Origin of the sequence: Corynebacterium sp. NML98-0116 (assembly GCF_001767255.1) — a bacterium.
In the GTDB taxonomy this organism is placed as follows: domain Bacteria; phylum Actinomycetota; class Actinomycetes; order Mycobacteriales; family Mycobacteriaceae; genus Corynebacterium; species Corynebacterium pseudogenitalium.
On the sequence record NZ_CP017639.1, the window covers coordinates 2296390 to 2354060 of the forward strand.

Annotated in this window: 49 protein-coding genes and 2 tRNA genes (2 of these 51 only partly in view); 29 read left to right on the top strand and 22 right to left on the bottom strand. The window is 60.9% G+C overall.

Annotated features, from left to right (window positions below):
- From BJP05_RS10540 to BJP05_RS10580, 9 genes are all read left to right on the top strand, one after another.
- Positions 1–486, top strand: the 3' portion of a protein-coding gene (locus BJP05_RS10540; RefSeq protein ID WP_240492760.1) for a nucleotidyl transferase AbiEii/AbiGii toxin family protein. The gene continues 468 nt to the left of window position 1, outside the view; the window shows 486 of its 954 coding nt (coding positions 469–954); the start codon falls outside the window, past its left edge; its stop codon occupies positions 484–486.
- A 172-nt stretch (positions 487–658) separates the two neighbouring features.
- The gene (locus BJP05_RS10545) at positions 659–1843 is read left to right on the top strand and encodes an Nramp family divalent metal transporter (RefSeq protein WP_070363637.1); all 1185 of its coding nucleotides are present in this window, start codon (positions 659–661) and stop codon (positions 1841–1843) included.
- 20 nt (positions 1844–1863) lie between these two features.
- Entirely contained in the window at positions 1864–2253 is a 390-nt protein-coding gene (locus BJP05_RS10550) for an NUDIX domain-containing protein (protein ID WP_005292595.1), read from the top strand.
- Positions 2254–2315: 62 nt separating this feature from the next.
- Positions 2316–2891, top strand: coding sequence for a TetR/AcrR family transcriptional regulator (locus tag BJP05_RS10555; protein ID WP_005292598.1), 576 nt, complete (start codon positions 2316–2318; stop codon positions 2889–2891).
- Positions 2888–3250: a DoxX family protein gene (locus BJP05_RS10560; RefSeq protein WP_005292602.1), complete on the top strand. Its 363-nt coding sequence runs from the start codon at positions 2888–2890 to the stop codon at positions 3248–3250. The genes BJP05_RS10555 and BJP05_RS10560 overlap by 4 nt, the downstream gene beginning before the upstream one ends.
- An 88-nt stretch (positions 3251–3338) precedes the next feature.
- On the top strand, positions 3339–3581 hold the full coding sequence (locus BJP05_RS10565) for a CopG family transcriptional regulator (protein ID WP_005292604.1): 243 nt from the start codon (positions 3339–3341) through the stop codon (positions 3579–3581).
- Positions 3582–3841: 260 nt separating this feature from the next.
- Complete coding sequence (locus BJP05_RS10570; RefSeq protein WP_070363354.1) at positions 3842–4384, top strand: winged helix-turn-helix domain-containing protein; 543 nt, start codon at positions 3842–3844, stop codon at positions 4382–4384.
- Between the two features lie 82 nt (positions 4385–4466).
- Positions 4467–5849, top strand: a complete 1383-nt coding sequence (locus BJP05_RS10575; RefSeq protein WP_070975474.1) for an ATP/GTP-binding protein — start codon at positions 4467–4469, stop codon at positions 5847–5849.
- Positions 5836–6420: an RloB family protein gene (locus tag BJP05_RS10580; protein ID WP_168156208.1), complete on the top strand. Its 585-nt coding sequence runs from the start codon at positions 5836–5838 to the stop codon at positions 6418–6420. Before BJP05_RS10575 ends, BJP05_RS10580 begins: the two co-directional genes overlap by 14 nt.
- Before the next feature lie 85 nt (positions 6421–6505).
- Here BJP05_RS10580 and BJP05_RS10585 read toward each other — a convergent pair whose 3' ends face one another.
- The gene (locus tag BJP05_RS10585; protein ID WP_070363638.1) at positions 6506–7888 is read right to left on the bottom strand and encodes an RNA-binding domain-containing protein; all 1383 of its coding nucleotides are present in this window, start codon (positions 7886–7888) and stop codon (positions 6506–6508) included.
- A gap of 159 nt (positions 7889–8047) precedes the next feature.
- Here BJP05_RS10585 and BJP05_RS10590 point away from each other — a divergent pair, with 159 nt between their 5' ends.
- Complete coding sequence (locus BJP05_RS10590; protein WP_070363356.1) at positions 8048–11434, top strand: DEAD/DEAH box helicase family protein; 3387 nt, start codon at positions 8048–8050, stop codon at positions 11432–11434.
- 93 nt (positions 11435–11527) lie between these two features.
- Here BJP05_RS10590 and BJP05_RS11505 read toward each other — a convergent pair whose 3' ends face one another.
- Complete coding sequence (locus BJP05_RS11505; protein ID WP_240492761.1) at positions 11528–11698, bottom strand: hypothetical protein; 171 nt, start codon at positions 11696–11698, stop codon at positions 11528–11530.
- Between BJP05_RS11505 and BJP05_RS10595 the strand changes: the two genes are divergently transcribed.
- The 3 genes from BJP05_RS10595 to BJP05_RS10605 all read left to right on the top strand — a co-directional run bounded on the left by BJP05_RS10595 (position 11684) and on the right by BJP05_RS10605 (position 13953).
- The gene (locus BJP05_RS10595; protein ID WP_084028639.1) at positions 11684–12907 is read left to right on the top strand and encodes a hypothetical protein; all 1224 of its coding nucleotides are present in this window, start codon (positions 11684–11686) and stop codon (positions 12905–12907) included. The genes BJP05_RS11505 and BJP05_RS10595 overlap by 15 nt on opposite strands.
- Before the next feature lie 325 nt (positions 12908–13232).
- Positions 13233–13778: a hypothetical protein gene (locus BJP05_RS10600; RefSeq protein WP_145945284.1), complete on the top strand. Its 546-nt coding sequence runs from the start codon at positions 13233–13235 to the stop codon at positions 13776–13778.
- The gene (locus tag BJP05_RS10605; protein WP_070363358.1) at positions 13771–13953 is read left to right on the top strand and encodes a hypothetical protein; all 183 of its coding nucleotides are present in this window, start codon (positions 13771–13773) and stop codon (positions 13951–13953) included. The genes BJP05_RS10600 and BJP05_RS10605 overlap by 8 nt, the downstream gene beginning before the upstream one ends.
- Positions 13954–14484: 531 nt before the next feature.
- Here the strand turns inward: BJP05_RS10605 and BJP05_RS10610 are convergent.
- Genes BJP05_RS10610 through BJP05_RS10620 form a run of 3 tightly spaced genes read right to left on the bottom strand, consistent with a single transcriptional unit; the run spans position 14485 to position 18241 of the window.
- Positions 14485–15006, bottom strand: coding sequence for a peptidylprolyl isomerase (locus BJP05_RS10610; RefSeq protein ID WP_070363359.1), 522 nt, complete (start codon positions 15004–15006; stop codon positions 14485–14487).
- A 41-nt stretch (positions 15007–15047) separates the two neighbouring features.
- Positions 15048–17300, bottom strand: coding sequence for a 5-methyltetrahydropteroyltriglutamate--homocysteine S-methyltransferase (metE, locus tag BJP05_RS10615; RefSeq protein ID WP_070363360.1), 2253 nt, complete (start codon positions 17298–17300; stop codon positions 15048–15050).
- The gene (locus BJP05_RS10620; protein WP_371440802.1) at positions 17297–18241 is read right to left on the bottom strand and encodes a methylenetetrahydrofolate reductase; all 945 of its coding nucleotides are present in this window, start codon (positions 18239–18241) and stop codon (positions 17297–17299) included. Before BJP05_RS10620 ends, metE begins: the two co-directional genes overlap by 4 nt.
- A gap of 239 nt (positions 18242–18480) precedes the next feature.
- On the opposite strand from BJP05_RS10620, the gene BJP05_RS10625 reads away from it, so the two are divergent.
- Positions 18481–19053, top strand: coding sequence for a hypothetical protein (locus tag BJP05_RS10625; RefSeq protein WP_070363361.1), 573 nt, complete (start codon positions 18481–18483; stop codon positions 19051–19053).
- A 3-nt stretch (positions 19054–19056) separates the two neighbouring features.
- Here BJP05_RS10625 and BJP05_RS10630 read toward each other — a convergent pair whose 3' ends face one another.
- The gene (locus BJP05_RS10630; RefSeq protein WP_070363362.1) at positions 19057–19623 is read right to left on the bottom strand and encodes a TetR/AcrR family transcriptional regulator; all 567 of its coding nucleotides are present in this window, start codon (positions 19621–19623) and stop codon (positions 19057–19059) included.
- A gap of 88 nt (positions 19624–19711) precedes the next feature.
- On the opposite strand from BJP05_RS10630, the gene BJP05_RS10635 reads away from it, so the two are divergent.
- From BJP05_RS10635 to BJP05_RS10645, 3 genes are all read left to right on the top strand, one after another.
- On the top strand, positions 19712–20323 hold the full coding sequence (locus BJP05_RS10635) for an ATP-binding cassette domain-containing protein (RefSeq protein ID WP_070363363.1): 612 nt from the start codon (positions 19712–19714) through the stop codon (positions 20321–20323).
- Positions 20320–22413 (top strand): YhgE/Pip family protein, encoded by a 2094-nt coding sequence (locus BJP05_RS10640; protein WP_070363364.1) that lies wholly within the window; start codon positions 20320–20322, stop codon positions 22411–22413. The genes BJP05_RS10635 and BJP05_RS10640 overlap by 4 nt, the downstream gene beginning before the upstream one ends.
- A 588-nt stretch (positions 22414–23001) precedes the next feature.
- Positions 23002–23421, top strand: coding sequence for a hypothetical protein (locus BJP05_RS10645; protein ID WP_070363365.1), 420 nt, complete (start codon positions 23002–23004; stop codon positions 23419–23421).
- A gap of 100 nt (positions 23422–23521) precedes the next feature.
- On the opposite strand, the gene BJP05_RS10650 is transcribed toward BJP05_RS10645, so the two are convergent.
- From BJP05_RS10650 to gyrA, 6 genes are all read right to left on the bottom strand, one after another.
- Positions 23522–28021 (bottom strand): hypothetical protein, encoded by a 4500-nt coding sequence (locus BJP05_RS10650; RefSeq protein WP_145945285.1) that lies wholly within the window; start codon positions 28019–28021, stop codon positions 23522–23524.
- A gap of 355 nt (positions 28022–28376) precedes the next feature.
- Entirely contained in the window at positions 28377–32762 is a 4386-nt protein-coding gene (locus BJP05_RS10655) for a hypothetical protein (protein WP_070363367.1), read from the bottom strand.
- 377 nt (positions 32763–33139) lie between these two features.
- Positions 33140–33212: transfer RNA gene (locus tag BJP05_RS10660), tRNA-Ala, on the bottom strand.
- Positions 33213–33223: 11 nt separating this feature from the next.
- Positions 33224–33297: transfer RNA gene (locus BJP05_RS10665), tRNA-Ile, on the bottom strand.
- Between the two features lie 98 nt (positions 33298–33395).
- The gene (locus BJP05_RS10670; protein WP_070363368.1) at positions 33396–33740 is read right to left on the bottom strand and encodes a DUF3566 domain-containing protein; all 345 of its coding nucleotides are present in this window, start codon (positions 33738–33740) and stop codon (positions 33396–33398) included.
- Between the two features lie 3 nt (positions 33741–33743).
- Positions 33744–36308 carry a DNA gyrase subunit A gene (gene gyrA / locus BJP05_RS10675; RefSeq protein WP_070363369.1) on the bottom strand — a complete coding sequence of 855 codons (2565 nt, stop codon included), beginning with the start codon at positions 36306–36308 and terminating at the stop codon, positions 33744–33746.
- Between the two features lie 96 nt (positions 36309–36404).
- Here gyrA and BJP05_RS10680 point away from each other — a divergent pair, with 96 nt between their 5' ends.
- The 5 genes from BJP05_RS10680 to BJP05_RS10700 all read left to right on the top strand — a co-directional run bounded on the left by BJP05_RS10680 (position 36405) and on the right by BJP05_RS10700 (position 40860).
- On the top strand, positions 36405–36620 hold the full coding sequence (locus tag BJP05_RS10680; protein ID WP_070363370.1) for a CopG family transcriptional regulator: 216 nt from the start codon (positions 36405–36407) through the stop codon (positions 36618–36620).
- Positions 36613–36882, top strand: coding sequence for a TetR family transcriptional regulator (locus tag BJP05_RS10685; RefSeq protein ID WP_070363371.1), 270 nt, complete (start codon positions 36613–36615; stop codon positions 36880–36882). Before BJP05_RS10680 ends, BJP05_RS10685 begins: the two co-directional genes overlap by 8 nt.
- A gap of 67 nt (positions 36883–36949) precedes the next feature.
- Positions 36950–39832, top strand: a complete 2883-nt coding sequence (locus BJP05_RS10690; RefSeq protein WP_070363372.1) for a Rib/alpha-like domain-containing protein — start codon at positions 36950–36952, stop codon at positions 39830–39832.
- Between the two features lie 33 nt (positions 39833–39865).
- Positions 39866–40252 carry a hypothetical protein gene (locus BJP05_RS10695; protein ID WP_070975459.1) on the top strand — a complete coding sequence of 129 codons (387 nt, stop codon included), beginning with the start codon at positions 39866–39868 and terminating at the stop codon, positions 40250–40252.
- 158 nt (positions 40253–40410) lie between these two features.
- Positions 40411–40860, top strand: a complete 450-nt coding sequence (locus BJP05_RS10700; protein WP_070363374.1) for a hypothetical protein — start codon at positions 40411–40413, stop codon at positions 40858–40860.
- Here the strand turns inward: BJP05_RS10700 and gyrB are convergent.
- From gyrB to dnaA, 5 genes are all read right to left on the bottom strand, one after another.
- Complete coding sequence (gene gyrB / locus BJP05_RS10705) at positions 40857–42896, bottom strand: DNA topoisomerase (ATP-hydrolyzing) subunit B (protein WP_070363375.1); 2040 nt, start codon at positions 42894–42896, stop codon at positions 40857–40859. The genes BJP05_RS10700 and gyrB overlap by 4 nt on opposite strands.
- A gap of 77 nt (positions 42897–42973) precedes the next feature.
- Positions 42974–43573, bottom strand: coding sequence for a DciA family protein (locus BJP05_RS10710; protein ID WP_070363376.1), 600 nt, complete (start codon positions 43571–43573; stop codon positions 42974–42976).
- Positions 43560–44738, bottom strand: coding sequence for a DNA replication/repair protein RecF (gene recF, locus BJP05_RS10715; protein WP_070363377.1), 1179 nt, complete (start codon positions 44736–44738; stop codon positions 43560–43562). The genes BJP05_RS10710 and recF overlap by 14 nt, the downstream gene beginning before the upstream one ends.
- Before the next feature lie 9 nt (positions 44739–44747).
- The gene (dnaN, locus tag BJP05_RS10720; protein WP_177224269.1) at positions 44748–45953 is read right to left on the bottom strand and encodes a DNA polymerase III subunit beta; all 1206 of its coding nucleotides are present in this window, start codon (positions 45951–45953) and stop codon (positions 44748–44750) included.
- Positions 45954–46673: 720 nt separating this feature from the next.
- Complete coding sequence (dnaA, locus tag BJP05_RS10725; protein ID WP_070363378.1) at positions 46674–48197, bottom strand: chromosomal replication initiator protein DnaA; 1524 nt, start codon at positions 48195–48197, stop codon at positions 46674–46676.
- An 881-nt stretch (positions 48198–49078) separates the two neighbouring features.
- Between dnaA and rpmH the strand changes: the two genes are divergently transcribed.
- The 7 genes from rpmH to BJP05_RS10755 all read left to right on the top strand — a co-directional run bounded on the left by rpmH (position 49079) and on the right by BJP05_RS10755 (position 53595).
- A complete protein-coding gene (gene rpmH, locus BJP05_RS10730) occupies positions 49079–49216 on the top strand; it encodes a 50S ribosomal protein L34 (RefSeq protein WP_070363641.1) in 138 nt (45 codons plus the stop codon).
- A gap of 22 nt (positions 49217–49238) precedes the next feature.
- Positions 49239–49610: a ribonuclease P protein component gene (gene rnpA / locus BJP05_RS10735; protein WP_070363379.1), complete on the top strand. Its 372-nt coding sequence runs from the start codon at positions 49239–49241 to the stop codon at positions 49608–49610.
- Entirely contained in the window at positions 49589–49891 is a 303-nt protein-coding gene (yidD, locus tag BJP05_RS11045) for a membrane protein insertion efficiency factor YidD (RefSeq protein ID WP_071573183.1), read from the top strand. The genes rnpA and yidD overlap by 22 nt, the downstream gene beginning before the upstream one ends.
- A 23-nt stretch (positions 49892–49914) precedes the next feature.
- The gene (gene yidC / locus BJP05_RS10740; protein WP_070363380.1) at positions 49915–50895 is read left to right on the top strand and encodes a membrane protein insertase YidC; all 981 of its coding nucleotides are present in this window, start codon (positions 49915–49917) and stop codon (positions 50893–50895) included.
- 92 nt (positions 50896–50987) lie between these two features.
- On the top strand, positions 50988–51605 hold the full coding sequence (gene rsmG, locus BJP05_RS10745; protein WP_070363381.1) for a 16S rRNA (guanine(527)-N(7))-methyltransferase RsmG: 618 nt from the start codon (positions 50988–50990) through the stop codon (positions 51603–51605).
- 20 nt (positions 51606–51625) lie between these two features.
- A complete protein-coding gene (locus tag BJP05_RS10750) occupies positions 51626–52507 on the top strand; it encodes a ParA family protein (RefSeq protein WP_070363382.1) in 882 nt (293 codons plus the stop codon).
- A 2-nt stretch (positions 52508–52509) separates the two neighbouring features.
- The gene (locus BJP05_RS10755; RefSeq protein WP_070363383.1) at positions 52510–53595 is read left to right on the top strand and encodes a ParB/RepB/Spo0J family partition protein; all 1086 of its coding nucleotides are present in this window, start codon (positions 52510–52512) and stop codon (positions 53593–53595) included.
- Here the strand turns inward: BJP05_RS10755 and BJP05_RS10760 are convergent, their stop codons facing one another.
- The 5 genes from BJP05_RS10760 to BJP05_RS10780 all read right to left on the bottom strand — a co-directional run.
- Positions 53596–54777, bottom strand: coding sequence for an N-acetylmuramoyl-L-alanine amidase (locus tag BJP05_RS10760; RefSeq protein WP_305763941.1), 1182 nt, complete (start codon positions 54775–54777; stop codon positions 53596–53598).
- 51 nt (positions 54778–54828) lie between these two features.
- The gene (gene trxA / locus BJP05_RS10765) at positions 54829–55152 is read right to left on the bottom strand and encodes a thioredoxin (protein WP_070363385.1); all 324 of its coding nucleotides are present in this window, start codon (positions 55150–55152) and stop codon (positions 54829–54831) included.
- Positions 55153–55182: 30 nt separating this feature from the next.
- On the bottom strand, positions 55183–56133 hold the full coding sequence (gene trxB, locus BJP05_RS10770) for a thioredoxin-disulfide reductase (protein WP_070363386.1): 951 nt from the start codon (positions 56131–56133) through the stop codon (positions 55183–55185).
- A gap of 79 nt (positions 56134–56212) precedes the next feature.
- The gene (locus tag BJP05_RS10775) at positions 56213–56764 is read right to left on the bottom strand and encodes a sigma-70 family RNA polymerase sigma factor (RefSeq protein ID WP_070363387.1); all 552 of its coding nucleotides are present in this window, start codon (positions 56762–56764) and stop codon (positions 56213–56215) included.
- A gap of 83 nt (positions 56765–56847) precedes the next feature.
- Positions 56848–57671 carry the end of a murein biosynthesis integral membrane protein MurJ gene (locus tag BJP05_RS10780; RefSeq protein ID WP_256472908.1) on the bottom strand. It continues 2278 nt past the right edge of the window, so the window shows 824 of its 3102 coding nt (coding positions 2279–3102); the start codon falls outside the window, past its right edge; its stop codon occupies positions 56848–56850.

Here is a 57671-nt window from a genome sequence, read left to right on the forward strand (position 1 = left end):
GAATCAGTCACCGTAGCTTCAAGTTACGACGTCCAGACACCTTATCTTCCAGAACATTTCCAAGTCACGTCGTACCCCATCGCAAACCAGATCGCAGATAAAGTCTGCGCAATGTATGAGATACACGGCGACACACCTCCGGGCAAAGCGTCGACACGCTATCACGATCTCTACGACATTGCGCTATTAGCTTCAGAGCTTCCGCCAACAACACAGCTCAATGCTGCTGAACTCCGCGACGCTCTCAACTCACAGCAACAAATCCGAGGCGTTACTCTCCCAACAAATCTCAATATCCCTGATGCAACGTGGGCAGATCGGTACCCGAAAGCCGCAAAGAAATTTGGCAACGAAATACGAAAAGAATTCTTGATTCTAGATGAAGCCCTTCGGGTTGCTGCACTCCTCATTGACCCCATTCTGAACAATGAACTCCATACGTTGACCACAACCTGGAACAGCGCAACACTTTCCTGGACACAATAGCCAGCGCCGGATATCCGCTTGAGGGTGTTCACTCTTCCTCAACCAACTGCACCAAACGCACATTGCCAAAGTGCAAAACCAAAGTGTGAAAGTGCAAAACTTTTTGCGTGCTTGAACATATGGCGATGAAAACTAGACTTCAAGTAGTTGAACTTTTGGTATGGAGATGCCTATGCGTAAGACCTTAATCAGCCTCACCGGCCCCGCCTTCGTTGCTGCAGTGGCTTACGTCGACCCCGGCAACGTAGCCGCCAACATCAGCGCCGGCTCCCACTACGGCTACCTCCTGGTGTGGGTACTCGTCGTGGCCAACCTCATGGCCATGTTCATCCAGTACCACTCCGCCAAACTGGGCCTAGTCACCCACCGCTCCCTGCCGGAAATCATGGGCGAGCGTCTCTCCCGCCGCGCGCGCCTAGGCATGTGGGCCCAGGCCGAGCTCATCGCCGCGGCCACCGACCTCGCCGAAGTCATCGGCGGCGCCATTGCCCTGCAACTCCTCTTCAACCTCCCCCTGTTCGCGGGCGCGCTCATCATCGGCACGGTCTCCATCATTCTCCTCATCTTCCAGAAGAAGAACCAGTGGTTCGAGGGGCTTGTCATCGGCCTGCTCCTGGTCATCTGCATCGGCTTCCTTGCCGGCCTCGCCATCGCCCCGCCCGACCCCGCCGACGTGGCCGGCGGCCTCATCCCCCGCCTAGAGGGCAAGGACAGCATCCTGCTGGCCGCCTCCATGTTGGGCGCCACCGTCATGCCGCACGCCATTTACCTACACTCCTCCCTGACCAAGCAGCGCTACCCCGACCTGGAAATCCCCCACGTGCTGGCCGGCACCCGCGCGGACATCGCCGTGGCGCTGTCCATCGCCGGGCTCGTCAACGTGGGCCTGCTGGTCCTGGCGGGCTCGGCCCTCTACGGCGTGGACGGCACAGAGACCATCTCCGGGGCCCACACGGCGATTGCCAGCCACCTCGGCCCGCTGGCCGGCGTTCTCTTCGCCATCGGCCTGCTGGCCAGCGGCCTCGCCTCGACGTCAGTGGGCGCCTACGCCGGCTCCGAAATCATGGACGGCCTGCTTCACATCAAGGTCCCCCTACTAGTCCGCCGCCTGGTCACGCTCATCCCGGCGCTGGTCATCATCGGCTGCGGGGTCGACCCCACTATGGCACTGGTGGTCAGCCAGGCACTTCTTTCCCTGGGCATCCCCTTCGCCATCATCCCGCTTTTCCGCTATGCCGGCTCCCGGGACGTCATGGGTGAGTTCGCCGCGAAACCCTGGTCTATGGCCGTGGGCTGGACGCTTGCCGCGCTGGTCATCGCACTCAATCTCGCCCTCGTGCTCCTGCCGCTGCTCTAGGCCGCCTACAATCAGCAGCCATGATTGAAGTAGCAGCCGTCGTCATCCGCAACCCACAAGGCCACGTGCTTACCGTGCGCAAGAAGTCCTCCACCAAGTACCAACTGCCCGGCGGCAAGCCCGAGGCGGGCGAGGCGCTTGTCGACGCCGCCCTGCGCGAAGTTGCCGAAGAAGTAGGCCTCACCCTCGACGCCGAGAGCCTCAACAAACTCGGCACCTTCGACGCTCCCGCCGCCAACGAACCGGGCGAGGTCGTCGTCGGCACCATCTTCACCTACACCCGCACCGTCACCGCCGACGAACCCCATGCCGCCGCCGAAATCGGCGACACCGCCTGGGTCAACCCAGCAGCCCCCGACCGCGAGCTTGCACACCTGCTGCGCGACCGCGTCTTCCCCACGCTGGCCTAGCGCCAACTGTCAACACTTCGGCGTCATTGACCTCGAAACCATCAAGAGCTACCCTTTTGAACATGTTCACTGAACACGTTCACTCATCGCGCTCGGCCGCCAAAGCTGGCACCGTCAGCAAGGTCCTAGCCACCGCCTACGAACTCTTCCTCACTCAGGGCTACGCCACCACCAGCATCCGGACTATCGCATCCGAAGCTGGCGTTAGCGTGGGAACCGTCATGGGAGTCGGCGACAAACAAACGCTGCTCATCCGCACCATTGGCCAACACATTTCAGAACTCCACGATGACATCCGGGGACAATCCGATAGCCTTCTCGATGTCCTGAGACCTTTCCTCCAGATGTTTACCGGCCACGAAGAGCTCTCCCGCGCCTTTGGCGCAGCACTCATCCAACAAGGCAATCAAGGCGAAGCGCTCACCGCACTCAAAACGCTCCTGACCGATGAAATCACCCTGCGACTCGGCACCAGGCTCAGCAGCGCCGATGCGGCCGAGTACGCCGACCTGCTGTACAACGTCTACCTCGGCTTACTCATCGGCTGGGCCGCCGGAATCTACGACACCGAGCACCTCACATCCCAAGCCGCCTCATCGATCGAACGCCTCAACACCGCATTCGGAGTAACCCAATGATCCTAGAATCTTCCCCAGCCTGGCCCTCCCTTCTACTAGCAGCCATTCTGCTTGGCGACGCCGCCCTCTCCCTCAAACCAGTCCCCTTCATCGAAGCCTGCCTCAGCGGCGTCAAACTCCCCAAGGACTGGTGGTGGGCGCTCATTGTCATCAAGTGCCTCGCCGCCGTAGGACTCATTGCCGGCCTCTGGTTCCCCGGCGTAGGAATCACAGCCATGATTGGAGTCATCGCCTATTTCTGCGCGGCCGCAGCAGCCCATGTCCGCGCCCACTTCCTCGGTAGCGCATTCTGGATCAACTGCTTAGGCATGCTCGCATTCTCCATCGGAGTACTGATCCTGACGCTCGCACTGAATTAAGACACCAGTCAACCTTTCACGGCTTCCTGAAGGCAGATACATCATTGCACCTCTTGAATGATGACTTGATGCTTTCTACCCTAAAGGTATGCGCACGACGATAAACCTCCCGCCGAAACTCCTTGAAGAAACGAAGGTCCAAGCCAAAGCCAACAATGTCACTTTGAGCTCATACGTCGAAGAGGCGGTCCGCGCTGCCCTCAAGAAGGAAGCCCGCATCAGTACCGAAGACACCCCCGTTAACCTGCCCTCCTTCGATTGCGGCGGACCGGCTCTAGTTGATCTCAGCAACAAAGAAGCTGTGTGGGCGGTACTCGATGATCATTCCTGATGTCAACATTCTCGTTTATGCCTTCCACTCCGCTGCACCGCAACATAAACCCGCTCAACAATGGCTAAGTAGTGCTCTAAATCGGCATGAAACAATTGGACTCCTGGATGTTGTGGCAACGGGCTTGCACTGAGGAGGGCTTCCCACTATTCAAACTGCTAAACATGCAGGTCATCAAAGTGTGAAACTTCAAAAACCATACTGTTAAAGTGTAAAACTGTTGCTTGCTCCCAGACCAGTTATGTTTCACATGAAACGGAGTGTCGGGTTGTCACAAAGTTCCGCGGACGGCGGGGCGGACACCCCGGGCGGCCTCTGCCTACAGGTCGAACTGTCCGCGGGGCGCACAAGCTGTCGCGGGGTTCCGCCGCGCGGACAACCACGCTGACGAAGGCGGCGGCACCCGCGAAGCGATCACCTCCTGCCGCGAATCACGCGTAGCGACGCCCCGCTTCATCAACACCAGCGTCCAATTCACCGTACTGTTCCCACGAGGCTCCCGCTCCAGCGCAGAACACGATGCCCGGCTGGAAGACATAGGCTCCAATACCCGACTCTCCCCGACCGAGGAAGACCTACTGGTCAACCTCCAAGCCTTGGGCAAGAACGTACCCCGGATCTACCAGGCACTCTCCGCGACAGGTAGCGGTATCACCGTGAACGTACTGGCAGCCAATACCGGACTTTCCACAGGCCAAGTGCGCTACGGACTCGCGCCACTGCTTCGCGAGGGCATCGTCACCATGGAAGGTGGCCAAGGCGACCGAGCAACGGTGTACAGGATTGTGCAATCGGTGAGTTAGTAAAACCGCATCATTTTCTTTATTAAGCCTTTCTGGGGAAATTTTTTCCCGTAATGAGCTTTTCTCACCTAAACTTACTTCCATGAGACTGCTTAGCTTTATTGCGGAGAATCACCGTAGCTTCCGTGATGAGTTTGCGCTGGAAATGACGCGCAGCTCCTGGCGCACCGCAGTTCCTCGTCAAGGTGAGAGTTGGGCCGATGCCGTTCTACCGGTTGCAGCCATCTTTGGACCCAACGCGTCAGGAAAGACGGCGGTACTCGACGCAATGCGCTATGCAATGGAGGCAATCCAATGCTCTGCAAGCAGATGGCTTGAATTTCAGAAAAATCGTCGATCTCCATTCAAGCTAGATGAGGACTCTGTACGTTCCCCCAGCTTCTTTGCACTCGATTTCACGTTAACCGGTGGCATTGGCGGCCCGGAGCTTGCGGCCCGAGAAATTCGATATCACTACGAATTCTCCATTTCCGCGAACCGCATTGAACACGAGCTGCTGCTTGGTTATTTCTCCTCCCGCCCAACACGACTTCTGGAAAGAGACGCCGAACAAGGCATAACCAGCTGGCATAAGTATCTGGGACCACGTATATCTCCAGCCCCGCGAGAACTTGTGCTCTCCCGTGGCTACGTTGCAGGTCACGACAAACTGCAGTCGTTTGTGGGAAGCATTATCGCTGGCGTCGATTTCTACGACATCAGCGACAGTGCCCGGCGGCAACGCCTCGACCGAATTGCGGCGGATATCGCCGATGAACGAATTCCGTTGAACGTACTCACCACACTCGCAGCAGTAGCGGATATCGGAATCACGCGAATTGATGTAGATGAACGAGAGTTACCCCCGGAAATACGCAAGATTCTCGAGCGATCTGCGGCACGGGGCCTGAAGGCGACCGGGAAAGCTCTATCAGGCCAAAGTCTGATCGACCACGACTTCGTAAACAGAACACTGCGGTTTTATCACCATGGCAACGAATCCGCCGACGCCGGCTTTCTCATGCGCGATGAATCATCCGGAACGTTGGCATGGCTCGCCATGGCCGTTCCCATCTTAGAAGCGCTCCGCGACGGCACAATTTTTTGCGTCGACGAGCTGGATACCAGCCTCCACCCCATTCTCGCCGAAGCAATCGTCGCACTGTTCCAAGATCAAGATACAAACCCACACGGGGCCCAACTGATCTTCACGTCACATGACGTAACCCTGCTCCAGCCGCAGTCTTCTGCGAACCTGACGAAAGAGCAAGTCTGGTTCACCGAAAAAGACAGCTCTGGTGCAAGTACGCTCTATAACTTGCAGGACTTCCGCGATTTGAAACCGGCATCAAATCTTGCAAAGCAATACCTGGAAGGCCGATTCGGCGCGCTACCGTATCTATTACCAGGTTTAATGCGAAGTGCTGTTGAAGAACTATCACCTACACGACGGGGGCAAGAAAATGGGGAACGTGGCAGCGCGTAAAGGTACACCCAGAAAGCCCAAGAGCAGGGCAAAGCGGAAGCTGAAAAGTCGGCTTCTGATTGTTGTAGAAGGCGACAAAGGAAAGTCTGAGCAAGTTTACTTCCAAAGGCTCGCACAAATTCTGCGTTCCAACGACGTGGCCACGGACATCAAGGTTGTACCTAGTAAGGGAGAACCCAAGCGAGTTCTTGATACATGCGAGAACCATCTGAAGTCCGACAACTTTGACCGCGCGTTCCTAGTCGTCGATTGTGACCAACACACCACCCTGGGTGATGTTCTTCAGCTCGCACAAAAGAGCAATATCTCAGTCGCAGTAACGAACCCTCAATTTGAGCAGTGGCTGTATTGGCACCTCTACGACGGCGGGAGCGACGCGAAGAAAATGACCGATGTACTGCAAAAGGAACGCTATCTCACAGGCCGCAATGCGAAAGAACTCGGGGTAACGTTCCCAGTCGAGAGATACCCTGAGGCAACGGCACGCGCAAAACGCCACTGGACCGAAATGCGCCCCAATGCACCAATGCAAAAGGGCCATGCCCGTCATCTTCAATCCCGTACCTTATAGAAGCGATGCAAAAGTAATGACTAACTAGAGGGCCACACAAACCTCCCCACGCACCCGTGGGGAACTTTTGTTCGTTGGTCATGTATCAGTAACGCAGCGGGCTGACCGCTGACCATGTTGCGCGAGGATCCCTCAAACCGCTTCCGTTCCACTGCACGAGTCCAGCGTCCCGGAGTGCTTGCAGAGCACGGCGGACGGGAGGGTTCGAGAGGTGAAGGGCGTTGGCCACTTGGCCCGTCGATAAGGGATGTGGGCTTGCCTGCAAGGCTGCAAGCACCTCTGTTGAGTAGCGCGGCAAGTCCGCACGAAGCGACTCGTCGAGGCGTTGCACTGCCTTCAATGTCAAGACAACACTGCCACTTGTCTGCCGGTACACTGGGTCTGCAAAACTCGCCTTTCGCATACCAGCGATCATTCGTCGAATCCCTTCCCCCAACTCCTGCCCAATCCGCAACTCAGCAGTCCCACGCGCAATCAACGGGTTTCTTGCAAACCTCGCAATTGCTTCGGGTTTCGACGGGTCCACCAAGCCAGGGAACCTGCCAGGGCTAGACACCTCAACCCGATCAGGATAGATCTCGAACCTGACGTGATCCCCAGCCATACTGTAAGACCTGTGGATCACCGCATTCACCAAACCCTCTAGCCACACATCCGGCGGGATCAAATCCTCCTCTTCAAAAAGCCCACTGCCCACAAGACGGCGCACTTTTGGAAGAATCTTGCTAATCGCAGTTCTGGCCTGCTGAATCTGTTCTGGCAGGGTGCCGTCGAAGCGTTCGTCGTAAAGAATTTGCTGACCATGACCCGGCAACCGATCTATGTCATTGAACTGGACCACACGAACATGAGCGTTTGGAAAGAACTCCTGCGGATGTTTTCCGAAAAGCAACAATGCTGCTGTCCGCGGGTTGCCGACCCTATCTACCAAGTTTCGCGCCCTCAACGCATCTTGGGCCGAGGCCGAACCAATCGCCTCCGCATACCGCTCGACCTGCGCCATATCGAGGTCTCCAGGCTCAGCACGTGGTGGAACAATTGCATCAAACTGCTGCTCCCCCTTCAAATACCGCAACTCTAAAATGCCGTCGGGGCCCAGCTGCTTCGTTTCATCCCCGATGCGCAGGAAGCACTCCCCCGAATTGGAATAATGTACACGCTCACTAGGCAAAATATGGAATAGGTATACAGAAGTGGCGTCATCAATGCGAAGGCTCTCGATCTCGACTCGAACCGTTGGATCGGTGTGATCAAACGCCGATTGTCGTAAGTCGTTGTCCTGCCGTGCGCTAGGCAACCCATCGAATTGTCGATCAGTGATACCGACAGCGATGACCCCGCCCTCGGCGTTGGCAAACGCGATAATCGCCTTCGCAAGATCCTTCGGTTTAATACGAAACGATTTCCGCTCAAACCACTGATCTTCGGGGCGCGTAAGTAACTCATCAACCTTTACCGCAGTATTCATGTGGATCACTCTACTCGAAACGATTTCGAGTAGAGTGATATACCCAGGTCAAAACATGTAAATCCGTTTCGAGCATGTTTCGAGTAGGTTTCGAGCCACAACGCAACGGTATAGAATAACGCGCAGGCGAACGAGCGCACCGGGAAGAAAGGCGATCAGGTGAGCATCACTCCACGTCCGTCCAACTTTGGCTTCGTTGGGCAAGCATGGCCCCAGCTCATTATTGAGTGTCGCAATGCGGAGGATGCCGCGCTGACCAACCCGCGCGCGTCGATGTTCCAATCCCGGTTCGTGTTAGAGCAGGTCATTGGGCATATCGCGGCGCTGAATGGGCTGGAGAAACAGTCCAACATCTTCGATACACTGACCAACCCGGACTTCTCGCGCCTGCTGTCGGAGACGATCCGTTCCAAGATGCACATCCTGCGCAAGGCCGGCAACACCGCGGTGCACAGCGAAGCGCACATCACCAGCGATGAGGCGCTGCAGGCGCTGAAGCACCTGTATGACGTGATGGTGTTCGCAACTACGCACTTCTCGGGGAAGACGATTCGGGGGATTGCGCCGTTTGACGTCGAGATCTTGAAGCAGGCACCGCGGCAGGCGGCGTTGAACCAGCGGCAGATGATGGCGCTGGCGGCGAAGGAGAAGTCCGCGAGGGAGCAGGCTGACCTGTACAAACTGCAGCTGGATGAGGCGCAGCAGCGGGAGCTGGAAAAGGCTGCGGGGTATGAGGAGGAGATTGCGAAGCTGCGGGAGCAGATCCGCAAGCAGCAGGAGAAGCTAACGCCGCCGGCGCCGCAGTTGGCGGTGGATGAGGCGCAGACGCGCCGTGACATCATCACGCCGATGCTGGAGGAGGCCGGCTTTGTCCGCGGCCGCACGCTCATCGAGGAGTACCCGGTGGCGGGCATGAAGGTGGACTATGTGCTGCTGGATACACAGGGTGTGCCGATCGCCGTTGTGGAGGCGAAGAAGGCCAGCCGCAGCATTAACGACGGCCGCCAGCAGGCCGCGATCTACGCCGACGCCATCGGCAACGCGACGGGACGTGTGCCGCTGATCTTCTACACCACCGGGTACGAGGTGCGCTTTTGGGACAGGGACGCCGACCTGCCGGGCGGTGTCGGCTACGAAACCCGCACTATTGAGTCCTACCCAACAGTGCGCGCGATGGAGGCGCTCATCGCCCGGCGCGACAAGCGCCAACCGCTCAGCGCACACAGCGCCACCATCACCGAGATCGCCGGTAGGCCCTATCAGCTGGAGATGATCCAGTCCGTGGCGGAGGCGTTCGGCAAGGGCAAGCGCCGCGCGCTGTTGGTCATGGCGACGGGGACGGGCAAGACGCGCGTCTCCATCGCTACCGTGTCCATGCTGTTGGAGGCCGGCTGGATCCGCAACGTGCTCTTCCTCGCCGACCGAAAAGCGCTGGTCACGCAGGCGCACGCGGCGTTCAATGAGCACCTCGCCGAGGCCGTGCCCGTCAACCTGACCACCAATCCCGCCGGCGAGGGCCAGGTGTACGTGAACACGTACCAGACGATGATCGGCATGATCGGCGAAGGCCAGCGCTTCAACTCCTTCGACTTCGACCTCATCATCGTCGACGAGGCCCACCGGTCCATCTACCAGCGTTATCGGCGCATCTTCGACTACCTGGACGCCCTCGTCGTCGGGCTGACCGCCACCCCGCGCAGCAACCTCTCCCACGACACCTACACCTTCTTCGGCTGCGAGCCCGACACCCCGACCGGCTACTACAGCCTGAGCCGCGCCATCGAGGAGGGCAACCTTGTGCCCTACGAGGTGTTCTCCGGCAGCACCACCTTCATGCGCCGCGGCATCTCCTACGGCGAACTCACCCCCGAGCAGCAGCTGGAGTGGGAAAACGCCGAATGGGGTGTCGACGAACACGGCGACCCACTTTCCGCACCCCAGGAAGTCAACGCCGCCGAGATCAACGCGAAGCTGCTCAACCGGGACACGATCCGGAAGGTGTTGCGCCAAGTCATCGACAAGGGGTTGAAGGTCGACGGTGCGGACCGGCTGGGCAAGACCATCATCTTCGCCCGCAACCAGGCCCACGCCGACCTCATCGCCGACGAATACCGGGCCATCTTCCCCACCACCGCCACCCGCGCCGAGGTGATCACCCACGGCGTGTACAACGCGGAAGCACTCATCGCCGAGTTCAAACAGCCCGACTCCGGCCTGGACATCGCCATCAGCGTGGACATGCTCGACACAGGTATCGACGTCCCCGAGGTCGTCAACCTCGTCTTCTTCAAACCCGTCTACTCCCCCACCAAGTTCTGGCAGATGGTCGGCCGCGGGACCCGCCTGCGCCCCAACCTGTTCGGCCCCGGCGTCGACAAGACCTGCTTCTACATCTTCGATTACTGCGACAACGTGCGCCAATTCAGCGGCACCACCAACACCACGGAAGGCTCGCACCAGATCTCGCTGTCGCAGCGCAGCTTCACCACCCGCGCGCGCCTACTGCTGACGGCCACGGATGAAGTGCGAGGGGACGTCGCAAAGCATCTTTCGGACGCCGTGCGCAGCGTGCCCCACCGCAGCATCCTCGTGCCTACCGAAGCACGCGCCTACCTCGAACGATTTAGCGACGCCACCCCCTGGCTCACCGCCGACGCCGACACCCACCAACAAGCCGTCACCGCACTCGCGCCACTACCCTTCGCCGCAACCGGCGACAAAGAACAAGCCCGGCGCTTCGACTACCTCATGTACCAGCTCGAACTCGGACTGTTCGAAGAGCGCGGCGACTGGGACGTGCTCGCAGAGAAAGTCGTCGGCATCGCCGAGGCGCTGCTGCAGAAAACCAACATCCCCACCGTTGCCAACAACGCGGCGCTCCTCGAAGCGCTCGCCGGCCCGCAATGGTGGGACGGCGTGACCTACAGCGACCTCGAACTGGTCCGCAAAACCGTGCGCGGGCTGACCGTCTTCCTCGACAAAGCGCAGCGCGTCGTAGTGATCACCGACTTCGAAGACGAACTCGGCGAACTCGAACACAGCACGCTCCAGGCTACCGGCGGCACCCAGCGCGAAAGCTCCGTCGTCGAAGAAGAACTCCGCCGCGCACTCGAAGGCAACACCACCAGCCTGGCGCTGCGCAAACTCCGCAACGCGCAACAACTCAGCACGCATGACCTCGACGAACTACGCCAGCTGCTGCTCAACGCCCACGTCGACGGCGCCGCCGAACTCGCCGACACCCACCAGGCCAAACTCGGCCTCTTCCTGCGCGAAGTCGTCGGGATGGACGCAGCCGCCGTCGAAGCGCACTTCGAGGAACTGCTGCACTCCACCGACCTCAACTCCGTGCAGCGCACGTTCCTCAACACCGTCGTCAGCGAGGTGATCCGCAACGGCGTCGTCGAAGCCCACGAGCTCACCCAACCGCCTTTCGACGAAAACGGCTCCATCATGGACATCTTCCACGAGAACGTCGGCGTAGTCCTGCAACTTCGCGACAGCCTCGAGCAGCTCAACAACACCGCCATGCCGACCGCCGGGTAGCTTCGATAAAATCGCGACCATGAGCACATGGTCACAAGTTTTGAGCATTGGAGCGACGGCACTGCTGATCGGCGGAGGCGTCGGCGCGGGCACCTACGCAGCCATCGACGAGCCGGACCCGGCGCAGTACGCCATCGCCACCACCGCCGAGGCGCCACACCTCCAGCTGACCAACCCCGACGGCCTACTCACCCAGCTGACCAGGCGCAACTCGAGCAGAACCTCCAGCGCATCGACCACCCAGAAGTCGTGCGCACCATCCACATCCTCGCGTTCAACAACGCCGAAAACACGCGCGACAACATCAACGACACCATCGAGGAATACTTCCGCGCCCACTACCCCGACGACATCCTGGACAAACACGGCTTCCGCGACGGCACCCTCGTCCTCGCCGTGGACATGGCGCACCGCCACCACTCCATCTTCGCCGCCGACGACGTCGCCGACGTCCTCGACCTCCACAGCGAATCATCGCGCGTCTCCTCAGTTATCGACGCCATGGTCCCCGGACTACAAAGCAACAACGTCCCCGCCGCCCTGTTCGCCGGCGCGAGCCTGGCCATGGACACCGCCGGCCTGCAGCAGGAGCGTTACGAGTCCGCAGTCGACGACCGGATTGGGGGCGGCATCGGCGCCGGTGTGGGATCCGGCGTGTTGGCAGGCGTTGTTGGCGGCACAGGCGTCGCGCTGCGCAACCGGCGCCGCCGATTGATCGAGCAGGCGCGGGCGGACTACTCGCTCGTGACCAAGGAATACGCCGACCTCGCCGGGCGCCTCGACGGCATCGACGTCCGCGCCAACTCCTTGACCAGCGCGTTTGCCGATGCGGAGCTGCGTCGTCAATGGGGCGACGTCCGCGACCGCTTCCTCAAACTCCACGACACCGTCTCCGGCGCAGGCGGCATCAGCAGCATCCCCATCTCCGACGACGCCGCTGCCTACCGCGCCCGCAAACAACTCGCCGACGCCGCCGAAACCCTCACCCACACCAGCCACGCCGAAGACAACATCAACCGCCTCTTCAACATCGAACAAGGCGACGCCACCGCCCGCCGCACCGACCTCGCGCGCCTCAGCAGGGACATCACCAAAGCCCGCACCTCAATTAACGACGCCACCCTCCGCCAAGAACTCGTCTCCTTGGAGGAGCGCGTCCGGCAGCTGGATGCGGACCCTGCCAGCCCCACCTTCCTCGACGACTACCTCCGCCTCCTCTCCGACTACCGAATCGTCCTCGACGCCGTCAAAGACAAAGAGTTCAGCGACGTCAAAGACCGTCACAAACTCACCACCCCAGCCATCTACGACAAGGACTACTGGTACCCCACCTACATCCCATTCGTTGCGATGCAATCCTGGCACAACACCAACGTCGCCGCCGCGAACTCGGCTGCTTCTTCCTCCTCTTCGGGTGTGAACACGACGTTCAGCTCCGGGTTCACGGCCGCTGGCGGGTCGGGGAGTTTCTAAGAGTTGGTCCTGCACCAAATTCCCTCATACGCCCTAGCCGACCTGGGCTTTTGCAGATTGGGCTGCTGAAAAGCGGGAATGTGGTGCAGGCCCCGGCTATAAAAACATCAGAACGCAGATTGATGCTAAATTGGCGTTGCAGACCTCCACCGCACATGCGGAATTTGGGGGTCTAGCCGTTTTCCAGGGCTATTGGCCGTATCTTCGGGGAGTTCCACCCCAGTCTCACCTCTCAACCGGTCCGGGACAGATCTTGAAATCTTGTAAATGTGAGGACTGTGGAATCCATCTGAGCAGGAGGAATCTGAGTGATAGCCTTATTCTCGTGCGAAAAATGAACATTAATTTCAGGGCCGAATGGAATAACGCGCAAGTCATTGCCGCTCTGCTCGTTGCTTTCGTGTTATTCCTTGCCATGGTGCACTGGGGGTTGGTGCTCTTCTGGGAAAAGCCCTGGCAGGAATCGCTTGCGACGATATTTTCATATCGAGGAGCGATACCTGCTGCCGCAGCCGCCGTACTTACGCTAGGTATCGCCACCAAGTCACTGTCGCAGAAATCAAATGCTAATGACCGCTCTGCGTACTACGAACGTGTTCAGTGGGCAATCGATATGACACTTGCAGAAAATCCCGCTCAGCAGAATGCAGGTTGGCATTTTTTGACCCCAATGCTGGAGTCAGGGTTGAAGTCTTCAGAAGATATCGGGTTTACTCGGGCTATTCTTGAATACGACAATAAATTTAACCCGAAGAATTCAACCTTTTCGCCGGGTACTACTTCGAAGAACTGGGTTTCAGACCTAGAGATTTTGTTACTATTATCCGTACTAGGTCATAACAGGGATAGGAAGGAGTCTGCTGATGACTAATCAGGCAATGGCAGAGCGGAAGTATCCACTGACCGAGTCCCATAAACGAATGATCGAGCAGTTGCCAATGACACAGGCGAAAGCTAGCCGTGATTTGCAAGAGTATGCCAAGAAACTCGAAGCACGTCAGAACCGGCCCTTATGGCAGCGGATTCTAGGCATTTATCCGATATAGATGGTGTTGCCCGGAGGGCTCCACACATAGGTTAAAAGACCGAGTGTGATCCATGCGACCATCAAACACAGCCACAAGCAGCGGTTCTAAAACGTTTCACGGGGCTTCTCCTAGTATGAGTAGTGTTTCCTTGCAGGATAAATGCAAATATTTTTGCACACAATTGTTTGCTCTGCCCGAACACATTCACTCCAGCTGGCTGACTAGCCGTCACCGATCTAGGCTTTTACAACTTGGCCAACTCAAAGCGAGGGAATGTGGTGCAGGCACCTCTTCCCTGCGCACCAAATTCCTGGTTTTCGCGGGGCGCTCGGCGTTTTCCCAGGTCGCGATTCGGCAAGATGGGAATGTGGTGCGCGTCCCGGGCACTTGAGTGCCAAAGGACGCAATTCCGAAAAGTAGCACCGACATAGTGCCTGGTCAGCAATGGGCTGGATGTTTAGGGGTGCGTCCTTTGGCACTCACGGCACTCGAGACCTAAGAACGCCAAAGGCCCCACCAAAAAGGCGGGGCCTAAGACAAAAAATAAAGCTACTCCACGGTGACGGAGTTGATCACAACGTCCTCGACGGGGCGGTCCATGCGGCCGGTCGGGACGTTGGCAAGCTCGTCGACGACCTTGCGGGAAGCCTCATCGGTGACCTCGCCGAAGATGGTGTGGCGGTTGTTCAGCCACGGCGTCTCGGCGACGGTGATGAAGAACTGGGAACCGTTGGTGCCTGGGCCGGCGTTTGCCATGGCCAGCAGGTATGGGCGGTCAAACTGGAGTTCTGGGTGGAACTCGTCGGCGAACTGGAAGCCTGGGCCGCCGGTGCCGGTGCCGGTTGGGTCGCCGCCCTGGATCATGAAGTCGGGGATGATGCGGTGGAAGATGGCGCCGTCGTAGAAGGGGCCTTCGGTGGTGCCGGAGGCGTTCTTGGTGGAGTAGTCGAGGGTGCCCTTCGCCAGGCCGGTGATGGTGTCAACGGTGTGTGGGGCGTGGTTGCCAAACAGGTCGACTTTGATGTCGCCGTGGTTGGTATGGAACGTCATTGTCTGCGTCTTTTGAGTCATGGTGTACAGCGTACACGACCCTCCACGCCCCTCGTCCGGTGTTAGCGCTGGGCGAGCACCGCGTCGCGTGCGGCTACCAGGTTGCGTAGCGAGGGCTCCACTTCCTCATACTTGCGCGTCTTCAGGCCGCAGTCGGGGTTGACCCAGAGGTGTTCGGCTGGGACGTGACGCAGTGCTGCTTGGAGCAGTTCGACGATTTCCTCGACGGAAGGGACGCGTGGTGAGTGGATGTCCCAGACGCCGGGACCGATTTCGGAGTGGAAGGTCTCGTCGATGTCGGCAAGCAGTTCCATGCGAGAGCGGGCGGCTTCGATGGAGGTGACGTCGGCGTCGAGGCCGGCGACTGCGTCGATGATCTGGCCGAACTCTGAGTAGCAGAGGTGGGTGTGGATCTGGGTGGTCGGCTTGGCGTCGACGGCGACGAGTCGGAAGGAGCGGACGGCCCAGTTGAGGTAGGACGGGCGGTCCTTGGCTCGGAGTGGGAGGAGTTCGCGCAGGGCCGGCTCGTCGATTTGGATGATGCTGATGCCGGCTTCCTCGAGGTCGCGGACTTCGTCGGCGAGGGCGGCGCCGATTTGGTCGGCGGAGACGGACAGGGGGACGTCGTCGCGTTTGAAGGACCAGGCCAGGATGGTGACTGGGCCGGTGAGCATGCCCTTGACCGGCTTGTTGGAGAGGGATTGGGCGTAGGTGGCCCATTCGACGGTCATTGGGGCTGGTCGGGAGACGTCGCCGTAGACGATTGGTGGGCGGGTGCAGCGGGAGCCGTAGGACTGGACCCAGCCGTTTTCGGTGACGACGAAGCCGTCGAGGAGTTCGGCGAAGTATTGGACCATGTCGTTGCGTTCGGCTTCGCCGTGGACGAGGACGTCGATGCCGATTTCTTCTTGCAGTTCGATGACCTGCTTGATTTCTTGCTGCAGCGCTTCCTTGTATTGAGCGTCGCTCAGCGTGCCGTTGCGGTGTGCGGCGCGGGCTTGGCGGATCTCGGGGGTTTGTGGGAAGGAGCCGATGGTGGTCGTCGGCAAGCTGGGGAGGTTGAGCGACTCGCGCTGGGCCTGCTGGCGCTCGGCGAACAGCGGCTGGCGCTGCACCTGACCTGCAGGAAGAGTGCCAAGACGCTTGGCGACGACCTCGTCGTGGCGCAGCGGGGATTCCGCGCGGGTGCGCGCCACACGGGCGGATGCGGCGAACGCGACCTCCGCGGCCTGCGGGCCGGCGCTCAGGGCGAGGGCTTCGGCGATCTTCTCGTCGGCGAAAGCGAGCCAGGTGGCGACGTCCACGGGCAGGTTGCGCTCGGCCTTGAGGGTGTGCGGCACGTGCTGCAGCGAGGTGGACGTGGTCACCGATGTGGCGCCGAGGGTGGTGAGGATTTCGGTGCGTTCGGCGAGGTCGGCGGCCCAGACGTTGCGGCCGTCGATAAGTCCGGCGACGAGGAGTGTCTCGGGCGCGACGTGGGTGCGGACCTGCTCGACGTAGTCAGGGGTGGCCTGCAGGGTCCATGGGGACAGGTCCACATGGAGGGCTTCGGGCTTCAGTTCGCCGAGGACGGGCAGGGCGGCGTCGGCGGCGCCGTATGGGGTGGTCAGGTAGACGTTCGGGCGGGCGTCGGCGCCGAGGAGCGTCGACCATGCCTCACCCAGGTAGCGCGCGATATCGGTATCCGGGGTGTCAACGTCAGCGACGACGATCGGCTCGGCGACCTGGACCCACTCCACACCGGCCTGGCGCAGCGCCGCGAAGACCTGGGCGTATGCCTCGACGAGGACCGGGAGCAGGGACCACTCCACCGGCTTCGACAGCGCGAGGAGCGTGACCGGGCCGACGAGGTACGGGCGAACCTGGTGGCCGGCCTCGCGGGCCTCCTCCACGATGCGCACGATGCGGTCCGGCACCGGCGTGATCTCCTGACCAGCGGCGACCTCGGGCACGAGGTAGTGGTAGTTGGTGTCGAACCACTTGGTCATCTCCAGCGGCACGCGGGTGGCGGTGCCGCGAGCAAGCGCGAACTCCTCGTCAAGGTCGGTGCCGCCGGCGACGAGGCCGACGGTCAGCGCGGTCTCCAGGACGTGGTCGTAGAGGGCGACGTCCGCCGGGATGGCGTAGGGCTCGGAGAGACCGAGGTCACGCAGGTGGTTGTACGTATCGATGCGCAGGGCGCGCGTCGTGGAGCGGAACGTGTCCGCGTCGATCTGCCCGGACCAGTAGGACTCCAGGGCGCGCTTCAGTTCGCGTTGCGCGCCGATCCTCGGGTAGCCCTCGATGGTCGTGGTGGGGAATGCTACGGTGCTCACAGGTTGAGTCCTTTCAATAGTTCACGTGTTACTGCTAAGTCGTTATGTGTGTAAACATGCAGGCCACCGGCGCCGGCCTGCAGAATCGTGCGCGCTAATGCAACGGTGAGTCGCATGCCAATCTGGTGCTCTTCCTCCGGTGTCCGCGCCGCTTCAAGCTGCTTGATGACGTCCACCGGGGGTGCCACACCGGACAACTCACCCATCCTGCGCACCCGGTTCACGCTGGTCATCGGCATGATGCCGGGGATCAGCGGGATGCGCACCCCGGCGAGCCGGGCACGCTCCGCGAAGCTGAGATAGTCCTGCGCGTCGAAGAACAGCTGCGTGATGGCGAAGTCGGCACCGAGGCGCTGCTTCGCCAGCAACACGTCCAGGTCTTGGTCGTCGCTGGTGCTCTCCGCGTGTCCCCGCGGGTAGCAGGCCACCGACAGCGCGAGCTTGCCCGCCGCGAGGCGGTAGGCCTGGGCGTCGGCAACGTCCTGGATCAGGTTGAGCAGGTCCGTTGCGTGCTGCAGGTGTGTGTCGGGCAGGCGGTCGAGTCCGGCCGGGATGTCGCCGCGAAGGGCGAGGAATCCGCGGACGCCGGCGTCGATAAGCTGGGTGATCCACTGCCGCAGCTCGTCGGGCGTGCCGGCGGTGCAGGCGAGGTGCGCGATGGGGCGCATGCTCGTGGTCTGCGCGATGCGCTCGATGAGGCGGGCGGTGCCTTCCAACCAGTCGCTGCGGTGCGAGCTGGTGACCGACACGTAGTCGGGCTGGTAGGCGGCGAGCCCTTGGATGAGGGCGTCGAGCTTGGCGGAGTCGACGCTGTGACGCGGTGGGATCACCTCGAAGCTGAGTGCCGTGCGTGCCCGCTGCGTGCGTGGCGCGAGCTCCTCCTCGATGCTGTCCAACGGTGCCGACGCGGAGATCCGCGTTTCCAACGTTGCCTGCCGCACCTGACTCACCTGCCTTCTGTTGCTTCCTGTTGATGGGGTGCAATGAAATTTAAGACTGGCCGCAAGGGTGCACAACTACTTTTGCGTATCGCGATGCATTGTCACAGGTCAGCGACCTGCGAAATGTGAATAATATTTCCCAAAACTGAACCGCTTGGTCTACTTCGCGCGGACTGTGGGGGCACATGTCGGTGCAGCCCGCTAGGGTGGTTGAGAGAGAACACAACGAAGGAGCACACATGAACCTCACCACTGCACGACTCGCACTGCGCGGCATCAGCGGCGCCTGGAACTACTTCCGCGAACTCAACAGCAAGCAGCAGCGCGACGTCTACGAAGCACTCACCGAAGCCATCAAGGACGACAACATCGACGACCTCAACGACCTCGCCGACGTCCCACAGCTCGAGGGGATCTACGACGCCGCGCGCCAGCAGGCCGGCAAAGTCACCCGCGCCAGCCACGCGCGTATCGACGCCCGCCGCGCCCTCCACGCCGCAACCGCCCCTGACCGCAAGGCCCGCCAGATCGCGCTGAAGAAGGAAGCGCGCAAGCGTGGGGCCGGCTCGAAGGTCCTGCTCGCCTCCCTCGGTGCGGGCGCGCTCGCGGCCGGCGGCTGGGCGCTGTGGGAGTTCTACCTGCGCGAAAAGCTTGAGGAGCGCAACCACGAGCCCAAGCACGCACTGCGGGAAGACGCGACTGAAGGCGGGGCTGAGGGAACGGCGACGCTGGTGTACTCCACCGATTCCGCCGACGACCAGTTCAGCACCCTCGACGCCCTCGACGACGAGCAGCGCCGCGCTACGAAGTAGACGCTAGTTGGCGTCCACCCGCCACGCCAGCAACAGGTGGTTGACCAGGCGGGTCTTCACGTCTGGGAAAAGGTTGCGCAGATTCGCACTCATGGGGCGGGTCACCACGATGAGCTCGGCGGCGATCTCGGAGGGAGTCAGCGCTGGGTCCACCAGGCCGTGAGCGGCGGCGAGGTCCAGCAGCTCTTGGGCGTGCGCGAAGAACTCGTCGCGGCGCTGCCGCACCGTGGGCTCCAGGGCGTGCGGCGGCTCGTCCGCCGGGGCCGCCACCAGCATGCCGATACCCGAGTCGGCGCACGCCCAAATGAAGGCGCGCCACTGCTCCTCCGGGGCGCTGTCAAACTTGGCCAGCGTGTCCCCCAGCTTCGCGTCGAGCACGTCAATGAACTCGAGGGCGCACGCCTGGCGCAGGTCGGCGCGCGTCGGAAAGTGCCTGTACAGCGTGGCGATGCCCACCCCAGCGTGCTCCGCGATCTCGCCAAGCGTGACCTCCGAGTTCGGGCGGGTGCGGAAGTTCTCCACCGCCGCCCGGATCAGCTGTTCGCGCTTCTGTCTCGCATCGGCTCGCATGGTGCTTCCTTTCCGCTTGACATTAACTGATAGTCAATCCTACGCTTAGCACCATTCTGCAACGAAAATCAACCAAAGTAGGTGTTCAATGGACTGCATCCTACGAGCCGTCGACGTCGTCGTGCGCCCAGGGAACAACCCGGTCAACCTCGAGGTTGGCGAAGGGTTCACGCTGGTCACATCGCCTCGCGAGTCCGGCGCGTCCACACTGAGTATGGCGCTCGCCGGCCGCTACGAACCACACAGCGGCACCATCGAGCTTTTCGACGAGCCCACCACCGCCCGCCAACGCTTCCCCGAGATCGCCCTGGCGGGCATCTCGCTCATCGACTCCGTCGAGCGCTCCGTGCCCACCAAGGAAATCATCCGGGAGCAAATCTCCTGGGAGCTGCCGTTCTTCCGCCTCATCCCGCGTGACCTGCTCGGCCACGAACTTGTCGAACCCTGGCTGGAACCCCTCCAATTCGACCTGGACGAGGACAAACTCAAGCTCGGCATCGGCGACCTCAGCATCGTCGACCGGATGCGGTTGCGTGTACTGCTCGCGCTCATCGCGCGACCAGACGCGCCGCTCATCATCGTCGACGACCCAGACCAGCTGCGTAACTTTGAGCTGCGCAAAGAATTCATCGACAACCTGCGCGACGTCGCAAAACTCAAACCTGTGCTGGTCAACAGCGTGAACAAGGAGGACCTATGATCGCAGGGCTGCACATCGGCAGCAACTTCCGAAAGTTCGGTCACGGCAAACTGCCGCCGCTCGCCATCATCGCCATCACGCTCATCCCGCTGCTCTTCGGCGGACTGTTCGTCTGGTCCTACTACGACCCGCTGGGCAACCTGCACAAGATGCCCGTCGCCCTGGTCAACTCGGACGAGGGTGAGCACGGCCTTACCGTGGTGGAAGAACTCATGGACGAGCAACCCATGGACTTCCGCCTGGTCAGCGCGGAGGAAGCCCAAAAGGGCGTCGCCGACGGCACCTATTACCTTGGCGTGGAGATCCCCAGCGACTTCTCCGAAGCCGCCGAATCCGTCAACTCCGACAACCCCCACCAGGCGAAACTCAACATCTCCCTTAATGAGACCAACGGGTTCATCCCCACCATGCTGGGCAACCAGGTCACCATGATCATGAGCTCCGTCATCTCGGAGAGCGTGAGTAAAGAGGTGGTCAACCAGCTCTTCGTCGGCTTCAACACCATCCACGACGGCATGGTGCAGGCCGCCGACGGCGCGGGCAAACTCGATGACGGCGCGCACAAAGCCAAGGACGGCAGCGGCAAACTGAAGGACGGCGCCGGCAAGCTCAACGGCGGCGTCGGGGAGCTCGACAACGGCATCAAGAAGCTCGCCGACGGCGCGCAGCAACTCGACTCCGGCATCGGCGAACTCCAGCAGGGCGCCAACACGCTCAACGAGAAGCTCGGCGAAGCCTCCCAAGGCGCCAACAAGCTTGCCAACGGCCTCACCGCCCTCCAAGACGGCACCGCCCAGCTCGGCGCCGGAGCAGCCGCCATCGCCGGCGGTGTAGGCAAGCTGACCTCCATCACGGACCAGCTCAACGTGGCCCAGAACACCTTCAACAGCATCAACGCCACCCTGGACCAGGCCATCCGTCAGCTCGACGCCACCCCAGTTCCCGGCGCCTCCGACCTGGCCAATCAGGCCCGCGGCCTGAAAGCTCAGCTCAATGCCGACCAGTTCGTCGCCATGAACCCGCAGATGATCAACGACCTGACCAGGCTGCGCAACGGCGCCCACGAACTGTCCACCCAGCTCAACGACCCCACCGCCAAGTACCGCTCCGGCATGGACCAAGCCGCCGCCGGTGCGCAGACGCTGGCGCAGGGCCTGCGGATGCTGCAGGACGGCTCCGGCACGCTCGTGGTGGGCGTCGGCAAGCTGAAGGACGGCTCCTCCCGCCTCGTCGTGGGAGCGAACTCCGCAGCCGAAGGCACCTCCAAACTCGCGGGTGGCTCCAACCAGCTCGTCGTCGGCCTCAACGACCTGAACGACGGCCTGGTCACCCTCAGCGACGGCACCGGCGAACTCAGCCTCAAACTCAACGAAGGCGCCGACAAAGCCCCAACCTGGGAAGGCGACCGCCTCGAGAAAGCCACCGAGGCCGCCGGTAACCCCGTCGTACACAACAACACCGGCGACGAACTCACCTTCTTCGGCAAGGGCCTCTCCCCCTTCTTCCTGTCCCTCTCCCTGTGGATCGGCGGCCTGGTGCTCTACATGATCCTCGCGCCGTTCTCACGCCGCGTCATCGACTCCGGCACCAACCCCTTCCGCATGGTCGCCCACACCCTGCTGCCGTCCCTGATCGTCGGCTTCGTGCAGGCCGTGCTGCTGTGGCTCGTGCAGGTCGTCGCGATCGGCGTCGAGCCGAAGCACCCACTCGGCCTGTTCGGCGTGCTGTGGTTCGGCTCCTGGGTGTTCATGTCCCTCATCCTGGCCATCAACATGGTCTTCGGCCCCGCCACCGGCAGACTGGTCACCATGGCGCTCATGTCCCTCCAGCTGGTGGCCTCCAACGGCCTCTACCCGCCCGAAGTGCAGCCAGGGTTCATCCAGTGGGTCCACGCCTGGGACCCGATGCGCTTTACCGTGGATATGATCCGCGTCGCCTTCTTCGGCAACCACGCCGAAGACCCGCGCCTGCTGCGCGCCATCGTGGTCCTCACACTGCTCGCAGTGGCCGCGTGGTTGATCAGCGCGTGGGGCATGTGGAAGCGCCGCATCCTCAACGACAAGGACATCCACCCAGAGCTGTCGCTGTAAGGGTTTGTGGTTGCTGGGGGCCGGTCCCTGGCACCACATTACTATTTGGGGGTTCGGTGAGCTGGGGAAACGCTGTGGCGCATTTTCGAGATTCGGGAATTTGGTGTCTGGGCAGGGGATGCGCGCACCAAATTCCTGGATTTTGGCAGCCGGGTTTGGAAAAGCCCAGGTCGATGGGGGTCGGGGAGGGAATGTGGTGTCCCATCGGGAGATGCCAGTGCCAAAAGACGCAATTCTTGTTGGGGGAAGGGGTAAAAACCCAGCTCGTGAAGAGAGAGTTGCGTGCTTTGGCACTGAGGTGAGGGGGAGTGCACCAAATTCCTCCTCGTGGAGTTGACGACCTGGGGAAACGTCGCGTCGCCTTTTCGAGATTCGGGAATGTGGTGTCGTGATGCTTGGCCTGCGCACCAAATTCCCTCACTGGCCCTAGGTGCGTTTAGTGACCTGGGAAAACACGTGTGCGACCTTCGGAAAATCACGAATTTGGTGCGCTCCCCCTTCTGCAGGTGACTTCTACGACTGGTAGACTCGCAACATTGTTGATGCGTCAACACGCATTGCGATCTACCAATAACGAAGGAGCACACTATGTCTACATCCGCAAAGCTTGCATCCGTTGCCCTGCGCGTCCCGACGGGGCTTTTCATTTTGAACTCTGCCCTGGGCAAGTTCGGCCTCAACCGCGAGGCCGCCGAGGGCCTCCAAGGCATGGCTGCCACGGGCATCCCTGCGCTTGGCAAGTTGGATCCGGAGCAGTTCGGCAAGGGTCTCGCTGTCTCTGAGGCAGCGGTGGCCGGCGCGCTGCTCGCCCCCTTTGTGAGCAACCGTCTCGCCGGTGCGGCCCTTGGCTCGTTTGGCGCTGGCATGTTGACGATGTACTTCAACAACGACGCCATGACCGAGGACGACGGCATCCGTCCTTCCCACGATGGCCTTTCCCTGGCGAAGGATTCGTGGCTGGTTTCGATGGGTGCGGCGCTGATGGCGTTGCCGAAGAAGCGGAAGTAGCCGATTCCCTTTACTGCAAGAGAAAACCCGGCCCGCGCACCGTGTGGTGTGCGGGCCGGGTTTTGTTATGCCCTGACCTCAGCCTGAGACGGAGTCAACGTTAGTTGTTCTCCGCTGGCTTGTCCTCGGCAGGCTTTGCTTCCTCGGTGCCCTGATCGTCCTTCTTGGAGGAACCGTCAATCAGGGTCTGGTTGCCGGTTGCCTTGCCCAGCTGGTAGGAGGACGTTGCTTCGTCCACACCACAGCTACGCAGGACAACGTCCATGATGATCAGGCCGGCGGTGATGGCACCGAGGGCGCCACCTGCGAGGCCGATCATCTGTGGGTTCGCTACCTGGAACGCACCCTGCAGGCCGGCTGCGCGCTCTGCGCGGTCGCGGTCGTAGATACCCAGGCCACGCTGGATGTCATCGTTAGCGCGCTTGATGGCTGCGTTGACCTCTGCGCGCAGGCTCTCGAGGCCCGGAATGCGGACCTGGGAGAGGATGCCCAGCGGGATCAACAGCAGCAGTGGCGACGCCATGCCGACCAGACCAGCGATGCACTTCGGGTCCTTGAAGTTCGCGTTCGAGGAACCCTTGGTTTCCTTCGTAACGGTGATATTTACCTCAACATCGACTGGAGCACCCTGAGCAGAGTTCGGGAAGATCGGCACGATGGTGAGGTTGCCATTCTTCTCCGGGGTGATGATCCACTTGCCGTCCTTGAACTCCTTCGTCGCCTTACCGCCGACAATGTCGAAGTCGACCTTGCTCAGGTCAAGCTTCACGCCAGAGTCAGGGTTGAGCTGGATGGTGATGACGCCGGTCTTCTCGTTCTTCTTAATGATGAAGAGCTTGTTCGGGTCGGCAATGTTTGCACCCTCGGAGGTGGACCAGCCCTTTGGCAGGACGGAGATGGTGTATCGAGTCACCAGGTCACCGTTGGCGTTGTACTCCTCAACAACCACAGACTGGTTTGCAGCCTTGTCCGTCGGAGTGAAGACGGAGTTATCAGCGCTGATGTCAGTGAGAAGATCGCGGCCCTTGACGATGGCCAAGGTGTTGTCCTTGTCCTTCTTCTCGATGGTCTGCGTCTCACCAACAAGAGCGCCCTTCTGAACCTCATCGAACTTACGGACCTTCGGCGCCGTGATGTTCAGCGTGTAACGGTTGACAACGTTGCCGTCTGGGTCAACCTCCTGCACGATGCCCGACTTGCCAGCCGAATCCTTCACAGGCTTTGCAACCCACTCAGAGATCTTGTTGCTCTTGCCGTCGACAGAACCGCTGTCCTGAACGTTAGTCGTGAAGTTCTCGGAACCACTAACCCACACCATGGTGTTCGGGTTGATCTGCAGCACGCGGAACTCAGACGATTCTGGGATCTCGAAGGTGCGGTTGCTCTTGTTCTCGCCAGTGCCGACGGTGAACTCGTAGTTCGCGTACACGCCACGGTCGTCAGCGATCTGGAAGGTGAAGACCTTGCCGATTGCTGCCTCGAGCGGCACGAGCTGGAACTCGTTCGTCTCCTCGGAGTACTTGAAGTACTTCTTGAACTCGCTGGTGATGTCCTTACCATCTGCCAGGGTACCCTCGAGGACCTTGAAGACCTTATCGTTCTCGTAGCGGGCCAACTTCGCGGTGCTATCCGTCGTGATCACGCGCTTGATGACCTTGTTCAAGTCACGACCAGGCTTGAAGTTGATGGTGTAGCGCTCGAAGACGTAGCCGTCGTTCGTGCGGTTCTCGACGACAACGGTGCCTTCTGCCTCACGCTTCGGCTCCAGCTTCATGATGGAACCTTCTTCAGGCTTCGACTTCAGCAGCTCCTCGCCCTTGATGAGCTTGAGGTCGGTGCCCTGAATCGTCAGGTCGTTGTCAGTGGTGAACTCGTGGTTCAGCTCCTGGACGTGACCCGGCTCGACATCAACAACCCACTCGGTGATGACAAGGTCAACGTACCGCTTGCCGTCCTTGTTCTTCGGAGCCTTATCAACAATGATCTTCGGCTTCTTCGGGTTATCATTGTTCGGGTCGAGCAGGCTCTCGTCAGCGACGGTGGAACCCTCAGGAATATCCTCTACGTCGAGCCAACGCATGGTCTCCTGGATCTTGACCTGGCCCTTCGTGCCCGGCTTGAAGCGGAAGCGCAAATCGGTAGTGTCACCGTTGTCGTTGGTCTTCGTATTCTTCTCATCCTTGACGACCAAGTCCTCACCCTCAGTGATGGTGAGGTTGTTGTTCGTGGCGTTGCCAGCGTTAATCGTCATGTAGGAACGATCAACCGCCTCACGCTGCAGCACGCGCTTTTCGAAGGTGTCCTGGTTGAGAGCAGGGTTAATCTGAATGTTCCAGATGTTGCGCAGCTCACCCTTGTCGTCGTTCACCTGAACGACGACCTGGCTGCCCTGAAGGTTATTGGCAGCTGCGTCGGTCGGCTTCACGACCCACTTGCCATTCTCTTCAATGATCTTCGCGTAGTCTTCACCGCTGACAATCTTGATGGTGTAGTTGTCGCGGCGCTCGATCTCGACCTTGCCATCGTGGTTGATGAGAACGTCACGGATGTCCGGGCCAGCATTCACGTCCTTCTTGACGATGAACGTGAATTCGTAGGTGCGGCCGTCCTTGTCGGTGAAGGTGACGGTTGCTTCGCCTTCAGCGCCTTCGTTCGGAACGATCTTCCAGTTGTCGCCGTCCTCGACGATCTCCTTGATGACCTTGTTCTCGTCGGAGGTGATCTCGAACTTGGTACCACCACGACGCTCAACGAAGCCCACGGAGGTGTTGAGGATCTCGCGGGTCACCTTGTAGGTGGAGTTGATGTTCTCAATGGTGATAATGTTCTGCTTCTCTTCACCGTTCTTCGACGTGATCTTGACGATCACCTCACCGTGAACATCCTTGTCCTTCGGGGTGATGACGAGCTTGCCAGCACCATCGTCCTTCACGGTCGCGATGTCGCCACCCTCGAGAACCTCTACCTTGTCACCCTTGTCCAGCGTGATGATCTTGGTGCGATCAGAGCCACCCTGGTTGATGTTGTAGAAGTAGTTGTTCACGATCTTGTTGAGGTGCTCGACCTCACCAGTGCGATCGTTGATCTGCAGCTCGTAGATGTACTCGTTGCCGTTCTCATCGGTAACGACGATCTCAACAACACCGGATCCCTTGAAGTCATCCTTCGGCTTGATGATCAGGTTGTTGTCCTTATCGCGATCCACGATCACGAGGTCCTCGCCCTTCGTGATGCGCCAGGAGTAGCCCTGCTTCTTCAGATCGCCCATGTCAAGGATCTTCTTCTCGTCCTTGTGACGGATGTCGATCGTGTTGTGGATCTCGTAGACTTCCTTCTCGATCCGGGTGTAGTACTCCTTGATGATCTCCTGAACGTTGACGTTCGTGGAAGTCGTCGTGACCGTGGACTGCTCGGTCTTCGTCTCGGTGACGTCAGACGGGGTGACCTCAACCGTCGTTGGGACGGTCGTGTAGTGGGTCTCCGTCGTCGGGGTGACGTGCTCCTTGACCGTGGTCACGACTGGGCGCTCAGTAACGGTCGTCGTGTTGGTGACTGTCGAGCCTGGAACAACCGTCTCAACGATCGACGGCTCCGGCGTGATGGTCTTCGTGACCGTGACGTCCTTGCCGTTTTCACGCTTGGTCGTCGTCACCGTCGACGGCTCGTGAGTAACCGTAGTGGTCTTCGTCTCCGCCGGCTTCGTTACAGTCGTTACCTTCGTGGTCGGCGGGATTTGCTCCCAGCGGGTCTCGGTCGCCTCTGGGACTGTCACGACGGTGGTAACCGTGCTCTTCGGCAGCGTCACTGTCGTGTTCGTGTAGTGAGGCTCCTGCGGCTTTGGCTGCTTCGGCTTCTCCAGACCTGGCTGGTACGGCGTGATCAGACGCTGGGAAGTGTATTCACGCCTCCAGCTGAAATTCAGGTTGTAGTTGTTTGGCATCAAGACAACGATGTATTCGCCTTTGTTGTAGCTCTTGCGAACCTTTTCCATCGCTCCCTCGTTAACGACGAGGTAGTAGTTCGGCCCCGGGTTTGCCCTATCAACACGCTTGTAGCGAATCTCGAAACCGGTCAGCTCGGTGAACATCGCGTCACCCATCAGGTTCGGGCGAACCTCGTTGAGGTATGCAAGGTTGTTGGAAACCAACGCCTGCATGTACATCATCTTGCGCTTAACGCCCTCGATGTCGCCTTTCTCCTGGTCCTCGAGAACGGCCTTCATCAGGTTGATGGCGCCCTTCTCAACATCCGGGTTGATGCGGTTACCAACGCCGTAGCGGCCGGACTGGCCGGTCAGCTTACGGAAGGAGTAACCCTTCGGGTTGTTCCACGGGTTATCGACGCCCCAGTCGATGCACCAGCCCGGGCCGTACTGGGTAGCCAGCAGACCGAGAGCGTTCTGGCCCTTCGGGATCTTCTCTTTCCAGATCTGCTGGCCTTCAAAGACCTTCTGCAGCTCCTCCTGGGAGAGCTGATCGTACTGGCTTGTAACAGCAATGTCTGCGCTTGCGTTCGGCGCAGCAACGTGCACGGTGCTAACGGCCATGACGCCTGTAATCAGGCCGGCCATGATTCGCTTCTTAAGATGTGCGTTTTGCAACGGCTCAATCCTTAAAAATCGTAGGAGATATTCGAAGCAGCCTGAAGACCATCTGAACACGGATCCACAAACTGACAGACATTTATTCAATCACAAAAATCTCCCTGAAAGTAGTCCACTACGCCCCCACCACCACAAAAACACCACCACAACCCACAAAACCACACCCCACAACCCTCAAAAACCCCCTGACCAGCAGCTTCACAAAACCTGTCAAAGTATGCAACAAGAACGTGATCTATCACACTCAAAACACCACTGCCACCAAACAGGGGGGACACGTGTCATCGTGCTCACCTCGATGAACGCCAAAAGGCCCCTTCCGAAAGTGGAAGGGGCCTTCTGCTAGGCGAAATTACTTCTCAGGCTGCGCCGGAGCATTTGCCTCAGTAGTAGGGACCGGGGTTGCGGTCCTGATTACGTCGTTCTTCTTCGAAGAACCGTAAATGAGGGTGTCGTTACCCGTTGCCTTACCAATCTGGTAGGACGAGGTCTTGTCGCCCTGGCCACAGGAGCGGAGCACAGCGTCCGCGATGAGCAGACCCACAGTAATCGTTCCGAGAGCACCGGCTGCGAGGCCGACCATCTCTGGGTTGGCTACGTTGAATGAGGCCTGGAGGCCCGCAGCGCGCTCTGCGCGGTCGGGGTCGTAGATGCCCAGGCCACGCTGGATGCGGTCGTTTGCCTCGCGGACAGCGGCGTTCAGCTTGCCCTGGACGCCTTCAAGGCCCGGAACGCGAACCTGGGACAGGATACCCAGCGGGATCAGGAGCAGCAGCGGCGAAGCGATGCCCACGAGGGATGCGATGCACTTGCCGTCGGAAGAAGTAGCCACATCCTTACTCGTGAGCTCGACATTGATTCGAACTCGCTTCTGCGGCTGACCGTTCACCTGAGGGATGAACGTGATGTGGGTCGTGCCCTTCTCGATGCCGCCCTTACCAGGCTTGATCGTGATGGACCCGTCCGGGTTCGGAACAACCATGTCCGGATCCACCGGCTTGCAGTTCGAACCAGAGCAAATCTCAATGTCGGTCGCGCCACCGCCAGGAACGACAATCTTCCAGGAACCATCTGGGTTCGGGCTGACATCGTGGTTGCCTGGCTTGCCGATGATGTTGCCCTCGGACGTAGCCGGGACGTCGATCTCAATGATGCGAACCGGGTTGCCAGCACCGTCAACTTCCTCGATGAGGACGCGACCAGACTTCTGTGGCAAAGGCTTCACGTTGAAGCTGCCTGGGTGCGTCGGGATCTCCTCGATGAGGTCCTTACCACGAAGGACGCGGAAGGTGTTGCCTTCGCCCGTGGTGATCTTGTCGGTCAGCTTCGGCTGGTAGACACGACGCTCCTCGACGAACTTCAGCACACCACCGCTCTTGGTGATGGTGATGTTGTGCGTCTTCACAACCTTGCCGTTGTTCTTCTCAACGACAACAACCTTCTTGCCCTCGGTGTTCTCGTTGATGCGGAGCTCGAAGCGCTTGTCGGTGTCGTTGACGACGGTGACGTATTCCTTGCCCTCAACAACCTCGTACTTGTTGTTGTTGACAATGGTGACGTCGAAGGTGCCCTGCTCCGTGATCTTGTGCTCAACAACGGAGTTGTTGGAGGAGTCGGAGCCGCTACCGGTTCCCTTGGTGATATCCAAGATGAACTGCTTGTAGACCTTGCCGTCCTTGTCGGTGACGTCGAGGACGACCGTGCCCTCAGCGCCATCCTTCGGCGTGACAGTCCACTCGTCACCGTTCTGGGTCACTTCAACGAGGTTCTCGCCTTCGACGACGGTGAGCTTGTCACCAGGGTTGAGCTCGGTGGTGAACTTGTCATCCGAGGTGATCTTGAACTCGGACTTGTTCGGCTTCGTCAGCTCAACATTGTAGGTGTAGCGGGAAACCGGCAGGCCACGGGAGTTCTGGACCTCGAGGACGATCTTTCCGGAAACGCCTTCCTTGATCTTGATCTTGCCGCCGCCAGCTTCGTTGACGTCGCCGTCGATCAGGTCCTTACCAGACACCACGACGAGCTTCTGCTTGTCAGGCTGGGACAGCACAGGCGCAGGCTGCTCCGAGTTGTCTGGAACCGTGACGGCGTCGAACTCGTGAACCTTAGCAGGCTTGACGTGGATCGTGTACTCGATCAGCGCATGGCCACCCTTGGACTGCTCGACGACCTTGATGTCACCCTCGAAGTCAGGGTTCGGCATCAGGTAGTACTTGTCAGGATTGTCCTGATCCTGAACCCAGCTGAAGTTATCTTCACCCTCTGGGAATACGAAGTCGTTGGAGGTCACACCCTTCGTCAGGACCGCCGTGTTGCGGTTCGAAATCGTGTAGTCGACTGGCTGTGTCGCAGGCTTCGCCTCTTGTGGCGTCACGATGATCGTGTAAACCGCGACCAGGTTGCCCTCGGCATCCTTGACGTGTGCAACGATCAGGCCGTCCTTGCTCGGCTTCAGGGTCCACTCGCCGGTGCCCTCAAGCTGAGCTGGGTCGACGAGATCCTTACCGCGGGCGATCTCGAGCTTGTCGCCTTCCTCACCCGTGATCTTAACCTCGCCGCCAACGGTAATGAGCTCCGTCTCGGAGTCGATCAGGACGTTACGGCCGTCGCGAACCTCGAGGGTGAACATGAAGGTTTCGCCCTTGTCGTTCTTGGCGCGGACAATCACGGTGCCGGTCTGGCCAGCCTTCGGGGTCAGTACCCAGTGGTCACCCTTCTTCTCCAGGGACTCAACAATGTCCTTGCCCTTGAGAATCTCAGGCTCGCCGACGATGTTGTCTACCTCGATCTTGTACGAGGAGATGTTACCGATCACGCGGGACTGGTTGTACTTGTTCGGCTTGGTATCGATGTTGAACTCGTAGTTCTGCTCGTTACCGGTTGGCTTGCCGTCCTTGTCAACCTCGTAGACCTTGACCTTCACCTTGCCAGTGATCACGCCGGCATTGACGTTCACGTTCAGGGTGTTGCCATCCTGGGTGGTGGTGATCAGGTCCTTGCCCTCGGTGACCTCGTACTTCCAGCCCTCTGGGATCGTGATGGACTGGTCAAGGCCAGTAACCCCGACGTTGAAGAAGTGGTTGTCCACGCGAACAGTCTTCTCGGTGGTCTTCTCGGAATCCTTGTTCACCACGTGGATGCGGTACTCGTGGCGGTTGCCGTTACCATCCTTGATGATGATGCGGACGTCGCCCTCACCCTGCTTCTTCGGGGTGATAACGAGGCGGTTGTTTTCCTTGGTGACCTCGACCAGGCCGTTGGAGTCGTCGACAAACTCGATGGTCCAGTTACCCAGGTTCTTCGGCTCAATAACCTTCGACTCGCTCGTGTTGGAGAAGTCGTAGAAGTAGTTGAACTGGGAATAACGACGCTCGATCGTGGTGGTCTCGTGCTTCTCGGAAACACGGGTGACGGTCGTGTCAACGACCTTCGTCTCGGTCTTCGGCGCAGCGGTGACCGTCTTCGTCTCGGTCTTCGGCGCGACATTCTTCGTCTCGGTGACGTAGACAGGCTCAGTAACCGTGACCTTCGGCTGGACCTTGTCGGTCTCGGTGATCGTCGGCTTCGCCGTTGCAGTTTCGGTGACGGTTACCGGGTCACGCTTCTCCACGACGATGACGCGCGGATCTTCCGTGACGGTCTCAGTGGCGGTGGACGTTGGTCCGCCCTGCTCGAACTCGGTGACGGTAACAGCAGGCTTCACTACCTCATGCGTCACGGTCTCCGTTTCCGGAGCGACCTCAACCGTCTTGTAGTGAACTTCCTGCCGCTCGTTGGTCTTCGTCACCGTCGGACGAACGGTCACCGTCTCCCGCTCGACACCGCCATCCTTGTACACAGTGTGCGTGATGGTCGGGCGGCCGGTCTCGGTCACGGTGGAGGTGACACCAGCTTCACCAGGAACCGTCACGGTGGTGGTCACAGTGCCGCCGCCGTTGCCGCCGCCTGGGCGTGGGTAGAAGCCGTCCAGGCCCGGCTGGGTCGGAGGGATCAGACGCTGGAAGGTTGCCTCGCGGCCATCCTGGTAGATGTTGTAATCCTTCGGCAGCAGGATGGTGACGTACTCGCCAGCACGGACGGTGCTGGAGACGCGGCTGAACGCAGCCTCATCCTTGATCAGTGCGAAGTTCGGCTGGAACTCCTGGGTGCCGCCGAAGACAGCGCTGATGCGGAAACCGGTCCACTGGGTGAACTCCTGGTTGGTGACGCGAACGCCGTTCTGGGTCTGGCCGTTCATGATGTAGGAACGCTGGCCGTCCAGAACGCTCTTGTTGTTCGACAGCAGGGCCTGCAGCGCGACGTTCTTCTTCTTGACGTCCTCAAAGTTGCGCTCGTACCAGGATTTCAGCATCGACTTCGTCAGCGAGATCGCTGCCGTCTCGATGTCTGCGTTAATACCAAGGTCGCCGTTAAAGCCGTTGAAGCCGTACAGGCCGGACATGCCGTCCAGCTTGCGCAGCTCGTAGCCCTGGGTCTGCAGGTTTGGCTGCGGCTTCTCAAGATCAATGCACCAGCCCGGGCCCATCGGGGTGACCTGCATCCAGGTCTTCAGCATGGCCTGGTAATCATTCTGATTCGTGAGCATCTTGATCTGCTCAGTGTTAAAGCGCAGCGCCTCATCGTACTTGTCGCTCGGCAGTGCGGAGTACGTACCCGTAATGCGATCGTCTGCGCTTGCGTCCGGGGCGACGACAACAGCGCCACCTGCAATCATTGCGCCTGAAATCAGGCCGGCCATGATTCGCTTCTTAAGATGTGCGTTTTGCAACGGCTCAATCCTTAAAAATCGTAGGAGATATTCGAAGCAGCCTGAAGACCATCTGAACACGGATCCACAAACTGACAGACATTTATTCAATCACAAAAATCTCCCTGAAAGTAGTCCACTACACCCCCACCACCACAAAACCACCACCACAACCCACAAAACCACACCCCACAACCCCCAAAAACCCCCTGACCAGCAGCTTCACAAAACCTGTCAAAGTATGCAACAAGAACGTGATCTATCACACTCAAAACACCACTGCCACCAAACAGGGGGGACACATGTCAACGCATGAAGAACCATACGAAAAAACCCTGGCCTCCGAACCGGAGACCAGGGTGAACCTGTGGAGCATAGGAGAATCGAACTCCTGACATCCTGCTTGCAAAGCAGGTGCTCTACCAACTGAGCTAATGCCCCTTTTGTTCCTGTGGGCCTAGCAAGAATCGAACTTGCGACCTCATCGTTATCAGCGATGCGCTCTAACCGACTGAGCTATAGGCCCTGGGAACGAGAAGTAAGATTACCTACCACTATAACCTTTGACAAATCGCCAGTACAAGCGGTGTTTTTATAGTTGTTATAGCGGTAGGTATCTCACGGCTATCGCGCCCTGTTGGACATCACCAGGGTGACGCCGCCGACCAGGTCCGCGATGGCGTTGTAGAGCAACGCCGTCAGCGGGGCCATCACCGCGACGAACACCACGCCGATGAGCCCGAAGAGGCCTGCCGCGGACATGACCAGGGTGGCGTCGATAACTTGGTCGCCGCCGACGCCACTGACCAGCGAGTTCAAGGAGTCAATGACCCCAGTCTGCGCGAGGCCGTAGTAGACGATGGCCGCGCCCAGCATCCACGCGACGAAGCCGACGAGGGCGAGGATCGTCGCCACCTTAAACACGGAGGCGACACCCACGCGCCGCACCACTATCTTGCGGGCGGCCATGGTTTACTCCCCATCCTTCGGCGACGCGGAGATGGACGAGGAGGTCTGCTCCTTGGCTTCCTCAATCGTCTTCTCGCCCTTGGCAACCGCGGTTGCCTCCTCTTCGCCCTGCTCCTCGACGTTCTTGTCGATGGCCAGCAGCTCAACGTCATCCGCGAGGTCGACGAGGCGGACGCCCATCGTGGCGCGGGAGGACGGACGGATCTGGTTGACCTCGGTGCGGATCACGCCGCCGGCGGAGGTGATGGCGAAGATCTGGTCTTCCTCATCGACCGCCAGGGCGCCGATCAGCTTGCCACGCTTCGGGGTGTACTTGAACGTCATCACGCCCATGCCGCCGCGGCCCTGGGTGTTGTACTCCTCAATCGCGGTGCGCTTGCCGTAGCCGCCAGCGGTAGCGACGAGCAGGAACTCGCCGTCCTGGACCACGGTCATTGCGAGCAGCTTGTCGTCGCCGCGGAAGCGCATGCCCTTCACGCCGGCGGTCGCGCGACCCATTGGGCGCAGCTGGTCGTCGTCAGCGGTGAAGCGGATGGCCTGTCCCTGCTCAGAGACGAGCAGCAGGTCGTCTTCCTCGCCTGCCAGCGCGGCGCCGATCAGGGCGTCGCCTTCGTTGAGGTTGATCGCGATGAGGCCCGCGGAACGCGCCGACTCGTAGTCGGTCAGGCGGGACTTCTTCACGCGGCCGTCGCGGGTGGCCAGGACCAGGTACGGGGCGTCCTCGTAGGACTGGATCTGGATGACCTGCGCGATGCGCTCCTCCGGCTGGAACTCCAGCAGGTTCGCCACGTGCTGGCCGCGAGCGGTGCGGCCCGCCTCCGGCAGCTCGTAAGCCTTGAGGCGGTACACGCGGCCGAAGTTGGTGAAGAACAGGATCCAGTCGTGGGTGGAGCAGATGAAGAAGTGCTTTACCACGTCGTCCTGCTTCAGTTCCGCCCCGCGGACACCCTTGCCGCCGCGCTTCTGCGACTTGTACGCATCCACCTTCGTGCGCTTCGCGTAGCCGGTAGAGGTGATGGTGACCACGACGTTCTCGCGCGCGATGAGGTCTTCCTCGGTCACATCGCCGGTTGCGGCCACGATCTGGGTGCGGCGCTCGTCGCCATACTTTTCGACGATCTCACGCAACTCGTTGCCAACGATCTCCCGCTGGCGCTCCGGGCGGGCCAAGATGTCCTTGTAATCGGCGATCTTGCGCTCGATCTCGGCCAAATCGTCGATGATCTTCTGGCGCTCCAGCGCTGCCAGGCGGCGCAGCTGCATTGCCAGGATTTCGTTGGCCTGGATCTCGTCGACGTCGAGAAGCTTGATCAGGCCCTGGCGGGCGTCGTCAACGGTCGGCGAGCGACGGATCAGGGCGATGACCTCGTCCAACGCATCGAGCGCCTTGACCAGGCCGCGCAGGATGTGGGCGCGCTTCTCGGCCTCATCCAGGCGGAACTTGGTGCGGCGAACGATGACGTCGATCTGGTGCTTGACGTAGTAGCGCAGCATCTGGTCGAGGCGCAGCGTGCGCGGCACGCCGTCGACGATGGAGAGCATGTTCGCGGAGAAGTTCGTCTCCAGCTGCGAGTGCTTGTACAGGTTATTGAGCACCACCCGAGGAACCGCGTCGCGCTTCAGCGTGACCACGATGCGCATGCCCACGCGGTCGGAGGACTCGTCCTCAATCTTGGAGATGCCCACCATCTTGCCCGCGGTAACCTGCTCCGCGATGTTGTGGATGAAGTTATCCGGGTTGACCTGGTACGGCAGCTCCGTAATCGTGATGACCTGGCGGTTGCCGATCTCCTCGATCTCGGTCACACCACGCATGCGGATCGAACCGCGGCCCGTGGTGTAGGCATCCTTGATGCCCTGATCGCCGACGATGAGGCCGGCCGTCGGAAAGTCCGGGCCCTTCACTCGCTCCATTACCGCGTCGAGCGCCGCCTGCTCATCCGCGTCATAGTTGTCGAGCATCCAGTAGATGGCCTCCGCCAGCTCGTTCAAGTTGTGCGGCGGGATGTTGGTGGCCATACCGACGGCGATACCGTTCGAGCCGTTCATCAGCAGGTTCGGCACACGCGATGGCAGCACGTCCGGCTCGCGGGTCTTGCCGTCGTAGTTCGGGGAGAACTCCACGGCGTCCTCGCGGATGTCGCGGACCATCTCCATCGCCAGCGGCGTCATCTTGCACTCGGTGTAACGCATGGCCGCTGGGCCGTCATTACCAGGGGAACCGAAGTTACCCTGGCCGTCCACCAGCGGGTAGCGCATCGCCCACGGCTGGGCCATGCGCACCAGCGTGTCATAAATCGCGCTGTCGCCGTGCGGGTGGAAGTTACCCATCGTGTCGGCGACAGGCTTGGCACTCTTCACGTACGAGCGCTCGGGGCGGTAGCCGTGGTCGTACATCGCGTAAATGATGCGGCGGTGCACCGGCTTCATGCCATCGCGGACATCCGGGAGCGCACGGCCGACGATCACGCTCATCGCGTAATCGATGTAGCTCGTCTGCATCTCCTCATTGATGTCAATGGGCTGGATGGCGTCGGAGCCGCCGCCACCTAGAGTGTCATCACTCATTGCTCACCTTTCGTCAAACATTGGTTCCTACCGATTCTAGCGCCTTGTGCACCGAATCACCCCTGCGCCGTGGTATCACTCTGATACCATCGCGGCATGGCCATGACGCTACGACTCAGCACAGACGAAGACACAGCACTCATCATGCTCGCCTCCGCATGGGGCTGCTCCAAGCAAGAGGCCGCCCGCCGCGCCATCGTCACCGCTGCCTCCCGCCTTCTTGACGACGCCACCATTACCAACCTCGCCCGCACCACCCTGCAGGAATACGCCCACACCGAACGCCGCATCCGGCAGGCCCGCGATGCGTAGCTTAAGCAGTGAGCAGCTGCTGGCCATCGCCGACGAATGCGCGCATATATATAAGGTGCGAATACGTTCCTTCGCCGCACTATGCGCCTGCGCCGCCGTCCCCGGCGCCCACCTCCACGGCGTGCCCGTCTACGACACCGCACACGCCGCCGCCCGCGGCCTCGCCGACACGATCCGGGCCCTGTGCCCCCTGACCGGAGCCAACGACGCCTTCGCTGACGTCGCCGGCACCACCTATTTGCGGTGGGTCGAGGAAGCGTAATCGCGTACTTTCTCCTACACTGGCAACTATTTACACGGACCATTAGAGAACACTTGGTGGAGGAACAATGAACGCTACAAAGTACACCGCTGTACTGGCAACCACCGCAGCGCTGATCGGCGCCGGCCTGGCCGCGCCGCAGCTGCGCGCGGAAGAGACGACTTCTGAGACGACCGCAGCGTCAGATTCGGCGTCGAACGCCCAGGATTCGCGCGAGTGGCGCGACGCCGAAATCACCGCCGGCGGCACCATCACCGTCGAGCCGAGCGTCCCACTCCCAGAGGGCGCCAAGGCAGTCGGCCCGACCAGCATCGACGGCTGGAAGCTGACCACCGACGAAAAGACGGGTGCCGTTACCATCGAGGCCGCACCGAAGCTGCGCCCCGGCCAGGGACTGCGCTACCGTGTCTTCGTCCTCTTTGCAGACAAATCCACGGCCACCTATGACACCGAGGTCACCGTCGTTCCTGGTGGCAACAACAACGCCAACACCTCCACCATCGAGTACAAGGACTCGCTGGTCCAGCCGAAGCAGAGCGTCACCGTCACGCCTACCGGCAAGTTCCCGCAGGGTACGAAGTTCTACCTCAACAGCGACAAAATTGAGAAGTGGGACGTGAGCGTCGAGGAGGCCACCGGCGCCGTCACCGTCAAACCAGGGGACATCGGCTACGGTTCCTGGCTCTCCATCCCAGTTCGCGCAGAGTTCCCCGACGGCTCCTCCGACGTCAAGCACGCCAAAGTATCCGTCGCCGACAAGCACGGCAACACCACCCCGTCATCCGACCGCCTCGCCGCGAAGCACACCCCGTCCTACCCAACGGAGCAGATCGCGGGCAACGAAACAGCCACCGTCAAGCAGACGGCTGAGCTGCCGGAAGGCACCACGTTCAAGATCGTCGGCGAGTCCAAGCTATGGGACCTGTCTATCGACGCCACCAACGGCACCATCACCGCGAAGCCAAAGGAGCCGCTCGCTGCCGGTGCAGTCGTGAATGTGCCTGTCATCGTCACCTACTCCGACGACTCCCAAGACTTCGTACAAGCCAAGGTCGAGGTGACCAAGGACCCCGTCTGGCAGTCCAGCAAGGCCAACGTCGATTATCCAGTGACCAATACGCCCGCTGATGAGACCGCCACCATCACTCCTGCACTCAAAGATGTGCCGGACGGCACCAAGTTCGCCATGAACGCAACGCCACCAACGGGATGGGAGATCAGCATTGAGCCATCGACCGGTGTGGTGACCGTCAAAACCCCAGAGGGCACCCGCGCAGGCACCCAGATCAACGTGCCTATCCGCGTCGAGTTCCCCGACGGTTCCCGCACCGTCACCAGCGCCGTCGTCCTCTTCGAGGCGCCAACCAATCCCGAGTCCGAAAAGTTCAAGGTGACCTACAAGGACGTGACCATCAAGGCCGGCGAGAACCACGTGTTCAAACCAGCTGAATCCCTGCCGACCGGTGCCATCGTCAACGGCCCGAAGAACCAGAGCGTCAACGGTGTGAAGGTCAATACCGACAAGGACGGCGCTGTCTCCGTTGAAGTACCAAGCCACGCCCGTGACTTCGACTTCACGGTTCCCCTCGAGATCTACTTCCGCGACGGCTCCAAGCAGGAGACGAAATTCCACGTCACCGTGAAGGCAAAGGAGACGACTACTCCGACGACCTCCACCAAGGAGTCCACGCCGACTTCGGAGGAGTCCGCGCCGCGGACAACCGACCCGGCGACTTCGGAAAAAACCACGGAACCGTCCACGCCACGGACAAGCGAAGAGGCTACGACGACGAAACCGACGACTTCGGACAAGACGACAGAGCCATCCACGTCTGAGGAGTCCACGCCGACTTCGGAGGAGTCCGCCCCGCGGACAACCGACCCGTCAACGACTACGCCGACGACTTCGGACAAGACGACAGAGCCGACCACGTCCGCGCCGCGGACAACCGAGAAGTCCACCACCCCGGAGACGACCACCCCGGCCACGTCGACTACCAAGGCAACGCCAACAACCAAGGCAACGACGACCACGAAGGAGTCCGCGCCGCGGACAAGCGAAGAGGCGTCGACAAGTGAGACGACTCCAACTACCTCGACGAAGCCTTCGAGGCCGCAGAATGAGACGACCAAGATTGAGTACGCGCGCACGCCGGTGCACGCGGGTGAGTCTGTGACGCTGAAGCCGAAGGGCGAATTCCCTACGGGGACGAAGTTCAACGGGCCGAGCGGGTCGCAGCAAGGATGGTCCGCCACCACGAACAGCCAGACTGGTGAGATTCGGATTACTGCACCAGCGAACGCGACGGTTGGTACCACTGTGAGCTTCCCTGTCACCGTGGTCTTCCCAGACAAGTCGAGGCAGATTCACGAAGTCACCGTCTACGTGGAGCGCACCACCACGGCGCCGTCCACCAGCGAGCAGCCGACCAGCGAGCAGCCGACGAGCACCACGACGCCAGCAAAGCCGAAGGAGTCCCAGGCGGACAAGTCGGACGTCGACTTTGAAAACCAGAAGGTGAACGCTGGCGGCACGATCGTGCAGCGCCCGAGCGGCGACGTTCCCGCAGGCACCAAGTTCACGGGCCCGAACGGTACGTACGACGGTTGGAAGTTCGCCACTGACCCGAGCACAGGTGAGGTCACCATCACTCCTCCGGCGGACGCGAAGCCTGGCGCTTCCATCGACTACACCGTCACCGCGACGTTCCCCGACTGGTCGACGAAGGACTACAAGCTGAAGGCCACGGTTGAGGGCGGAGTGGACGTCGATAAGGGTGGTGACACGGGCTCGAGCTCAGGCTCCAGCAGCTCCTCCTCGAACGAGGAGGGCTCGAGCACGGGTGCGACCATCGGCATCGTGGTTGGCGTGCTCGCGCTGCTCGGTCTGCTGGCCGGCGCGGCGAACTATGTGCTGCAGTACGTCGACATCAACGCGCTGCTTCGCTAACACCGTTCGCGCGGGGACGATATTCTAAGCACTATGAAGAAAATGAGTGCTCTCGTCCTCGCTGGCGGGCTTGCGGCGTCGCTGATCGTCGCGCCGCAAGCCACCACCGCTCCATCGGGGTCCTCCGGATCCTCCAAACCGACGCCGGTGATCACGCCGACCGTCACCCCACCAAAGCAGCCACCGCTCGGCAGCGCATACACGGGCTCGGCGCCGGTCTCGCTGACCATCGCTGCGCTGCTCACGCTGCTGGTTGGCCAAGTCATTGTCGACGCCGTCCCCCCACTGCGCGCAGCCGTCGACGACCTCGCGCGCCAGGCAGGACTCTCGGGCGTGATGGGATCCTCGCAGGGTAACCGCATTTTCGATTTCTCCAAGATCGACCTCAACGAGCTGCAGAAGATGCTGCCCAAGGTCTAAACCCCACCCCAAATATGTAACCGCTGTGACTCATGATAAGTTTGTTCCTGTTGTGGTTACAGTGTCCTGTGTGACTGCTGTGGCGGAAGAGCCGCAACGCTCAACGTAACAATGCGACCTGCCGGGGGGCAGGTCGCATTTGTCATACAATCAACGGCATGGAAACACCACAAGGACTCAACGCACTGCTGCACAATGGGCGCCGCCCAGGAATCGTCGACGCGCTCGCCGGAGTGGTCGACCAGACCGTCGCAGACCAAAGCGGACTCACCGGCATGGCGCTGCGCTCCGCAATCGCGGGCGTAAAGAAAGTCGACGCCCGGATCCTGCACAAAGGCATCAACACCGTACTCCCCCAGCTGCTCGAGCAGCTCAACCCCCGCTGGGAAGACTACAAAAACAGCGACCACGCCGCCTTTGGCGAATACCTCGCACAACACGAAGACGACGTGGTCACAGAACTCGTCTCACTCGGCGACAACCTCCGCGACTCCATGCCAGCCGGCGTACAGAAGATCTACGCCACCTTCCGCAGCAAGGCCGCCAAAATTGTGGGGCCTGCGCTGCCGCGGATCGGAGAGGTCGTCGAAAAGCAGATGGAAAGCTAGACGTCCAGGAAGCGGACGTCCTTCGCCTTGCGGGTGATGAAGGAACGGCGAGCCGCGACATCATCACCCATCAGGATGCTAAACAGCTCATCAGCGCGCTGGGCATCCTCCACATCAACGCGACGCAGAATACGGTGATCCCGGTCAAGCGTGGTCTCCCACAGCTCGCTCGGGTTCATCTCACCCAGACCCTTGTAACGCTGGATGCCGTCATCCGTGTTGATCTTACGGCCGGCCTCCAGGCCCTCCGCGAGCAACTGGTCACGCTCCGCGTCGGAGAAGGCGTAGCCAGGCTCGCCCTTCGCCCACTTCAGCTTGTACAGCGGCGGGTTCGCCAAGTAGACGTGGCCCTCCTCGATGAGCTCCGGCATGAAGCGGAACAGCAGGGTAAGCAGCAGCGTCGCGATGTGCTGGCCGTCGACGTCAGCATCCGCCATCAGCACAATCTTGTGGTAGCGCAGCTTCGAAATGTCGAACTCTTCGTGAATACCCGTACCCAGCGCGGTGATGATCGCCTGGACCTCCGCGTTCTTCAACACGCGGTCCATGCGGGCCTTCTCCACGTTCAGGATCTTGCCGCGCAGCGGGAGAATCGCCTGGTACATCGAGTCGCGGCCCTGCTTCGCCGAACCACCTGCTGAGTCGCCCTCAACAATGAACAGCTCGGACAGCTTCGGGTCCTTCGAACGGCAGTCCGCCAACTTACCCGGCAGGCCACCCAAGTCCGTCGCCGACTTACGACGCACCAAGTCACGCGCCTTGCGCGCCGCCTGACGCGCCTGCGACGACGACACAGCCTTCGAAATAATGGCCTTCGCCTCCGCCGGGTTGGCATCAAACCAATCCGACAGATTCTCGTTCACGGCGCGCTGCACGAAGCCCTTCACCTCGGTATTGCCGAGCTTCGTCTTCGTCTGGCCCTCAAACTGCGGGTCCGCCACGCGGACAGACACCACGGCCGCGAGTCCCTCACGGCAGTCATCACCAGTGAGGTTCGGCTCCTTGTCCTTCAGCAGCTTATGTTCACGCGCGTAGCGGTTCATCAGCGTGGTCAACGCCGCGCGGAAACCCTCCTCGTGCGTACCGCCCTCATGCGTATTAATGGTGTTCGCGAACGTGTGTACAGACTCCTTGAAGGAGCTGTTCCACTGCATCGCCACCTCAGCCTCAAGGCCGTCACCCTTCTGGTCAAAGCCCACGATCGTCGGGTGGATCGCCGTCTTCGACTTATTCAGGTAGTTGACGTAATCAATCAGGCCGTCCGGGTAGTGGTACGTGACCTTCTTCTCGCGCTTCTTCGGGGTTGCAGATGTGTCACCCTCGGTGGCGTCGTCAAACGAGTCCGAGCCAACCGCAGCGGCCGTCTCACCCTCCTCCGCGATCGCCTCGAGCTCAAGCTCCTCCTCGGAGACGCGCTCATCCTTCAACGTGATGGTCAGGCCCTTGTTCAGGAACGCCATCTCCTGCAGACGACGCGCGATCGTGTCCCACTTGAACTCCGTGGTCTCAAAAATCTCCGGGTCCGGCCAGAAACGAATCGCCGTACCCGTGCCGCGGGCATTGCCGCCCTCCTCCAGAGGCTCCGGCTGCGCGTTCACAAACCGCTGGTACCAGTGCTTGCCATCGCGCTTAATGTCCGCCTCAACACGCGTGGACAGCGCGTTCACCACGGAAATACCCACACCGTGCAGGCCACCCGACACCGCGTACGACTCCGAGTCGAACTTACCGCCCGCGTGCAGCTGCGTCATCACGACCTGCACCGTCGGCGCACCAGACGGGTGCATCTCCACCGGAATACCACGACCATTATCGACGACCTCTACGCCGCCATCCGCGAGCAGAGTCACATCGACGCGATCGGCATAGCCCGCCATCGCCTCATCGACCGAGTTATCCACGACCTCCCACACCAAGTGGTGCAGGCCACGCTCGCCGGTCGACCCAATGTACATACCTGGGCGCTTCCGGACGGCCTCAAGGCCCTCGAGGATAGTAATCGACGACGCGTCATAATGAGGTTGTTGATCAGCCACTGGAAAAGACGCTCCTCCTGAAAAATGTCATTAACCCGTCCTATCTTACACGTAAAACAGGACACCAAACCCCACGACTACCCGTACGTGTCCCTCGGACCCCGCCCCTTCACGTGCAGCGGACCATAGCGCCAACTCTTCACCCGCGGCCCATAAATGTGCAGCTTCCGGATCACATCCGGACCCACCTTCTCCGCGATCGCGCGCAGCACCGTCGACTGCATGTACTTCAGCTGCGTCGCCCACGCCGTCGTCGTGCAGGTGATGAAGACCTCGCCATCCTTAATCATCTCCACCTTCGTATGCTCCGCGATCGTGGCGCCGACCAGGCCCTCCCAGTTGCCCATCACCCAGCCGTACGCCATGTTCTCCGTCCAATCGCGCTTCCGGATCTCCTTACCCAGCAGCGACGAAAACGACTTCACCTTGTAACTCCGCGGCAACGCCCGGCCATCCTTGCCCGTCGGGCGGCCCCGCTCCAGCCACGGCCTGCGCTCCTCCTGCTCAAAGTGCAGCCCCGGCACCGTAATATCCTTCACCGGACGGCCCTTGCCCTGGCTGCGGCGCGGCACCACGCTCGTTCCCTGCTTCGACAAATCCGGCAACCTCCCGCCGCGCCGCTTCGCCGTGCGCCGCAACTGGTCAAAGGTAGTGCCCACCAAGTCACGCTCGCTCAATGTGCGACACCCCCTCCTCCATCCGCACGTGATACCGCGCCGTCACCGCCCCATCCAAGTTCCCCGGCAAGTCATCCCCGACCGCCGCCGTAATCAACACCTGCTCCGCCGACTCCGCCACGTGCACCAACCGCTCACGGCGCTTCGCGTCCAACTCCGCAAACACATCATCCAAAATCAGCACCGGATCCGTGCCCTCGCCAGCCAACAACCGGTACTCCGCCAAGTGCATACTCAGCGCAAACGACCACGTCTCCCCATGCGACGCATACCCCTTCGCCGGCTGCTGACCCAACATCAACACCAGGTCATCCCTATGCGGACCAACCAGCGTTGAGCGACGCTCAATCTCCTCTTTTCGACGCCTCCCCAACTCCGACAACATCGCCGCCTCCAACACCTGCGGATCCCGCGACGCCTCCCCCGTCAACTCCAACACCGCCCTATCCAACGTCGACGTATACTCCACCGACGCCGCACGCGACTCCGGCGCCACCGACGCATACGACTCCGTGATGGGCTCGGAGAGGGCGTCGACAAGCAAAAGCCTGCCCGCCAGCACCTGCGCACCATAGCGCGCCAACTGCGCATCCCACGCATCCAACGTGCTCAACGCACCCGCGCCCGCCGCATCCCCATAACCGCGGCGCAGCGCCATATTCTGCGAACGCAACAACGCATTACGCTGGCGCAACACCTTGTCATAATCCGCCTTCACCCCACCATGGCGTGGCGTACGCACCGCCGCCAACGCATCCAAAAACCGGCGACGATCCCCCGGCTCCCCATTCACCAAACGCAAATCCTCCGGCGAAAACATCACCGTCCGCAACACACCCAGCAACTCACGCGCCGACTTCAACCTCGTCCTATTAATCTGCGCCTGATTCGCCCCACTCGCCTTAATCAACAGATGCGTCGTCAGCGCGCGCCCCTCATTCACCGTCGTCGCCGACACGCGCGCATCACTCGCCCCCGAATGGATCAGCGGAGCGTCCGTCGCCACCCGGTGACTCCCGAGCATCGACGTATACCGCACCGCCTCCACAATGTTCGTCTTCCCGTGCCCATTGCGGCCCGAAAACACCGTGACGCCCGGCTCCAAATCCACATGCAACTCCCGCCACGAACGGAAATCACGCAGGTCAAGCTCCGAAACGTACATCGCGGCAAACTAGCCCGGCAGGCGAACCGGCATCAACAAATACGTGAAATTCGTCTCCGGCGTCGGGAACAACCCATCATCACCCTTCTCCGGCAACGACTCCGGCTCCGGAATCATAATCGCCGGACGCGACGACTCCGTAAACCCAAACACCGCACGATCCGTCCCAATCACCGACAAACCATCACGCAAATAACCAGCATTAAACGCAATCAGCAGCTCATCCTCCCCCACAAACTGCGCAGGAATCGACTCCGACGCCTCACCCGAATCAGCCCCCGACGCAAACAACGTCACCTGACCCTCCGAAAAATGCAACCTCAACTGCGCATTCCGATCCGCCACCAACGACACACGGCGAATCGCCTCCAACAACGGAGCCACCTCCACCGACGCCATCGACGTATGCGCCTTCGGCAACAACGGCTGCACATTCGGGAAATCCGCATCCAACATGCGCGTCGTCGTCTCACGATTGCCCGCATGCAAACCAAACAAGCCGTCCGCGCCCACATTATCGACGCCACCAACGGCAATCTGCACCGGCTCCTCCAACTGCGTATCCAACGTCCGCGCGTTATCCAACAACGTCTTCGCCGGCACCAACAGCTTCGCCTGCACCCCCTCACCAGCAGGCGACCACTCCAACGAACGCAACGCCAACCGGAAACGGTCCGTCGCCGTCAAGTGCAACGTCGAACCCTCCACCTCAATGTGGATACCGGTCAGCATCGGCAACGTGTCATCCTTACCCGCCGCGGCAGCCACCTGCATCACCGCACCACTCAGGTCCTCCGAACCGATCGTGCCCGTCACCTCAGGCAACTGCGGCAACTGCGGATAATCGTCCAACGGCATCAAAGGCAGCTCGAAGTGGGCGGAGCCGCCGTCGAGAAGCAACTTTGTGTCACTCGTAGAAACCTCAACCGGCTGATTCGGCATATTCGCAACAATGTCAGACAACAACTTGCCCGCCACCGCCACGCGACCAGGCGTATCCACCTCAGCCGCAATCCGCACCCGCGACGACACCTCATAATCGAAGCCCGCGAACTCCAAACCCTCATCCGACGCCGTAATCAACACCGCGCGAAGAATCGGCTGCGTGTTCTTCGTAGGCAACATCCGAGCAACCCACGCCACCGCGTCCGACAGGTCCTCCTTGTGCACGCGGAAGGAAACGTTGGAATTCAAGTTGTCTTGGATGTCCGCCATAGTGACACGGGCTCCTTGCAGTACGTAGAGATTCTTGTAATTACGTTCTCACTTTAGGCGGGGACGGGCTTTTTGTCATTCGAGTTTTCACACGCCTGGCTCATGGCTTTTTGGGGCGTTGGTCGTTTGTGCGCCGTTCTGCACAGCTCCCCTTTCTACTCTAGGAATTACAAGTAAAAACCTTGGGAACAACAATAAGTCCTGTGCAATCTGTGGAATTACATGAATTCGCCGTGGTCGGAGCGCGAAAACAGGGTGTGCAATTGCCTGTGGAAGAAATGTGGATAACTCTGAGCGCTTGTGGATAGATTTTCTGTCATTTGATCTGTGCACAACTCAGGAAGGGTTGTCCACTGGGGATTCACACGTTATCCACAAGGCCTGTGGTGTGTGATGTGGGTCTCTTTGTGGTGGGGGTCACTTAGGTGTTTTGCCCCTAAATGTGAATTACAGCGGTGTAATTACACAGGTGTGGATAAGTCTGTGGATGGATTTTTAGGGTGCGGGAGGTGGGAGTGCCAAATGTCGCAATCTGATATGGACTAGGTGTTCAAAGTGCCTGGCAGAAAAAGGGCTAGGCAAAAGTGGGTGCGTCTTTTGGCACTGAGAGACCAGGTGGGGCACCAAATTCCGGGATTTGGGGAGTCGGGCTTGTGTTTCCCCAGGTCGCTGGGGGTGCGTGAGGGAATTTGGTGCGGGCGACGCCGAGAGCGACGAAAGTTAGCGCAGGGTGCGGGCGCGGGCCTTGATGATTTGGGTCAGTTCCTGGATTTCGTCGTAGGTGCCGCGGTTCTCCGTCATCTCCTTGCGGATCTTGCGGTCCGCGTACATCACGGTGGTGTGGTCCTTGCCGCCGAACTCGTCGCCGATCTTGGGGAGGGAGAGTTCGGTGAGTTCGCGGCACAGGTACATCGCGATCTGGCGGGCGTGCGCCACCTGGCGGGTTTTACCTGCGCCGATGAGCTGGTCCATCGTGACGTTGAAGTATTCGGCGGCGTACTCCTTGATGGTGGAGGCGTTGATGTTGATGTCGCCTTCGTCGGGGAGGATGTCGCGAAGGGCGACTTGGGCGACGTCGAGGGTGATGGGCTCGTCGATAAGGGAAGAGTAGGCCGAGACCCTGATGAGGGCGCCCTCGAGCTCGCGGATCGACGACTCGAATTGTGAGGCGATGAGCTCGAGCACCTGGTGGTCGACCTGCGTGCCGTCGGCGGCCGCCTTCTTCATCAAGATGGCGATGCGGGTCTCCAGGTCTGGTGGCTGGACGTCGGTGATGAGGCCGCCTTCGAAGCGGGTGCGGAGGCGGTCCTCGAGGGTGGTGAGCTGCTTCGGCGGGCGGTCAGACGACAGGATGATCTGCTTATTCGCCTGGTGCAGCGCGTTGAAGGTGTGGAAGAACTCCTCCTGGGTACCTTCCTTGCCCTCGAGGAACTGGATGTCGTCGACCATCAGGATGTCGAGGTTGCGGTAGCGGCGCTTGAAGCTTTCTTGGCGGTCGTCGCGTACGGAGTTGATGTAGTCGTTCGTGAACTCCTCGGAGGAGACGTACTTGATGCGGAGGTTCGGCTGCAGGACCTGCGCGTAGTTGCCGGCGGCGTGCAGCAGGTGCGTCTTGCCGAGGCCCGAGCCACCCCAGATGAACAGGGGGTTGTAGGCGCGGGCCGGGTTCTCGGCGACGGCGACGGCGGCGCCGTTGGCGAAGCGGTTCGAGGAGCCGATGACGAAGTTCTCAAAGGTGTACTTCGGGTTCAGGCTGGTCTCGCGCTCAGGGTCGTGGGCAGGCTTTTCGCGGGGGATTCGCTTAGGGACGGTCGGGTGCGCCGGCGCCTGGTGTTGTTGCTGTTGGCGGGCGTGCATCTCGGCGAGTTCATCGAGGCCCATTGGGATTTGCTCGCCGGGGGTCATGTGGGCCGGGTCGACGGCCTCGGGGGCAGGCGGAGCTGAAGGCGCTGCCGGGGCTTCTGGCGCCTGGATCGAGACGGCGAGCGTGCAGTGTTTGCCCAGGTGGGACGCCAGCAGCGCAGTGATGTGCGGTGCCAGGGACTGCTCCACGACCGTTTTTGCGGCGGCGTGGGGGGCGGAGAGGATGGCGTAGCCGTCGACAAGCATGACGGGGCGGACGAGCTGGAGGTAGGCGCGCTCTTGTGGGGTGAGCGACGGGACCTGCGAGCTGGGCTGCGCCGACAGCGCCAGCAGGTCAGCGACGATGGTGCGCCATAGCGTTTCGATGTCTTGCTCTGCCAACGTCCCGCTTTCCTCCTAATCCGACATGTCATTTAGTGACGTTCGTCACAACTGTGGAATTTCACGTACATTCCACCGCTGTTTCACAGATTTTGTAATTCCAAAACCTGCGTCTCACCAGTATCTTCCACAGACTTGTCCACACCTGTGGATAACTTCGGTGAGTAAGTTGTTCACAGCCTTCCCCCTCCCCTGTGGATAACTTTTCACGGAACTTTTACCGGCTGTGACCTGCTGTAATTACAAATTACGCCGCAAAGTCTCAACCTGTTGTTCACAGTTATCCACAGCGATGTGGAGAAAGAACGTGTGTAATTGTGGTGCTTTATCATTGTTACCCGGTGTGAGCTTGCAATGTCTAACAGCCCGCATGCCACAACCCTGTGGATAACTCGTTTCACGGATGTGATTCACAGGAAATCTCGAACATTGCGTACGCGTGTTGGGAAGTAATCGCGCGTCAGGCCGGTGATAGCGCGGCCCCCGGTGTTCGAAAATATGCAACCACCTGCGCGAAAGTACACCCTTGTAATTACGGGGGTAAACGAATGGACCTGCGCCCCACCCGGCTCAAAAGACAGTGTGTCGATTTGAACAACCAGCGGTTTTTCGCGTAGTCTGGCGTAGTCTGTCACACTACGGGCGCGAAGCAACATGCCCACGGTGTGCTTGAGAGCACCATCTACGCAGTGCACCGGGCCGCCCACCCAGGGCGAGTCAGCGAAGGTGATGCATGCAGGTCAACGCGCACAACGCGCCGCGGCCGGGCAATCTCAACCTGAACATTGCAATTCCGGGACGGCTACTACCCCGGGAGGGAATGCGTCGCGCACCGCGGCGGGTTCCCGCTGGCCGTCGTGACCTCTTATAAGGAGTCCACCGTGTCTAAGCGGACTTACCAGCCAAACAACCGCCGTCGTTCACGCAAGCACGGCTTCCGTGCCCGCATGCGCACCCGCGCCGGCCGCGCAATCGTTTCCGCGCGCCGCAAGAAGGGCCGCGCAAGCCTGACGGCATAAACGCCCGAAGCGCAGCGACATCGTGTTACCCCGCCCGCACAAACTCTCCTCCTCTGCCGACTTCCGGCAGACCATGAGGAAAGGAGTGCGCGCGGGGTCTCGCACTTTAATCGTCCACGTCCGCTCGCGGGCCGAGGACACCATCGCGCTGCACGGCGGGCCGCGCTTCGGACTGATCGTGTCCAAGCAGGTCGGCAACGCGGTGACCAGGCACGCGGTGTCTCGGAAACTGCGGCATGTGCTGCGAGGGGGCGTCGATAAGCTGGAGCTGCACCACGGCGTCGTGGTGAGAGCCCTGCCCGCCTCAGCCACCGCCACGAGCGCGCAACTCGCGCACGACTACGACGCCGCGCTGCGCAAAGCCCTGGACAAATGGCGTACTACAACTTCCTAGGCCAACGCATCCCCGCACCACCAACCGCGGCCGCGCGGGCACTCGTGAAGGCCGTACGCTGCTACCAAAAGTACCTCTCACCCCTTAAGATGGGTGCGACGTGTCGTTTCATGCCAGTGTGCAGCGCCTACGCACTCGAAGCGGTCGCGCGACACGGTGCCATCAAAGGCACCCTGCTCAGCGTGGCCCGCGTCTGCAAATGTGGGCCCTGGCACCCCGGCGGGTTCGACCCAGTACCCGGCAGCGGTACGGACGCGTCCACAGGAACGACCACCAAGTAACCAACGAGGAGTAACACCCCAAAGTGCTGAATTTCATCTACTGGCCGATTTCTTGGGTGCTGTGGTTCTGGCACAAAGTATTCGGCTTCATCCTCTCGCCAGACTCGGCGTTGTCATGGATCCTGTCCATCGTCTTCCTCACCTTCACCCTGCGAACCCTGCTGGTCAAGCCCATGGTCAACCAAATGCGGTCCATGCGCAAGATGCAGGAAATGCAGCCGAAGATGCAGGAAATCCGCCAAAAGTACAAGAACGACCAGCAGAAAATGGCGGAAGAGACGCAGAAGCTGTACAAGGAGATGGGCACCAACCCGCTCGCCTCGTGCATCGTCCCGCTGGCACAGATGCCCGTGTTCATCGGCCTGTTCCACGTGCTGCGCTCCTTCAACCGCACCGGCACCGGCCCCAACCAGCTGGGCCTCAGCGTTGAAGAGAACCGCAACCTGGCCAACTACGCGTTCTCCCCAGAAGACGTCCGCTCCTTCCTGGACGCCGACTTCTTCGGTGTGCCGCTCTCCGCGTACATGTCCATGCCAGAAGACGCCTTCGCGGCGTTCACCGGCCTGGACTTCACCCGCGCCAACATCATCATGGTGTGCCTGCCGCTCGTGCTGATCTCCGCGACGTTCACCCACCTCAACGCCCGGATGTCCATGAACCGTCAGGCCGCACGCCGCGCCGCCGGCAAGGTCAACTCCCCGTCCGGTGACAACGCCGCCATGATGGAACAGCAGATGCAGATGATGAACAAGATGATGCTCTGGGTCTTCCCGGTCATGATCATCGCGTCCGGCTTCCTGTGGCACATCGGCCTGCTGTTCTACATGCTGGCCAACAACGTGTGGACCTTCTTCCAGACCCGCATCGTCTTTGCCAAGATGGACGCCGAGGAAGAGGCCGAGGAACGCGCCAAGGCGGAAGCCAAGCGCGCCTCCGCTCCCGTTGTCGGTGCCCGCAAGGTGGACAAGCGCAGCAAGAAGCAGCGCAAGCAGCAAGGCAAGTAACCGGTAGCCCCCAGCCCCCAGCAAGTGTTTGCTGGGGGCGTTACTTTTACTAGAGTCGATGCCAGACTAAAAATTCAAAGGAGTACACAGCCGTGTCAGAACAGCCCACAGCAGCCGCCACCATCTTTGGCGATCGCCTGCCGCTCGCCGAGGCCTACCACGAATCGCTCGCCACAACCGCCGCCGAGCGCGGCTTCATCGGCCCCAAAGAAGTCAGCCGCCTGTGGGAACGGCACATCCTCAACTGTGCGGTGGTCTCCGAAGCACTTGACGACGCCACCACCGTCGCCGACATCGGCTCCGGCGCAGGGCTGCCCGGCATCCCACTGGCCATCGCCCGCCCCGACGTCTCCTTTACCCTCATCGAGCCGCTGCTGAAGCGCTCCACGTACCTCGCCGAGGTCAAAAACGAGTTGGGACTGGACAACGTTACCGTCGTCCGCGGCCGCGCCGAGGAACAGCCCGGCGGGCAGTTCGACGTGGTCACCTCTCGCGCCGTCGCACCCCTGGGCAAGCTCGCCGGCTGGAGCCTTCCACTGGTGCGCCGCGGGGGCTCGATGTTGGCGCTGAAAGGCGCTAGTGTTGCAGAAGAACTAGAACGCGACGCGCGGGCGATTGCGAAAGCCGGGGGGATCACGCCGAACATTTTCCAGGTTGGCGCCGACGTCCTCGACCAGCCGACCACCCTCATCCGAATCGTGCGGAAATAGCGGAAAGGAACACCACCAGCATGGACAACGCCACGCTGCAACGCCCCGCGCACACCCGCGTGTTCACCGTTGCGAACCAGAAGGGCGGCGTCGGCAAGACGACGACATCGGTGAATATGGCGTCGGCACTGAGCCGCCAAGGCATGCGCGTCCTCGTCATCGACCTGGACCCGCAGGGCAACGCCTCCACCGCGCTCGGTGCCGAGCACACCTCCGGCACCACCTCCAGCTACGAAGTCCTCATCGGCGAAGCAACGCCCGAGGAAGCACTGCAGGCGCACGCCAACAACGAGAACCTCTACTGCATCCCCGCCACCATCGACCTCGCCGGCGCCGAAATCGAGCTGGTGTCCATGGTGCGCCGCGAATACCGGCTGCACGACGCCATCCGGCGCGGCTTCCTCGAGGAGCACAACTTCGACTACGTCTTCATCGACTGCCCACCATCGCTCGGGCTGCTCACCATCAACGCCATGACCGCCGTCGACGAAGTCATGATCCCCATCCAGTGCGAGTACTACGCGCTTGAGGGCGTCGGCCAGCTGCTCGGCAACATCGGCATGATCCGCGAGCACCTCAACCACAACCTGCACATCTCCGCGATCGTGCTCACCATGTACGACGCCCGCACGCGCCTCGCGGCGGACGTCGCCGGCGAAGTGCGCAACCAGTTCGGCGAAGTGGTGCTGCGCAACGTCATCCCGCGCTCCGTGAAGGTCTCCGAGGCGCCCGGCTACGGCCAAACCGTCATCGACTACGACCCACTCTCCAGCGGAGCGCTGGCCTACTACGACGCCGCCCGCGAACTGGCAACACGCGGCGACTACCAACCACACGCCACCACGGGGCCCATTGGAGTCAGCCCCCAGGTGGCCCAACAACTTGACGAGGGCGAGGAATAACCATGGCACAAGAGCGTAAAGGCGGCCTCGGCCGCGGACTAGCAGCACTCATCCCGCAGGCACCAGCCGCGACCGACAAAACCGGCAAGACCGGCGGCATCGGCGGCAAAGCCTCCGACGTGATCTTCGGCGCAGCCGGCGCCGCCGGGGCTTCGGGAGCTTCAGGGGCTTCCGGTGGCGGCGACAAGCTTCCGCCCCGCGGAAAGCGCCCCAAGGTCGCGGGCGCGCCCACCGTCGGCGCCACGCCAGAGAACGTCATCCAGCCGGTGCCGGTCGGCGCGCGCTACCAAGAAATCGCGGTCGGGCAAATCATCCCGAACCCGAAGCAGCCACGCCAGGTCTTCGACGAAGACGACCTCAACGAGCTGGTCCACTCCATCCGCGAGTTCGGCCTGCTGCAACCCATCGTCGTCCGCGACACGCCCGAGGGTTTCGAACTCATCATGGGCGAGCGCCGCTGGCGCGCCGCCTCCAAAGCCGGCCTGAAGCACATCCCGGCCATCGTCCGCGAAACGTCCGACCAGGACATGCTTCGCGACGCCCTCCTGGAAAACATCCACCGCGTCCAACTCAACCCACTCGAAGAAGCCGCCGCCTACCAGCAGCTCCTCGAAGAGTTCGGCGTCACCCAGGAGCAACTCGCCGACAAACTCGGCCGCTCCCGCCCGGTGATCACCAACGCGATCCGCCTCCTGCGCCTCCCGGTGCCGGTGCAGCGCCGCGTCGCCGCCGGCGTACTCTCCGCGGGCCACGCCCGTGCGCTGCTCGGCCTCAAGCTCGGCAGCGACGCCCTGACCTCCAACGGCCAGACCCTGCTCGCCGAACGCATCGTCTCCGAGGGCTTAAGCGTCCGCGCCACCGAAGAAGCCGTCACGCTCATGAATAACGAAGGCGGCGTCCCACAGAAGAAACGCCGCGAACCCGTCCCCCAGCCCGAATACCTCACCCGGGCCGCCGACCAACTCGCCGACGAATGGGACACCAAAGTCTCCGTCACCATGGGCAAACGGAAAGGTAAAATCGTCGTCGAATTCGGCGACCGTCAGGACTTCGAACGCATCATGGGCCTCATCCAGGGCACCGACTGATTACAGGTGCTCCTGGCGGAGCAAATCCTGGAAAGAGTAGGTGCCTGTCGGCTGGTCATCAGAATCCAGCAAGTACAGGCGCTTCACCGCCACCACAATCGCCTCCGCGATCGCGTCACGCTGCTGCGGATCCGTCACCACCTCAACATCGTGCGGATTCGTGACATAGCCAGCCACGATCTCCACCGACGGCATCCGCGTCATCCGCAGCATCTCCCACGTCCGGGCATGATTCCAGCAGTTACGTAGCGACGTCCTCGCCGCAATCTCACGCTGAATATAGCCCGACAGCGTCTCCCCCGTCATCGACGACGTCCCGTTCTCCGAACCGAAGTAGAACGTCGCCACACCATTCGCCTTCTCATTGGCATAACGGTCCAACTGCAGGGAAATCACCAAGTCGGCGTCGAAGCCGTTCGCCAGATCAGCGCGCTCCTTACACGACGGATTATCACCACGCGGACGCGAAATAATCGTCTCCACACCAGCCGCAATCATGCGGCCCTCCACGCGCTGCGCCAAATCCCACAGGATCTCCTCCTCCGTGATCTGGCCAAAGGGGCCGTCGACAAGCGCGCCCTTATCTGCACCACCAAGATGCGGATCAATCACCACGCGCTTGCCCGCCAACTGCGGGCCAGCCGCGCGCACATGCTCACGCTCGCGAATCGCGTGCGCCGAACCGCCCGTAATCCGGCGGCCCAACAGACTCAACGCGTGCAACGTATCCGGGCCACACACCCCATCGTCTTCCAAGCCCGAATTCAGCTGGTAATTCATCACGGCCTCGTGCGTGCGCGGACCGAACCGCCCATCCACACGATCCGAATAAAAGCCCAGCTCATGCAGCTGCGTCTGCAACTGCCCCACGTCGTCGCCCACCAACTCCTGATTCGGCTGGTACTGCAACACACGCGCCCCCAACGTATACGACGCCTCACGCAGCTCACGCAACGTCAAGTCATCGATAGCGCCAGTCGGCATAATTCCCCGCGACTGCTGAAATGCTCTCACGGACTCCGCCAAAGGGGCGTCGAAAAGCATCTCGTCGGGAGTGAACTGCCGCGAGTTGAAGTCCTCGATATCCCCATCGAAGTCCTCCAACATGCCCAAACGCGCAAGCGTCGCACGCGCCTCGGCCACGCGAGCACTCGAATCACCTACGCGGAGAATGTCACCCACTGGGCACCTTTCTACAAAACCAACAATGCAGTCCATCCTACGACGGACAGCCTACAGATTCGACTCAACCTTCTGGACGATCTGCGCCTTCGGGAGCGCCCCCACAAACTCATCCACCTTCTGGCCATCCTTGAAGATCAACACAGTCGGAATCGACATGACCTGGAACATCATCCCCAGCTCACGCTCCTCATCCACATTCACCTTCGCGACCTTCACCTTGCCATCCAGCTCAGACGCAATCTCATCCAACGTCGGCGACAACTTCCGGCACGGAGCACACCACTCAGCCCAAAAATCCACCAACACCGGCGTCGAAGCCTCAACGACCTCAGCCTTAAACGTATTCTTCGTCACATCAACAGGTGCACTCATCGTTCCTCCTTGAACACAGTTCATTCTATTCTAAAGCGCCGCAAGGAAATGCTGCGCATCCAACGCCGCCCGGCACCCCGAACCAGCCGCCGTAATCGCCTGACGATAGTGGTTATCCACCAAATCGCCACACGCAAACACGCCCGGCACGTTCGTGCGGGTCGAAGGAGCGTCGACAAGGACGTACCCGCCCTCGTCCGTGGCCACCTGGCCCTCCAGGAACGCCGAACGCGGATCATGCCCGATCGCCACGAACAACGCCGTCGCGTCCAGCACCGACTCCTCGCCCGACTGCACGTTGCGCACCTTCAGGCCGCCAACCTTGCCATCCTTTTCGACGACCTCTTCGACCACCGAATGCGTAATAAACTCAATCTTCTCATTTGCCCGGGCGCGCTCCAACATAATCTGCGACGCGCGGAAGTTCTCCGAACGGTGAATAATGGAGACCTTCGACCCAAACTTGGTCAAAAACGTCGCTTCCTCCATCGCCGAATCCCCACCACCGACAACGGCAATGTGCTGATCCTTGAAGAAGAAGCCGTCACAGGTCGCGCACGTGGACACACCGCGACCCGTCAGCTCAGCCTCACCCGGAATGCCCAGGTGACGCGGTGCCGCACCAGTAGCGAGAATGGCCGCGCGGGCCTGGTAGACGTCATCCCCCACGAACACCTTCTTCACGTCACCGCTGAGATCAACCTTGTCCACCAGCTCCGACTCCAGGCGCGCGCCGAACTTCTCCGCCTGATCGCGCATCTGCATCATCAGATCCGGGCCCATCACTCCATCTTTGAAGCCAGGGAAGTTCTCGACCTCAGTGGTGTTCATCAGCTCGCCGCCGTACTCGTAACCCTCAAACACCAACGGGTTCAGCTCCGCACGCGCCGCGTACAGCGCTGCCGTGTACCCCGCCGGGCCCGAGCCGACAATAATCACGTCATGAATTTGTTCTGTTTGTTCGCTGGCCTCGTTGGTCATGGAAACTCCTCGTAGATTTGCTCTGTCAGGGGTGTAAACGTAGCCAGTCTACTGTTTGTTCCAGACGTGTGCTTTTGGCCTAGCAGGCGCCTTCCATGTGCTCGAGCATCATGGCGCGTGCCCGGGCGCGGCGGGACTTCATGGTGCCGGGCTGGACGCCGCAGGTGTCGGCGGCGGACTGGAGGGACATGCCCATGATATCGATGAGGAAGACAGCCTTCCGGTGCGCCTCCGGTACGACGCGCAGCGCGTCCTTGACGGCGATGAGGCGGTCGAGGTGAGCGGTCGGGTCGTGGGCCAGGCGGGGATCCTTGTCCTGGGAGAGCTCATCGTTGTCGTCGAGGGACACGGTGTACTCGGCCTTGCGTCGGCGCTGGTGGTCCAAGCTTGCGTTGGCGACTAGCCGGTACAGCCAGGTAGACACCTTCGACTCGAAGCGGAAGCCATACAGGTGGCGGGACGCCTTGAGCAGGGCGTCCTGGACGATGTCTTCGGCGTCGCACTCATTGCGTGAGTAGCGAAGGGCGACGCCGAGCATGTTGCGTTCGTGGCGCCGGACGATGAGGTTGAAGGCGTGGATGTCGCCTGCGATGTATTCGTGGACGAGTTGGTGGTCCGTTTTTCTGCGCATGATGCACCCTCCCATTGCTGATGCATCCAGTGTGATGCATCAGCGCCGGAAGAGGAAGCGTTTCTTGTCCACCATGGTGGACATCATCGGAGGCTAGTGCGCCCGATGAGGGTGACGTCCCGGAGGATGATGTCCTGGCCGGAAACGTTGAGGACCAAGCCGGTGAGTTCCGGTGAGTCCTCCACGTCGATGCCGTTTTCGCCGTTGAGGAACGTGCCCTCCTTAAGCAGCGGCAGGTCGGCGACGTCGCCGTTCCACGAGGCGCCGGCAGGCAGGCCGTAGATCCGGAAGCTGTCGCCGTTGGACGGAGTATCGACGATCACGTGCTCCAGGGTGAACCCTTTGCGGGCGGTCGCGCCCTTGGCGGGTCGGAGCTCGACGCTCACGTTGTCTGAGCCGGTCCAGGTGGTGGAGCGGTCGGCGTCGACAAGCTCGGGCGCGGAAGCACCTTCGATGGTCGCGCGCATCGGGGTGAGCAACACGGGCAGGCCCGTGACCTCCTCCTCGACCTCCTCTACCCCGGTCTGGACCGAGTCCACCGTGACGGGTGCGTTCGTGTCGTCGCCGGAGAGGAAGCCGACCAGGTACGCGGTGAGCGCCGCGATGATGATCACCGCGCCAACCGCGAGCGACAGCAACACCGCGAGTGTGACCGGACCGTAACGGCGAGATCCGAAACCGCCGCGCAGGTCCTTCGGCTCCTCAGACTGCTCCTCGACCGGCTCGACGGGATCGATAGCTTCGGCGGGGGCGTCCTCGGCTTCGTCGCGGGTGAGTTGGCGCTCGAGCTCGCGGAAGTCGTGGGACTCGATGGCGTCGGCGTCGACGAGGGCGCGGGTGGTGCTGGCGACATCCGCGAGGTCATCGGAGTCGACGTTGGTGGTCAGCAGCTGCAGCGCGGAGGCGA

What these genes read in the sequence shown, in the direction of transcription:
- BJP05_RS10545 (WP_070363637.1), top strand. Translation starts at nt 659, where the DNA reads ATGCGTAAGACCTTAATCAGCCTCACCGGCCCCGCCTTCGTTGCTGCA.
- BJP05_RS10550 (WP_005292595.1), top strand. Translation starts at nt 1,864, where the DNA reads ATGATTGAAGTAGCAGCCGTCGTCATCCGCAACCCACAAGGCCACGTG.
- BJP05_RS10555 (WP_005292598.1), top strand. Translation starts at nt 2,316, where the DNA reads ATGTTCACTGAACACGTTCACTCATCGCGCTCGGCCGCCAAAGCTGGC.
- BJP05_RS10560 (WP_005292602.1), top strand. Translation starts at nt 2,888, where the DNA reads ATGATCCTAGAATCTTCCCCAGCCTGGCCCTCCCTTCTACTAGCAGCC.
- BJP05_RS10565 (WP_005292604.1), top strand. Translation starts at nt 3,339, where the DNA reads ATGCGCACGACGATAAACCTCCCGCCGAAACTCCTTGAAGAAACGAAG.
- BJP05_RS10575 (WP_070975474.1), top strand. Translation starts at nt 4,467, where the DNA reads ATGAGACTGCTTAGCTTTATTGCGGAGAATCACCGTAGCTTCCGTGAT.
- BJP05_RS10585 (WP_070363638.1), bottom strand. Translation starts at nt 7,888, where the DNA reads ATGAATACTGCGGTAAAGGTTGATGAGTTACTTACGCGCCCCGAAGAT.
- BJP05_RS10605 (WP_070363358.1), top strand. Translation starts at nt 13,771, where the DNA reads ATGACTAATCAGGCAATGGCAGAGCGGAAGTATCCACTGACCGAGTCC.
- BJP05_RS10610 (WP_070363359.1), bottom strand. Translation starts at nt 15,006, where the DNA reads ATGACTCAAAAGACGCAGACAATGACGTTCCATACCAACCACGGCGAC.
- BJP05_RS10625 (WP_070363361.1), top strand. Translation starts at nt 18,481, where the DNA reads ATGAACCTCACCACTGCACGACTCGCACTGCGCGGCATCAGCGGCGCC.
- BJP05_RS10630 (WP_070363362.1), bottom strand. Translation starts at nt 19,623, where the DNA reads ATGCGAGCCGATGCGAGACAGAAGCGCGAACAGCTGATCCGGGCGGCG.
- BJP05_RS10635 (WP_070363363.1), top strand. Translation starts at nt 19,712, where the DNA reads ATGGACTGCATCCTACGAGCCGTCGACGTCGTCGTGCGCCCAGGGAAC.
- BJP05_RS10640 (WP_070363364.1), top strand. Translation starts at nt 20,320, where the DNA reads ATGATCGCAGGGCTGCACATCGGCAGCAACTTCCGAAAGTTCGGTCAC.
- BJP05_RS10645 (WP_070363365.1), top strand. Translation starts at nt 23,002, where the DNA reads ATGTCTACATCCGCAAAGCTTGCATCCGTTGCCCTGCGCGTCCCGACG.
- BJP05_RS10655 (WP_070363367.1), bottom strand. Translation starts at nt 32,762, where the DNA reads ATGGCCGGCCTGATTTCAGGCGCAATGATTGCAGGTGGCGCTGTTGTC.
- BJP05_RS10670 (WP_070363368.1), bottom strand. Translation starts at nt 33,740, where the DNA reads ATGGCCGCCCGCAAGATAGTGGTGCGGCGCGTGGGTGTCGCCTCCGTG.
- gyrA (WP_070363369.1), bottom strand. Translation starts at nt 36,308, where the DNA reads ATGAGTGATGACACTCTAGGTGGCGGCGGCTCCGACGCCATCCAGCCC.
- BJP05_RS10680 (WP_070363370.1), top strand. Translation starts at nt 36,405, where the DNA reads ATGGCCATGACGCTACGACTCAGCACAGACGAAGACACAGCACTCATC.
- BJP05_RS10685 (WP_070363371.1), top strand. Translation starts at nt 36,613, where the DNA reads ATGCGTAGCTTAAGCAGTGAGCAGCTGCTGGCCATCGCCGACGAATGC.
- BJP05_RS10690 (WP_070363372.1), top strand. Translation starts at nt 36,950, where the DNA reads ATGAACGCTACAAAGTACACCGCTGTACTGGCAACCACCGCAGCGCTG.
- BJP05_RS10695 (WP_070975459.1), top strand. Translation starts at nt 39,866, where the DNA reads ATGAAGAAAATGAGTGCTCTCGTCCTCGCTGGCGGGCTTGCGGCGTCG.
- BJP05_RS10700 (WP_070363374.1), top strand. Translation starts at nt 40,411, where the DNA reads ATGGAAACACCACAAGGACTCAACGCACTGCTGCACAATGGGCGCCGC.
- recF (WP_070363377.1), bottom strand. Translation starts at nt 44,738, where the DNA reads ATGTACGTTTCGGAGCTTGACCTGCGTGATTTCCGTTCGTGGCGGGAG.
- dnaN (WP_177224269.1), bottom strand. Translation starts at nt 45,953, where the DNA reads ATGGCGGACATCCAAGACAACTTGAATTCCAACGTTTCCTTCCGCGTG.
- yidD (WP_071573183.1), top strand. Translation starts at nt 49,589, where the DNA reads ATGGCGTACTACAACTTCCTAGGCCAACGCATCCCCGCACCACCAACC.
- BJP05_RS10750 (WP_070363382.1), top strand. Translation starts at nt 51,626, where the DNA reads ATGGACAACGCCACGCTGCAACGCCCCGCGCACACCCGCGTGTTCACC.
- BJP05_RS10755 (WP_070363383.1), top strand. Translation starts at nt 52,510, where the DNA reads ATGGCACAAGAGCGTAAAGGCGGCCTCGGCCGCGGACTAGCAGCACTC.
- trxA (WP_070363385.1), bottom strand. Translation starts at nt 55,152, where the DNA reads ATGAGTGCACCTGTTGATGTGACGAAGAATACGTTTAAGGCTGAGGTC.
- trxB (WP_070363386.1), bottom strand. Translation starts at nt 56,133, where the DNA reads ATGACCAACGAGGCCAGCGAACAAACAGAACAAATTCATGACGTGATT.
- BJP05_RS10775 (WP_070363387.1), bottom strand. Translation starts at nt 56,764, where the DNA reads ATGCGCAGAAAAACGGACCACCAACTCGTCCACGAATACATCGCAGGC.